The organism is Kingella sp. (in: b-proteobacteria) (assembly GCF_030527935.1).
Taxonomy (GTDB): domain Bacteria; phylum Pseudomonadota; class Gammaproteobacteria; order Burkholderiales; family Neisseriaceae; genus Kingella_B.
The window spans coordinates 1-45,600 of sequence record NZ_JAUMZV010000020.1; the positions used below are offsets into that span (position 1 = coordinate 1).

General features: G+C 53.6%; 52 protein-coding genes, 1 tRNA gene and 1 pseudogene. 36 read left to right on the forward strand and 18 right to left on the reverse strand.

The features are described from left to right. Positions 1–234 precede the first annotated feature (234 nt). Positions 235–1,830, reverse strand: a complete 1,596-nt coding sequence (locus Q4A85_RS07600) for an L-lactate permease (protein WP_303109117.1) — start codon at positions 1,828–1,830, stop codon at positions 235–237. A gap of 400 nt (positions 1,831–2,230) precedes the next feature. Between Q4A85_RS07600 and trmA the strand changes: the two genes are divergently transcribed. The 3 genes from trmA to gltX all read left to right on the forward strand — a co-directional run bounded on the left by trmA (position 2,231) and on the right by gltX (position 5,727). Continuing rightward, positions 2,231–3,316: a tRNA (uridine(54)-C5)-methyltransferase TrmA gene (gene trmA / locus Q4A85_RS07605; RefSeq protein ID WP_303109204.1), complete on the forward strand. Its 1,086-nt coding sequence runs from the start codon at positions 2,231–2,233 to the stop codon at positions 3,314–3,316. A 151-nt stretch (positions 3,317–3,467) separates the two neighbouring features. Next, positions 3,468–4,091, forward strand: coding sequence for a Smr/MutS family protein (locus tag Q4A85_RS07610; RefSeq protein WP_303109119.1), 624 nt, complete (start codon positions 3,468–3,470; stop codon positions 4,089–4,091). A gap of 229 nt (positions 4,092–4,320) precedes the next feature. Next, positions 4,321–5,727: a glutamate--tRNA ligase gene (gene gltX / locus Q4A85_RS07615; RefSeq protein WP_303109121.1), complete on the forward strand. Its 1,407-nt coding sequence runs from the start codon at positions 4,321–4,323 to the stop codon at positions 5,725–5,727. Between the two features lie 73 nt (positions 5,728–5,800). Here the strand turns inward: gltX and rsgA are convergent, their stop codons facing one another. The 4 genes from rsgA to Q4A85_RS07635 all read right to left on the reverse strand — a co-directional run bounded on the left by rsgA (position 5,801) and on the right by Q4A85_RS07635 (position 8,893). Continuing rightward, complete coding sequence (rsgA, locus tag Q4A85_RS07620) at positions 5,801–6,667, reverse strand: ribosome small subunit-dependent GTPase A (RefSeq protein ID WP_303109123.1); 867 nt, start codon at positions 6,665–6,667, stop codon at positions 5,801–5,803. 130 nt (positions 6,668–6,797) lie between these two features. Next, a complete protein-coding gene (locus Q4A85_RS07625) occupies positions 6,798–7,328 on the reverse strand; it encodes a DUF3465 domain-containing protein (protein WP_303109124.1) in 531 nt (176 codons plus the stop codon). Positions 7,329–7,407: 79 nt separating this feature from the next. Beyond that, on the reverse strand, positions 7,408–8,583 hold the full coding sequence (gene lapB, locus Q4A85_RS07630) for a lipopolysaccharide assembly protein LapB (protein ID WP_303109126.1): 1,176 nt from the start codon (positions 8,581–8,583) through the stop codon (positions 7,408–7,410). Beyond that, complete coding sequence (locus Q4A85_RS07635) at positions 8,570–8,893, reverse strand: lipopolysaccharide assembly LapA domain-containing protein (RefSeq protein WP_303109128.1); 324 nt, start codon at positions 8,891–8,893, stop codon at positions 8,570–8,572. The genes lapB and Q4A85_RS07635 overlap by 14 nt, the downstream gene beginning before the upstream one ends. A 291-nt stretch (positions 8,894–9,184) precedes the next feature. Here Q4A85_RS07635 and Q4A85_RS07640 point away from each other — a divergent pair, with 291 nt between their 5' ends. From Q4A85_RS07640 to Q4A85_RS07655, 4 genes are all read left to right on the forward strand, one after another. Next, positions 9,185–10,225, forward strand: a complete 1,041-nt coding sequence (locus Q4A85_RS07640; protein WP_303109206.1) for a type IV pilus twitching motility protein PilT — start codon at positions 9,185–9,187, stop codon at positions 10,223–10,225. 24 nt (positions 10,226–10,249) lie between these two features. Then, complete coding sequence (locus Q4A85_RS07645; protein ID WP_303109129.1) at positions 10,250–11,524, forward strand: PilT/PilU family type 4a pilus ATPase; 1,275 nt, start codon at positions 10,250–10,252, stop codon at positions 11,522–11,524. 187 nt (positions 11,525–11,711) lie between these two features. Then, positions 11,712–12,146, forward strand: a complete 435-nt coding sequence (locus Q4A85_RS07650) for a peroxiredoxin (protein ID WP_303109131.1) — start codon at positions 11,712–11,714, stop codon at positions 12,144–12,146. Between the two features lie 152 nt (positions 12,147–12,298). Beyond that, the gene (locus Q4A85_RS07655) at positions 12,299–13,519 is read left to right on the forward strand and encodes a multidrug effflux MFS transporter (protein ID WP_303109133.1); all 1,221 of its coding nucleotides are present in this window, start codon (positions 12,299–12,301) and stop codon (positions 13,517–13,519) included. Here Q4A85_RS07655 and Q4A85_RS07660 read toward each other — a convergent pair. Then, positions 13,478–13,615 (reverse strand): hypothetical protein, encoded by a 138-nt coding sequence (locus tag Q4A85_RS07660; protein ID WP_303109136.1) that lies wholly within the window; start codon positions 13,613–13,615, stop codon positions 13,478–13,480. The genes Q4A85_RS07655 and Q4A85_RS07660 overlap by 42 nt on opposite strands. A 44-nt stretch (positions 13,616–13,659) precedes the next feature. On the opposite strand from Q4A85_RS07660, the gene Q4A85_RS07665 reads away from it, so the two are divergent. The 3 genes from Q4A85_RS07665 to xth all read left to right on the forward strand — a co-directional run bounded on the left by Q4A85_RS07665 (position 13,660) and on the right by xth (position 15,539). Then, positions 13,660–13,842: a hypothetical protein gene (locus Q4A85_RS07665; protein WP_303109138.1), complete on the forward strand. Its 183-nt coding sequence runs from the start codon at positions 13,660–13,662 to the stop codon at positions 13,840–13,842. 171 nt (positions 13,843–14,013) lie between these two features. Further along, positions 14,014–14,688 carry an OmpA family protein gene (locus Q4A85_RS07670; RefSeq protein WP_303109140.1) on the forward strand — a complete coding sequence of 225 codons (675 nt, stop codon included), beginning with the start codon at positions 14,014–14,016 and terminating at the stop codon, positions 14,686–14,688. 83 nt (positions 14,689–14,771) lie between these two features. Further along, positions 14,772–15,539: an exodeoxyribonuclease III gene (xth, locus tag Q4A85_RS07675; protein ID WP_303109142.1), complete on the forward strand. Its 768-nt coding sequence runs from the start codon at positions 14,772–14,774 to the stop codon at positions 15,537–15,539. A 357-nt stretch (positions 15,540–15,896) separates the two neighbouring features. Here the strand turns inward: xth and Q4A85_RS07680 are convergent, their stop codons facing one another. Then, entirely contained in the window at positions 15,897–16,184 is a 288-nt protein-coding gene (locus tag Q4A85_RS07680) for an SPOR domain-containing protein (RefSeq protein ID WP_303109144.1), read from the reverse strand. A 387-nt stretch (positions 16,185–16,571) separates the two neighbouring features. Between Q4A85_RS07680 and dnaX the strand changes: the two genes are divergently transcribed. The 9 genes from dnaX to Q4A85_RS07725 all read left to right on the forward strand — a co-directional run bounded on the left by dnaX (position 16,572) and on the right by Q4A85_RS07725 (position 23,685). Next, positions 16,572–18,962, forward strand: coding sequence for a DNA polymerase III subunit gamma/tau (gene dnaX, locus Q4A85_RS07685; protein ID WP_303109146.1), 2,391 nt, complete (start codon positions 16,572–16,574; stop codon positions 18,960–18,962). Between the two features lie 144 nt (positions 18,963–19,106). Next, complete coding sequence (locus Q4A85_RS07690; RefSeq protein ID WP_303109147.1) at positions 19,107–20,573, forward strand: hypothetical protein; 1,467 nt, start codon at positions 19,107–19,109, stop codon at positions 20,571–20,573. A 2-nt stretch (positions 20,574–20,575) separates the two neighbouring features. Continuing rightward, positions 20,576–21,607 (forward strand): Holliday junction branch migration DNA helicase RuvB, encoded by a 1,032-nt coding sequence (ruvB, locus tag Q4A85_RS07695; RefSeq protein WP_303109149.1) that lies wholly within the window; start codon positions 20,576–20,578, stop codon positions 21,605–21,607. A 58-nt stretch (positions 21,608–21,665) separates the two neighbouring features. Beyond that, the gene (locus Q4A85_RS07700) at positions 21,666–21,869 is read left to right on the forward strand and encodes a hypothetical protein (RefSeq protein ID WP_303109151.1); all 204 of its coding nucleotides are present in this window, start codon (positions 21,666–21,668) and stop codon (positions 21,867–21,869) included. Continuing rightward, entirely contained in the window at positions 21,847–22,305 is a 459-nt protein-coding gene (locus Q4A85_RS07705; RefSeq protein ID WP_303109152.1) for an HAD domain-containing protein, read from the forward strand. The genes Q4A85_RS07700 and Q4A85_RS07705 overlap by 23 nt, the downstream gene beginning before the upstream one ends. Next, the gene (locus tag Q4A85_RS07710; RefSeq protein WP_303109153.1) at positions 22,271–22,396 is read left to right on the forward strand and encodes a hypothetical protein; all 126 of its coding nucleotides are present in this window, start codon (positions 22,271–22,273) and stop codon (positions 22,394–22,396) included. Before Q4A85_RS07705 ends, Q4A85_RS07710 begins: the two co-directional genes overlap by 35 nt. Positions 22,397–22,404: 8 nt before the next feature. Next, positions 22,405–22,830, forward strand: a complete 426-nt coding sequence (gene rimI, locus Q4A85_RS07715; protein ID WP_303109155.1) for a ribosomal protein S18-alanine N-acetyltransferase — start codon at positions 22,405–22,407, stop codon at positions 22,828–22,830. Then, positions 22,824–23,570: a uracil-DNA glycosylase family protein gene (locus Q4A85_RS07720; protein ID WP_303109156.1), complete on the forward strand. Its 747-nt coding sequence runs from the start codon at positions 22,824–22,826 to the stop codon at positions 23,568–23,570. The genes rimI and Q4A85_RS07720 overlap by 7 nt, the downstream gene beginning before the upstream one ends. 42 nt (positions 23,571–23,612) lie before the next feature. Then, positions 23,613–23,685 (forward strand) — tRNA-Asn (locus tag Q4A85_RS07725). A gap of 79 nt (positions 23,686–23,764) precedes the next feature. On the opposite strand, the gene Q4A85_RS07730 is transcribed toward Q4A85_RS07725, so the two are convergent. From Q4A85_RS07730 to rpsU, 3 genes are all read right to left on the reverse strand, one after another. Continuing rightward, on the reverse strand, positions 23,765–23,887 hold the full coding sequence (locus tag Q4A85_RS07730) for a hypothetical protein (protein ID WP_303109158.1): 123 nt from the start codon (positions 23,885–23,887) through the stop codon (positions 23,765–23,767). 107 nt (positions 23,888–23,994) lie between these two features. Beyond that, positions 23,995–24,438 carry a GatB/YqeY domain-containing protein gene (locus Q4A85_RS07735; RefSeq protein WP_303109160.1) on the reverse strand — a complete coding sequence of 148 codons (444 nt, stop codon included), beginning with the start codon at positions 24,436–24,438 and terminating at the stop codon, positions 23,995–23,997. A 119-nt stretch (positions 24,439–24,557) separates the two neighbouring features. Further along, positions 24,558–24,770, reverse strand: coding sequence for a 30S ribosomal protein S21 (gene rpsU / locus Q4A85_RS07740; RefSeq protein WP_303109161.1), 213 nt, complete (start codon positions 24,768–24,770; stop codon positions 24,558–24,560). A gap of 91 nt (positions 24,771–24,861) precedes the next feature. Here rpsU and Q4A85_RS07745 point away from each other — a divergent pair, with 91 nt between their 5' ends. Genes Q4A85_RS07745 through Q4A85_RS07760 form a run of 4 tightly spaced genes read left to right on the forward strand, consistent with a single transcriptional unit; the run spans position 24,862 to position 26,177 of the window. Then, positions 24,862–25,068: a hypothetical protein gene (locus Q4A85_RS07745; RefSeq protein WP_303109163.1), complete on the forward strand. Its 207-nt coding sequence runs from the start codon at positions 24,862–24,864 to the stop codon at positions 25,066–25,068. Beyond that, positions 25,065–25,286, forward strand: coding sequence for a zinc-finger domain-containing protein (locus Q4A85_RS07750; protein ID WP_303109165.1), 222 nt, complete (start codon positions 25,065–25,067; stop codon positions 25,284–25,286). Before Q4A85_RS07745 ends, Q4A85_RS07750 begins: the two co-directional genes overlap by 4 nt. Position 25,287: 1 nt before the next feature. Then, positions 25,288–25,980, forward strand: coding sequence for an epoxyqueuosine reductase QueH (locus Q4A85_RS07755; RefSeq protein WP_303109167.1), 693 nt, complete (start codon positions 25,288–25,290; stop codon positions 25,978–25,980). Then, complete coding sequence (locus Q4A85_RS07760) at positions 25,977–26,177, forward strand: hypothetical protein (RefSeq protein WP_303109169.1); 201 nt, start codon at positions 25,977–25,979, stop codon at positions 26,175–26,177. The genes Q4A85_RS07755 and Q4A85_RS07760 overlap by 4 nt, the downstream gene beginning before the upstream one ends. 28 nt (positions 26,178–26,205) lie before the next feature. Here Q4A85_RS07760 and Q4A85_RS07765 read toward each other — a convergent pair whose 3' ends face one another. Continuing rightward, on the reverse strand, positions 26,206–26,967 hold the full coding sequence (locus Q4A85_RS07765; protein WP_303109171.1) for a tRNA threonylcarbamoyladenosine dehydratase: 762 nt from the start codon (positions 26,965–26,967) through the stop codon (positions 26,206–26,208). A 94-nt stretch (positions 26,968–27,061) separates the two neighbouring features. On the opposite strand from Q4A85_RS07765, the gene Q4A85_RS07770 reads away from it, so the two are divergent. Continuing rightward, positions 27,062–27,568, forward strand: a complete 507-nt coding sequence (locus tag Q4A85_RS07770) for a universal stress protein (RefSeq protein ID WP_303109173.1) — start codon at positions 27,062–27,064, stop codon at positions 27,566–27,568. Between the two features lie 71 nt (positions 27,569–27,639). Next, positions 27,640–28,140: a membrane protein insertion efficiency factor YidD gene (gene yidD / locus Q4A85_RS07775; protein WP_303109175.1), complete on the forward strand. Its 501-nt coding sequence runs from the start codon at positions 27,640–27,642 to the stop codon at positions 28,138–28,140. Between the two features lie 146 nt (positions 28,141–28,286). Here yidD and guaA read toward each other — a convergent pair whose 3' ends face one another. Then, on the reverse strand, positions 28,287–29,849 hold the full coding sequence (guaA, locus tag Q4A85_RS07780) for a glutamine-hydrolyzing GMP synthase (protein WP_303109177.1): 1,563 nt from the start codon (positions 29,847–29,849) through the stop codon (positions 28,287–28,289). A 470-nt stretch (positions 29,850–30,319) separates the two neighbouring features. Between guaA and Q4A85_RS07785 the strand changes: the two genes are divergently transcribed. The 4 genes from Q4A85_RS07785 to murU all read left to right on the forward strand — a co-directional run bounded on the left by Q4A85_RS07785 (position 30,320) and on the right by murU (position 33,982). Then, a complete protein-coding gene (locus Q4A85_RS07785; protein ID WP_303109179.1) occupies positions 30,320–30,679 on the forward strand; it encodes a hypothetical protein in 360 nt (119 codons plus the stop codon). A gap of 290 nt (positions 30,680–30,969) precedes the next feature. Then, the gene (accB, locus tag Q4A85_RS07790; protein WP_303109181.1) at positions 30,970–31,434 is read left to right on the forward strand and encodes an acetyl-CoA carboxylase biotin carboxyl carrier protein; all 465 of its coding nucleotides are present in this window, start codon (positions 30,970–30,972) and stop codon (positions 31,432–31,434) included. A gap of 335 nt (positions 31,435–31,769) precedes the next feature. Then, a complete protein-coding gene (accC, locus tag Q4A85_RS07795; protein WP_303109183.1) occupies positions 31,770–33,137 on the forward strand; it encodes an acetyl-CoA carboxylase biotin carboxylase subunit in 1,368 nt (455 codons plus the stop codon). Between the two features lie 137 nt (positions 33,138–33,274). After that, positions 33,275–33,982, forward strand: coding sequence for an N-acetylmuramate alpha-1-phosphate uridylyltransferase MurU (gene murU, locus Q4A85_RS07800; RefSeq protein WP_303109185.1), 708 nt, complete (start codon positions 33,275–33,277; stop codon positions 33,980–33,982). A 27-nt stretch (positions 33,983–34,009) separates the two neighbouring features. On the opposite strand, the gene Q4A85_RS07805 is transcribed toward murU, so the two are convergent. From Q4A85_RS07805 to Q4A85_RS07830, 6 genes are all read right to left on the reverse strand, one after another. Continuing rightward, entirely contained in the window at positions 34,010–34,258 is a 249-nt protein-coding gene (locus Q4A85_RS07805) for a hypothetical protein (protein WP_303109187.1), read from the reverse strand. A gap of 295 nt (positions 34,259–34,553) precedes the next feature. Next, positions 34,554–35,969, reverse strand: a complete 1,416-nt coding sequence (locus tag Q4A85_RS07810) for a sodium:alanine symporter family protein (RefSeq protein ID WP_303109188.1) — start codon at positions 35,967–35,969, stop codon at positions 34,554–34,556. Positions 35,970–36,202: 233 nt separating this feature from the next. After that, entirely contained in the window at positions 36,203–36,418 is a 216-nt protein-coding gene (locus Q4A85_RS07815) for a hypothetical protein (RefSeq protein ID WP_303109189.1), read from the reverse strand. Between the two features lie 31 nt (positions 36,419–36,449). Further along, positions 36,450–37,058, reverse strand: a complete 609-nt coding sequence (locus Q4A85_RS07820; protein WP_303109190.1) for a TIGR00730 family Rossman fold protein — start codon at positions 37,056–37,058, stop codon at positions 36,450–36,452. Positions 37,059–37,147: 89 nt separating this feature from the next. After that, positions 37,148–37,348 carry a hypothetical protein gene (locus Q4A85_RS07825; protein WP_303109192.1) on the reverse strand — a complete coding sequence of 67 codons (201 nt, stop codon included), beginning with the start codon at positions 37,346–37,348 and terminating at the stop codon, positions 37,148–37,150. Positions 37,349–37,581: 233 nt separating this feature from the next. Further along, positions 37,582–38,229 carry a GNAT family N-acetyltransferase gene (locus Q4A85_RS07830; RefSeq protein ID WP_303109194.1) on the reverse strand — a complete coding sequence of 216 codons (648 nt, stop codon included), beginning with the start codon at positions 38,227–38,229 and terminating at the stop codon, positions 37,582–37,584. A gap of 255 nt (positions 38,230–38,484) precedes the next feature. Here Q4A85_RS07830 and Q4A85_RS07835 point away from each other — a divergent pair, with 255 nt between their 5' ends. From Q4A85_RS07835 to Q4A85_RS07865, 7 genes and pseudogenes are all read left to right on the forward strand, one after another. Next, entirely contained in the window at positions 38,485–38,622 is a 138-nt protein-coding gene (locus Q4A85_RS07835) for a hypothetical protein (protein WP_303109196.1), read from the forward strand. Positions 38,623–38,716: 94 nt separating this feature from the next. Then, positions 38,717–41,548, forward strand: coding sequence for a valine--tRNA ligase (locus Q4A85_RS07840; RefSeq protein WP_303109197.1), 2,832 nt, complete (start codon positions 38,717–38,719; stop codon positions 41,546–41,548). Positions 41,549–41,672: 124 nt separating this feature from the next. Next, entirely contained in the window at positions 41,673–42,326 is a 654-nt protein-coding gene (locus Q4A85_RS07845) for an IS1595 family transposase (protein ID WP_303109198.1), read from the forward strand. 117 nt (positions 42,327–42,443) lie between these two features. After that, a pseudogene (locus Q4A85_RS07850) lies at positions 42,444–43,676 on the forward strand (DUF711 family protein). A gap of 34 nt (positions 43,677–43,710) precedes the next feature. After that, the gene (locus Q4A85_RS07855) at positions 43,711–44,190 is read left to right on the forward strand and encodes a hypothetical protein (RefSeq protein ID WP_303109200.1); all 480 of its coding nucleotides are present in this window, start codon (positions 43,711–43,713) and stop codon (positions 44,188–44,190) included. After that, on the forward strand, positions 44,153–44,638 hold the full coding sequence (locus tag Q4A85_RS07860; RefSeq protein WP_303109201.1) for a hypothetical protein: 486 nt from the start codon (positions 44,153–44,155) through the stop codon (positions 44,636–44,638). Before Q4A85_RS07855 ends, Q4A85_RS07860 begins: the two co-directional genes overlap by 38 nt. 96 nt (positions 44,639–44,734) lie before the next feature. Then, on the forward strand, positions 44,735–45,340 hold the full coding sequence (locus tag Q4A85_RS07865) for a phosphatidylserine decarboxylase (RefSeq protein ID WP_303109202.1): 606 nt from the start codon (positions 44,735–44,737) through the stop codon (positions 45,338–45,340). The last annotated feature ends 260 nt before the right edge of the window (positions 45,341–45,600 follow it).

The window sequence follows — 45,600 nt, forward strand, 5'->3', positions numbered from 1 at the left end:
CTAAATGTCTTGGTGGGAATTTAGGGGATTTTGGGGAATTTTGCAAAGGTCTCTTCCTGAAAACGGGTTTCAGGCTGCCTTTGGGATGGATAACAGCGGTTAAGTTTCGCGGGCTGCTGCGCTTTATTGCTAACCTTTCAGGCAGCCTGAAAACCCTTTTCAGGCTGCCTTTCTCAATCCGCACCAACAAAAAAGCACTCTGCCCATCCAGAGTGCTTTTCCATTCGCAACGTCTTAATGCGCCGCTTCAAATACCAGCGAAATGATAAACGTCCACACGCACACAAACACCAGCAAAGCAAGGCTGTATCGCAGCACCAGTTTCAACACAGCAGACTCTTCGCCTGTTTTGCCCAATGCGCCTGTGGCGATGGTGATGGATTGGGGCGATACCAGTTTCGCCATCGTGCCGCCTGCGGTGTTGGCACTCACCAGCATATTGGGGTCAATGCCCAGCTTGCCTGCCACCGTGCTTTGCACGCCCGCAAACAAGGTGTTGTTGTTTACCACCGAGCCTGTCATAAACACGCCAATCCAGCCCAATATGGGGGACAGCAATGGGAACACTTTGCCTGTTTCGGCGATGGCTTCGCCCAACACTTTGGTCATGCCTGTAAACGTCATCAGCTTGGCAATCGCCAAGATGCAGGAAATGGTGATAATGGCGATTAAGAACGATTTAAACGTTTCTTTTAACACGCCAAACGCTTTGCCAAACGACAGCGTTTTGCTGCTCATGGCGATGCTAATCAGCGTTGCCACCAAAATCGCTGTGCCTGTGGCTTTGCCCAAATCCAGCGTAGCCATCACTTCGCCTTCGCCTGGTAGCACATCCAAAGTGATGGTGGTAAACGCCAACGCGCCTTCTTTAATAAACATTCCTTTAAAGAACGGCATACTCCACAAAATCACCGCGATGCTGAGCAGCACAAACGGCATCCACGCATCCACGATTTGCCCTGCGGAAAATTTCGCTTTGCTCGCTTCGTCTTCTGCCACCAAGCGGAAAATGTTTTTCGGTTTCCATTTGGTGCACAGCCCAGCCAAAGCCGCCAAAGACAGCAAAGGAGGAACAATGTCCACCAGCTCGGGACCCAAGAAATAGCTCACTACCACTTGCGATAAAGTGAACACCACAGAAGTTACCAGCAAAGCGGGCAAGGTCTCTTTGATGCCTTTGAAGCCATCCAAAATCCACACCAGCAAAAAGGGCACGCTGGCGGCAACGATGGGCAAAGTGGTGTTGGCGGCGCGTGATACGCCCAGCGCAGTTACGCCTTCCAATTTAAATGTATCCACAATCGCCACGGGAATACCAATCGCGCCCCACGCGCCTGCTGCCGCATTCGCCACCAAGCACAACATCGCCGCTTGCAAAGGGTTGAAGCCCAGCGCAGCCAGCATCACGCTACAAATGGCAATCGGCACGCCAAAGCCCGCCGCACCTTCCAAAAACGCGCCAAAGCAAAAGCCAATCAGCAATAATTGGATGCGTTGGTCGGCGGAAACCATGGTCAGCGAGCCTTTGATGACTTCAATTTTGCCTGTGGCAACGGTTAAGCGGTAAAGCCACATCGCCATGATGATGATGTAGCCAATGGGCCAAAAGCCTGCCCAAAAGCCCGATGCCACGGCGGCAAACGCTTTGGCAAAAGGCAGGTTAAACGGATAAAACGACAGCACCAGCGTTGCCACCAAGGTAAGCATGGCGGCGTGCAAGCCTTTGAGCTTCAACACGGTTAAGCCGAGCAAAAACAATACAATAGGAATCGCTGCCACCAATGCCGACAGCCAAATGCTGCCCAGTGGGTCGTGCGTAATGGGAGACATGGATAAATACTCCTAAAAAAATGCAGCTTTGTGGGCTGCGTGGTTAAACAAACTTTTTCCGATGGCGTGATGCTACGCCTGTTTGGCGTGAAAGAATATGTCGCGCATCAAGTTTTGTAAACTTAGAACCCGTATTCACTATTTCCATAGGCAGATTTTATGCCCTAAAAACGTGGCTACTGCGTTAAAAATGCTCGCAAGGTGTCCAACCTTGCTGCGCTTTTTGCCTTGTATCCGCGCTTTTATTTCATAAAATCTGCCTATGGAAATAGTGAATACAGGTTCTTAAATCGCCGTGTTGGTTTTGTTTACATGGCTTAACGCTTATAATTTAAGGCAGCCTGAAACGCCGTTTAAGCTATTTTCAGGCTGCCTTTTTTATTTACTCCACAGCACCATCATGCCCCACACCGCCCAACTTGCCGAAAAAACCCAACGCCTTGCCGCCCTACTCGCCCCCTTTGCCGCCCCCGCGCCGCAAGTGTTCCCATCGCCCGAACAAGGCTACCGTATGCGCGCCGAGTTCCGTATTTGGCACGAAAACGAACACATCAGCTACGCCATGTTTGCTCACGGACAAAAAGCATCCCGCGCATCGCTGATTAAGCTCACCCATTTTCAGGCTGCCCACAGCAGCATCAACGCCCTGATGCCGCGCCTGCTAGAACGCCTTTCAGGCTGCCCCACGCTGCAAACGCGGCTCTACCAATGCGAATTTCTTGCCACGCTCAGCGGCGAAATGCTGGTAACGCTGATTTACCACCGCAAGCTGGATGACGACTGGCAAACCGCCGCCCGCGCCTTGGAACACGAGTTCAACATCCACATCATCGGGCGCAGCAAAGGGCAAAAAATCGTGCTCAGCCAAGACTTTGTAACCGAGCGATTGGCGGTAAACGGGCAAACTCTTGCCTATCGCCAATACGAAGGCAGCTTCACCCAGCCCAACGCCACCGTGTGCCAAGCCATGCTGGCGTGGGCGTGCCAACAAGCGCAAGGCGCGGGCGGCGATTTGCTGGAACTGTATTGCGGCAACGGCAATTTCACGCTTCCCTTGTCGCGCCACTTTCGCCGCGTGCTGGCCACCGAAGTGTCCAAAACATCCGTTGCCGCCGCGCAATGGAATATCGCGCATAATCAATTGGATAATATTCAAATCGCCCGCCTATCCGCCGAAGAGTTTACCGCAGCGTTTTCAGGCTGCCGCACGTTTCGCCGTTTAGCCGAAGGCGGTATCGCGCTGGCGGATTACGATTTTTCCACCATTTTTATAGACCCGCCCCGCGCAGGCGTGGACAGCGCAACGCTGCAACTGGTTGCCCAGTTTGACCGCATTATTTATATGTCGTGCAACCCCGAAACGCTTGCCGCCAATTTGCACACGCTCACGCAAACCCACGCCATCCAAGCCACCGCGCTGTTTGACCAGTTTCCGTTTACCCCGCATATTGAAAGCGGCGTGATGCTGACCAAAAAGGCAGCCTGAAACCGCGTTACCCATTTTCAGGCCGCCTTGGCAAACGCATCCGATGGAACGTCGGCGGCTCGCCGACAACTCAAATGCTATTTGACAACAAGCCATCACCACGCCATTTGCGTTTTCAGGCTGCCCCAATCATCCCCCCGAAAGCCCCACCATGAACTACCAAGACCAACTCAAAGCCCTGCACAAACAAGCCCAGCAACAAACCGCCAACCGCCGCGCCGCCGAAGCGCAAGCCAAGCAGCAAGCCGCGCAAGAAGCGGAAGTCAATTTTAGCGAGCTGATGAAAGACGTAACCCCGATTAAAAACACCAATCAATACATCGCCCCCGCCAGCCGCAAAACCATCAAACCGCGCCAGCAGCCCGCCGATTTGGGCGAAGACAACTATTTTTATGTGGGCGAAGGCATCCACCTAGAAATCCCCGCCACATTCAGCAAAAACGGGCAAGGCGCAAACGATATCAAACGCCTGCAAAACGGGCATTACGAAGTGGTCGCCGATGTGGATTTGCACGGCTACACGCAAGAAGAAGCCCAGCAAGTGCTCAACGAATTTATAGAATTTGTGAAACGGCGCGGCGTGTGCGGCGAAATCATCCACGGCAGCGGTTTAGGCTCATCGGGCTACACCCCCGTGCTCAAAAATCTGGTGCGCCGCTGGCTGATGGCGCACCCCGATGTGCTCGCCTACTGCGAACCGCGCAAAGGCAACGACGGCGCAGTGCGCATCCTAGTCAAACGCCAACGCCGCGAAGACCCGTGGGCGGAAGATTAAGGCAGCCTGAAAAGCCCAACCACCGCGCCAACAATGGAGCATCAACAGCTTGCCGACATGACCACCAAAGCCACGTCCCCTTTTCCATATAACCATTTGGCGACGAGCCGTCACCACTCCACTTTCAGGCTGCCTTAACCGCCCATTCCTACGCCATCCCCCCCTTTTTCAGGCAGCCTGAAAACAGTAAAATCCCCACCCTTTCCCAATCACACAACGAAAGCCCACTATGACCATCAAAACCCGTTTCGCCCCCAGCCCCACAGGCTACCTGCACATCGGCGGCGTGCGCACCGCCCTGTATTCATGGGCGTTTGCCAAACACCACGGCGGCGAATTTCTGCTGCGCATTGAAGACACCGACCTAGAACGCTCCACCGCCGAAAGCGTGCAAATCATCCTACAAGGCATGGACTGGGTAGGCTTGCATGCCGACAACAGCGACCACATCGTTTACCAAACACAAAATTTCCCACGTTATAAAGAGCTTATCCAACAACTGCTCGCCAGCGGACACGCCTATTACTGCTATTGCAGCAAAGAAGAACTCGCCGCCATGCGCGAAAAAGCCGAGTGCGAAGGCACCGCCACCTACGACCGCCGCTGGCGACCCGAAGCAGGCAAAACCCTGCCGCCCATCCCCGCCGACATCCAACCCGTTGTCCGCTTCAAAAACCCGCTGGATGGCGCAACCCAATGGCACGACCTAGTTAAAGGCAACATCAGCATCCCCAACGCCGCGCTGGACGACCTAATCATCGCCCGCGCCGATGGCACGCCCACCTACAACTTCTGCGTGGTGGTGGACGATTTTGACATGGGCATCACCCATGTGATTCGCGGCGACGACCATGTAAACAACACGCCCAAACAAATCAACATCTTCAAAGCGTTAGGTGCAACGCCACCACAATACGCCCACCTGCCCATGATTTTGAACGAGCAAGGCAAAAAAATCTCCAAACGCAGCGGCGACACCGTTGCCATCACCGAATTTGCCGACATGGGCATCCTGCCCGAAGCCATGTTAAACTACCTTGCGCGGCTGGGCTGGGCGCACGGCGATGACGAATTTTTCAGCATGGAACAATTTGTGCAATGGTTTGATTTGGAACACGTTTCCGCATCCGCCAGCCGCATGGACGGCAAGAAACTGCTGTGGATTAACGGCGAACACATCAAAGCCGCCGACAACCAACGCCTAGCCGACTTGGTCTCCCCGCGCTTGGCACAACAAGGCATCCACGTTTCAGGCAGCCTGAAACTGGCAGACGTGATTGCCTTGGTGAAAGACCGCGCCCAAGATTTGAACGCACTCGCCAGCGAATGCGCCTATTTCTACGCCAAAGCCACGCCCGCCGCAGCCGATGTCGCCAAACATTGGGATGCCGACGCGCCCGCCCGTATGCAACGCTTCGCCGCTAGGCTCGCCGCCCTGCCCGCTGGCGACTGGACAGCCGAAAACATCCACGCCCTGTTTGCCCCGTTCTGCGAAGCCGAAGGCATCAAAATGGGCAAACTGGGCATGCCGCTGCGCCTTGCCGTGTGCGGCACCGCCAAAACCCCCAGCGTGGACGCGGTGTTAGCCTTGCTGGGGCGCGAAGAAGTGTTGAAACGGCTGGCGGAGATGGATTAAGCCGCCAACCATGCAAAGGTAGCCTGAAAACGAACGTAGCGCGTTTTCAGGCTGCCTTTTGTTGTCCGCGCAATCAGCGCAGCAATTCATCGGTAATCTTTTGCAACAACGCCACGCGCTCTGCCGACACTTCGCCGCGTTCCGCCGCCGCTTTTACCGCGCAATTTGGCTCGGCGCGGTGGGAGCAGTTGTGAAAACGGCATTGCCCAATCAAGTGCTTCAAGTCGGGGAAATACCGCAGCAAATCCGCCGCCGCCAAATGGTGCAAGCCAAATTCTTGCAACCCTGGGCTGTCAATCAGCTTGGTAGTGTCGTCCAAATCGTAAAGCTGCGCGTGGGTGGTGGTGTGTTTGCCCGAATCCAACGCGGTGGAAATGGTTTGCGTGCGGGCAAGAGTTGCACCGAGCAGCGCGTTGGTGAGCGTGGATTTGCCCATGCCGCTTTGCCCGAGCAGGATGTTGGTTTCGCCGTGTAGCTGGTCGCGCAGGCTGTCCACGTTGCCCAACGCGCTTAACATGATGATTTTGTAGCCTAATTGGGCGTAAAACGACAATTTTTCTTGCAGCGCGGCGGTGCTGGGCAAATCGGCTTTGTTGATGACAATCACGGCACGGATGTGCGCGGCTTCGGCGGCGATTAAGGCGCGTTGAAGCAGGGCTTCGCTGGGGCTGGGTTCGGCGGCAACCACAATCAAAAGCTGGGTTACGTTTGCCGCGATGAGCTTGGATTTCCACGCATCTTGGCGATAGAGCAGGCTTTGGCGTGGCTGCATGCTTTCTATCACGGCTTGCTCGCCGTTGATGATTTGGATGCTTACCCAATCGCCGCAAGCGTAGTCGGTGCGCTTTCTGCGGGTGCTGGCTTCGTAGGTGTGCTGGTCGGTCGTGCGGACGATGTAGCGTCTGCCGTAGCTGGTGATGATTTGGGCGGTTTGGGACATGGGGGTGGGCTTTCAGGCTGCCTTTGGGGGGTAAAATACGTTGTCAAGGCAGCCTGAAACGTATTTAGAACCTATATTCACTATTTTCAGGCTGCCTTGGGTTGATAGCCCACATAGGCAGCCTGAAAGTTTATTCATACCGCTGCCCATTGTGTTCCAGCCAGCCATCGGCGTGGCTGCGGTTGGGGTCTTTGTGCGTCCAATGAATCACGCCGCCTTGTTCGCTCCATTCGTATTCGCCGTTAAACGTGATGGTGTCGCCTTTTTTCAGCCCGCGAATCTTGGGCGCAAGGTCAATATTGTGGGCAAACAGCAGCGTTTGCCCGCTGGCGAGTTTGACGATAAAGCGTTGATGGCGCGAGCCTTGGTTATCATCGGGCAGGGTTTTGATGACGCGCCCGCTGCCTTGAATTTGCAGATTGCCTTGGTGGTTTTGATAGGCTTGTTGCAAGATGTGTTCAAAATCGGCAGTCGGCTGCGCGGCGGTTGTGCTGGGCGCGGGTTGGGCAATAGCAGGCTGGCGTGACTCGTGCGTTTGCGCCGTCGTGGGGCGGGCGGATGCGTTTGGCGTTTGATTTTGCCGTTGTGCGTAATGGGCAAACTGTTTGCCCGCCGCCAGCAACACAATCAACACCAGCACCCACCATTTATTTTTTAACATACTCGTTCCTAAACATACTTTTCAGGCTGCCTATTCACAACAACAAAGGCAGCCTGAAAATGTAATCAGTAAGCAAACATCACACTTCAATCTTATTCGGCGTAAACGTTTCCCATTTGTTGCACGCGGGGCAATGCCAGAAAAACACTTGCGATTTGAAATGGCAGTTGCGACAGCGATACATCCAACTGCGCTGCACCTGCCGCCCAATCACATTGCGCATCATGTCGGCATCGGCTTTCCATTGCGGGTTTAAATCGCTCATTTGCAAGCCCAGCAGGCGATACATCCCGTTTAAATCGGGCTTGGCACGCACCAATTCCACCATGGTTTGATTGGCTTTTTCTTCGCCCCACATCAGCAGCGATTTTTCGTAAATCACATTGTTCAAATCCAGCTGCGGGAAAGTTTTGGCGTAACCAATCAACACATCCAAGCCATCTTGCGCCTTGCCCAGCGCGTCATAAGCGTCATACAGCTTCTCGCCTATCATGCTCAAATAAGCATGGTTTTGCTTTTCAATCGCGGTGTAGGCATCAATGGCAGCCTGAAAGTTGCCCTGCTTTTGCTCAATATCGCCCAAAATCATGTTGGCGCGGCTGCATTTTTTGTTGGCAGACAAGGCAGCCTGAATATGCGCACGGGCAGGCTCAAACTGCGATTTAAACAATTCGCCCTGCGCGATTTCGCAATAAAACTGCGCCATTTCAAATTGATAAGTCTGCTCATCGTGCGCCAAAAGCTGCGCGGTGGCGATGGCTTGCTCCCAATCGCGGTCTTGCTGATAAATATTGAGCAGCACTTCATTGGCTTGCTTTGCCATATTGCCCTGCTGCAATTCCAAGAAAATTTGCTCGGCTCTGTCCACCAAGCCCGCGCTTTGATAGTTCAAACCCAGCTCGTATAACACGCGCGTGCGCTTGTCGCCCGCCGTGTCGGGAGAATCCAGCAAGGCTTTGTGCATGGCGATGGCTTTGTCGTTTTCGCCGCGCTGGCGATAAAGCTTGCCCAGCGTTAGGTTTAAATCATACGAATTTTGTTGCTGGTCAATCACTTCGGCAAGATTGTGCGCCGCCCGCCCCGTGTTTTTGTCCACCAGCGCATCCAAGCTGGCGTAAAAGCCTGCGGGCACGGTTTTTGCCTGTTTGAGCACGGTTTTCATGTCTATCCGCGCGGCAAACCAGCCCATCCCAAAAAACACGGGCAGCAAGATAATCGGAATCAGCATCCACCAAAGTAGGTCAGTGTTTTCCATGTTTTGCCTTATTTTTGGCTACGTTAATCGGCGCGGGCGCGGCAATATCTTGCGTTGCCAAGCGGGCATTTTTTTGCACTTCGGCACGCAACCGCGCATTTTCGTTGCGCAGATGAATCAAGCGACCAAACAGCGCAAACAAGCCAAACAATGCGCCCGCCACAAACGCGCCAAACAAAATTACAATCAACGGCAGCTCAACAAACTCGCTGGGCAGATAAAAAAATTGCACTTTGGCTGTGTTAATCAAAGCAAACACCAGCAAAATTGCCAAAATAACCAGTTTAATTATGGTGTAAAACAGTTTCATAATGGTTTCCCTGCTTATATTAAAAATTATCTGTGTTAAGACCGCCCAAAAATAAAAGGCTTGGGGCAGCCTGAAAACTAGGGCATAAGTGTAAACGATTTGGCAGCCTTGTGATACTGCCTTTCATTTTGAACAGTTTCTTACATCGCCCGCAAATCTTAACCATAGGCAGCCTGAAATACAACAAAATCCCAACCTTTCTTAACATTTGCTTTCAGACTGCCTAAAATTTCTTTAAAATACGCCATTTATTTAATCAACTTTTGCAAAGGCATCATTATGAGCACAGCTATGCAGATTACCGACCTTCTCGCCTTTGGCGTGAAAAACAAAGCATCAGACTTACACATCTCCTCAGGTCTGCCCCCCATGATTCGCGTAAACGGCGACATCCGCCGCATCAACTTGCCCGAAATGAATGCAGACGAAGTCGGCACAATGATTAGCTCCATCATGAACGACTTGCAACGCAAAAACTACCAACAAAACTTAGAAACCGACTTTTCGTTTGAGCTGCCCAACATCGCCCGCTTTCGTGTGAACGCCTTTAACACCAATCGCGGGCCTGCTGCCGTGTTGCGTACCATTCCCAGCAAAGTGCTAACGCTGGAAGAGCTCAAAGCCCCACGCATTTTCCAAAAAATCGCCGACAACCCACGCGGTTTGGTGCTGGTAACAGGGCCAACAGGCTCGGGCAAATCTACCACACTGGCCGCCATGATAGACTATGTAAATGACCACTATGCCGCCCACATTCTCACCATTGAAGACCCCATTGAGTTTGTGCATCAATCCAAAAAATGCCTTGTAAACCAACGCGAATTGGGCGAACACACCCTCAGTTTTGCCAACGCCCTGCGCTCTGCGCTGCGTGAAGACCCCGATATTATTCTGGTGGGCGAAATGCGCGACCCCGAAACCATTGGCTTGGCACTCACCGCCGCCGAAACGGGGCACTTGGTGTTTGGCACGCTGCACACCACTTCCGCCGCCAAAACCATTGACCGTATTATTGACGTATTCCCCGCTGCGGAAAAAGAAATGGTGCGTTCTATGTTGTCCGAATCGCTACGCGCCGTAATCGCGCAAACGCTGCTGAAAACCAAAGACGGCAAAGGGCGTGTTGCCGCGCATGAAATCATGATTTCCACCCCCGCGATTCGTAACTTGATTCGTGAAAACAAAATTGCCCAAATGCAATCTTCTATTCAAACGGGGCAAAACTTCGGTATGCAAACGCTGGACCAATGCTTGCAAGACTTGGTTCGCCGCAACATCGTATCGCTTGCCGATGCCCGCGCCAAAGCGCAAAACCCCGAGATGATTGTGTAAACCATTCAATAAAGAGAGAACATCATGTCAGAACAAAACAACCCCAACGCTGGCTTGGCCAACCTATTGGAAGACTTTGTGAACGATTACCAAGTTAAACCGCAAGCCCCAAAAGCCGCGCCCAAAGGGCAGCCTGAAAAAACCGTTGCCAGCGTGATGGCGCGTAAAGAAAAACCGGGGCTGCATCCCCTACTGGAAAAAATGTCTGCCGAATGCGAAAAACGCTTGGCTTCCGATATTTTCATCAGCGTGAACTTCCCACCATCATTCAAAATCAACGGCGAGCTGACCCCCGTTCCGCTTAAACCGCTCACCCCGCAAGACACCGAAGTGTTGGTGTATTCCACCATGAGCGATGAGCAACGCATCCGTTTTGAAGAAGAGCTGGAGTTGAACTATTCGGTTACTTCTGCCACAGGCGTGCGCTATCGGGTGAACGCTTACCACGAGCAAGGACACGTGGGCATGGTGTGGCGGCGCATTACCACCAAAATCTTAACTGTGGACGATTTGCAACTGCCGCAAGGCTTAAAAGAGCTTGCCATGCAGCCACGTGGCTTGATTATTCTGGCTGGGGCAACGGGTTCGGGTAAATCCACATCCATGGCGGCGATGCTAGACTGGCGCAACAAACACGCCGCTGGGCATATCGTAACCATTGAAGACCCTGTGGAATACATCCACACGCCGATTAAAAGCATTTTCACCCAACGCGAATTGGGCATTGACACCAACTCTTGGTCTATGGCGGTGCAATCGGCGATGCGTCAAGCCCCGGACGTAGTCTGCGTGGGCGAGGTGCGTAACGAACACACCATGGAATACGCCTTGCAACTGGCGCAAACGGGGCACTTGGTATTCTTTACCATCCACGCCAACAACGCCGTGCAAGCGGTGGAGCGGATTATGAACTTCTACCCCGAAGAGCAGCACAAACAAGTGTTGCTGGACTTGTCGCTCAACGTGGTGGGCATCATCGGGCAACGTTTGGCACGTTTGATTGAAGGCGGGCGTACCGCGATTGTGGACTTGCTGATTAACTCGCCCGCGATGGCGGACTATATGATGAAAGGCGAGCTGATTGAGATGCTGCGCTTGATTGAGCGTTCGCAATCCGAAGGCATGCAAACGTTTGACCAAGACTTGTTCAAACTCTACACCGCAGGGCGCATCACCCTAGACGAAGCCTTGCGCCAAGCCGAATCCGCCAGCGACTTGCGCCTGAAAATCACCCTGTGGGAAGAAGGCAAAGAACCGGGGCAAATGTATGACCGCGTTTCGGATTTGAATATTTTGTAAACGGTTTTAATTACGCAGAACTTGCATTTCAGGCTGCCTTTGTTTGATGGATTAAAGCAGCCTGAAAATTTGTTTATAAGTCCAACCATGCTGTTATCCGTTTTCAGGCTGACTTATCCATCACACACCAAGGCAGCCTGAAAACCAATTCAACCCAACCAACAAACCCACAAAAGCCCTTACCACCATGCCCCATTTTTCCCTACCATCATCCAACGGCGACACCTTCCACAGCCAAGACCATCTGCCGCTGATTGTCTATTTCTACCCCAAAGACCACAGCGCAGGCTGCACCACCGAAGGCTTGGATTTCAACCGCCTGCTGCCCGAATTTCAAGCCTTGGGCTACACCGTGGTCGGCATCTCGCGCGACAGCGTGAAAACGCATCAAAATTTCTGCGCCAAGCAAGGCTTCGCCTTTTTGCTGCTGAGCGATGCCGATGAAACCGTGTGCCAACAATTTGGCGTGTTGAAACTGAAAAAACTCTACGGCAAAGAACACATCGGCATTGAGCGCAGCACTTTTGTGTTAGACCGCGCAGGCAATATCGCGCACGAATGGCGCAAAGTGAAAGTGGCGGGGCACGCCGAAGCCGTGTTAGCCGCGCTGCAAAATGCGTAACCCGCTGGATTTTGCGCGTTCAATACACCGCCGCTAAACCATTCTCGCGTTTGAGCTTTCCTAGCCCCAAGCGTATAATCCGCCTCGTTTAACAACCCTATTAGGCAGCCTGAAAACCCGTTTTCCCGTTTTCAGGCTGCCTCATCTTAATCATGCAAAAAACCCATCCGCCCCTATCCACCAAACAAATGGCGGCTTTAATGGCGATGCTCATCGCCATCATGCCGCTGTCCATTGATGCCTATTTGCCTTCGCTGCCGCAAATCGCCACCGCGCTGCACGCCGACATCCACCAAATTGAAAAAAGCCTGAGCACATTTATGTTTGGCGTGGCGGCAGGGCAGTTGCTCGGCGGCTCGCTGTCCGACATCAAAGGGCGGCGCAACATCGCGCTGTTTGGCTTAACCATTTTTCTGATTGGCTGCGCGGGGCTGATTTTTGTGCAAACCGCCGAGCAGCTGATGGCGTTGCGCGTGGTGCAAGCCTTGGGCGGGGGGATGTCTGCCGTGGTGGTGGGCGCGTTGGTGCGCGACAATTATCAAGGCAAAGAAGCGGCGCAAATGTTCACGCTCATCGGCATCATTTTGATGATGGCACCGCTGGTTGCGCCCATGCTCGGCTCAGCGTTGCAATCGCTCACGGGCTGGCGCAGCATTTTCGCCTTTTTGTTTGTCTATGCCAGCATCGTGTTCGCGCTGCTGTTTCGCTTTTTGCCCAAACACAAATCCGCCGAGCCGCTGCGCCTGTCGCACGTTAAACAAATCGGCAGCCGCTATCGCCAAGTGTTCGCCACGCTGCCCGCGCTGGGTTTTTTGTTTTACCAAGCCGCTTCGTTTTCATCCATGATGGCGTTTTTAAGCGAATCGCCCTTTGTTTACATGAAGTTATACAACCTAAGCTCGCATCAATACGCTTGGGTGTTTGGCTGCAACATCGTAACCATGATGCTGTGCAATCGGCTGACCGCGTTTGGCTTGCACCGTGATTGGCACAGCCGCGATTTGCTGAAAGTCGGCATTGCGCTGCAAGGCTGCGCCAATATTGCCCTTGTTGCCAGCGTGTTGTGGTTCAAACAGCCGCCGCTGGTGTTGTTGATTCCGCTGGTGATGGTGTCGGTGGGCACGCAAGGCTTAATCGCCGCCAACACCCAAGCATTGTTTATGAGCAATTATCAGCCCGAAGTGGCAGGCAGTGCCAACGCCGCGCTATCGGCAACGCAATCGCTGATTGGCTCGCTAGCAAGCTTTTCGGTTGCCTTTTTGCACAACGGCACGGCGTTGGTGATGACAGGCACGATGCTCGCCGCCACCAGCATCGGCTTGGTGCTGCTGTTACTGTTTTCGCGTGAGCAGATGTGGGGTAAGGCAGCCTGAAAAGCCAAAATGGAGCGGCGACGGCTCGTCGCCAGATGGTGTGTCCAACCAGACGTTGCTGATTGCCAAAATGTCGGCGAGCCGCCGACGCTCCATCGGTTGCAGATTTTGCCAAGATTTCACAGCCTGAAACGAGAATTATGCCAACACGTTTTCAGGCTGCCTTAATCGCCCCAATTTCAAGTCCGCCAAACGGTAAAAACCGCACCGTTAAGCGTAATTTATCGTTAAGCCAACTGGTCTTTGCCAAAAAACATCGGTATATTGCGCGGTTTTCAGGCAGCCCAAGAACCTGTATTCACCATTTTCATAGGCAGATTTGATGACATAAAAGCGCGGATACAAGGCAAAAAGCACAGCAAGGTTTGTACACCTTGCGAGCATTTTTAACGTAGTAGCCGTGTTTTTAGGGCATGAAAGATGCCTATGAAAATGGTGAATACAGGTTCTAACACTGGTTCTCCGCCCATCAACCTTTTTACAAGGAAACTCACATGAAACTGATGAAAACCACCACACTCGTTACCCTAACCGCCGCGTTCGCATTGAGCGGCTGCGTAACCGATGCCACCACAGGGCAAAACAAAATCAGCAAAACCGCGCTTTACGGCTTGGGCGGCGCAGCCACCTGCGGCATCGTGGGCGCATTAACCCACGGCGGCAAAGGCGCGCGCAACTCTGCCTTGGCTTGCGGCGCAGTTGGCGCAGGCGTAGGCGGCTATATGGATTACCAAGAGAAAAAATTGCGCGAGCAACTGCAAGGCTCGGGCGTAGCCGTTGACCGCCAAGGCGACCAAATCAAATTGACCATGCCCGCCGCCGTTACCTTCGCCACCAACAGCGCAACCCTATCTGCCCAAGCGCAAAACTCGTTGAGCCAAGCCGCGCAAACGCTGGCGACCTACACCGACACCACCATCACCATCGTGGGACACACCGACAACACAGGCAACGATGCCATCAACAACCCCTTGTCATACAACCGCGCCCAATCCGTTGCCAACTACCTGAACCAACACGGCGTAGCCAGCAACCGCATGAGCGTGTCAGGACAAGGCTCGCGCCAACCCGTTGCCGATAACAGCAGCGAAGCAGGCCGCGCCCAAAACCGCCGCGTAGAAATCTTGATTAACCCCAACCCCGCCGCCGTTAAAGCCGCAGGCGCATAATCATCCACAGTAAACAACATAGGCAGCCTGAAATCCCTTTTCAGGCTGCCTAGCTGTTATCCAAATCGTACACGGAACATCGCATGAAAATCGCCACATGGAACGTCAATTCGCTCAACGTGCGCCTGCCGCAAGTAAGCGACTGGCTCGCCGCCCACCAGCCCGATATATTGGTGCTGCAAGAGCTGAAACTGGAACAAGACAAATACCCCGCCGCCGCCTTTCGCATGATGGGCTGGCACACCGCATGGGCAGGGCAAAAAACCTACAACGGCGTTGCCATCATCAGCCGCCACGAACTGCACGATGTGCAAACAGGCTTGCCCACGCTGCCCGACGACCCGCAACAGCGCGTGATTGCCGCCACCATCAACGGTATCCGCGTCATCAATGTTTACTGCGTGAACGGCGAAGCACTGGATAGCCCTAAATTCGCCTACAAACGCCAATGGTTTGCCGCGCTTGCCGACTATGTGCGCGACCAACTCGCCCAATACCCCAAGCTCGTGCTGCTGGGCGACTTCAACATCGCCCCCCGCGATGATGATGTGTACGATGCCAAACGTTGGCACGAGAAAATTCTCTGTTCCAGCGAAGAACGCCAATGGTTCGCCAATCTGCTCCACCTTGGGCTGCATGACGCATTACGGCACATTCACCCCACAGGCGCGCACTACACATGGTGGGACTATCGCGGTGCCATGTTCGCCAAAGGCTTGGGGATGCGCATTGACCACTTGCTGATTAGCTCCGCCCTGCGCGATACGCTGCGTAGCGTAACCATAGACCGCGAAGCCCGCGCCGAAGAACGCCCCAGCGACCATGCGCCTGTGATAGCGGAGTGGGGCTGAGTGGCTTGGTGTAATTAGGCAGCCTAAAATCTAAAATGGAACGGCGGCAGCTCGCTGCCAACGCTGCTTAAACATAGCATGACTGGTTTGCCAAGATGTCGGCGAGCCGCCGACGCTCCACGGCGCATCGCGTTTCAGGCTGCCTCAAATCATCCAAGGCAGCCTGAAAAGCAAAACCGCTTGGTATATCAAGCCAAACGGTTTTTTTTACTGGATAAATTGGGTTTCAGGCTGCCTATTACCCCGCTCCAAATCCACCCCACAAAAAAAGGACAGGCATCACCCTGTCCTTGTAAAAATTTCAGACCGCTCGAACTCTCACAAACAAGCAGCCTGAAACCCCATCAAAAGTTAATCTCAATTATCCAAAATCAAGCAATCATCAATCTGATTTTTGCGCAAACGCTCCACCGTTTGCTCCGCTTGCTGCCGCTCCATGCGCGGCATGCGCACATGATACATCGGCGTGCCATCCGCAGATTTAGTCTCTTTCACCGAAGCAGGCACGCCCGCCAAAGCCGCGTTCGCCACCATCCTTTGCGCGTAATCCGACTCTCTAAACGTGCCCAATTGCACCGCAGAACCTGCTGCCCATGCGCCGTTGACGGCTGTCATCAAAACCAAAGCCAAGCATAATTTTTTCATCACAGCCTCCTTGTGCCACAGGGCAAGAAATCAGTTAGGATAAAAAATCTAGTTGCAAGAGTGTTAGCATTTGCCGTGCCAGCTCGTGTAAAAACTAACGTATATTTACATTAAACCACGAAACCATGCCCCTTTGCCAAGGCAGCCTGAAACGTAAATCTGCGCAACCAGAAACAGCATTACACCATAACATCACCACTGCAATCATCATAACCATTTGAAAAACAATATATTTAACACAACACCCAAGGCAGCCTGAAAATCCCCACCGCATCCACGCCGTGCCACAAACTGCCCTTTTTTGTAACTAACCCACCAACTACGCCAAATTTTCAGGCTTCCAAATATGCTAAAATTCGCCCCATTTTCTTAACAAATATTCCCGTCATGACCTACCAAGTTCTCGCCCGCAAATGGCGACCCAAAACCTTCGCCGACCTTGTGGGGCAACAACACGTTGTCAAAGCCCTGCAAAACGCCCTTGCCAACGGGCGTTTGCACCACGCCTATTTGCTCACTGGCACGCGCGGCGTGGGCAAAACCACCATCGCCCGCATTCTTGCCAAAAGTTTGAACTGCGAAAACGCTCAACACGGCGACCCCTGCGGGCAATGCGACACCTGCCAAGCCATTGATGCGGGGCGATTTGTGGACTTGCTGGAAATTGATGCCGCCAGCAACACGGGCATAGACAATATCCGCGAAGTGCTGGAAAACGCGCAATACGCGCCCACAGCGGGCAAATACAAGGTTTACATCATTGACGAAGTGCACATGCTGTCTAAATCCGCGTTCAACGCCATGCTCAAAACGCTGGAAGAACCGCCCGAGCACGTCAAATTTATCCTTGCCACCACCGACCCGCACAAAGTGCCGATTACGGTGTTAAGCCGTTGTTTACAATTTGTTTTACGCAATATGACCGCGCAACAGGTGTCCGACCATTTGGCGCACGTTTTAAACGCGGAACACATCGCCTACGACCCCGCCGCGCTCACGCTGCTCGGACGCGCCGCGCAAGGCTCTATGCGCGATGCGCTCAGCCTGCTAGACCAAGCCATTGCGATGGGTTCGGGCAGCGTTACCCAAGCCGATGTGCGCCAGATGATAGGCGCGGTAGACAATCGCTATCTGTTTGAATTGATGGAAATTTTGTCGCAAAAAAACGGCGCGGCACTCATCGCCAAAGCCAGCGAAATGCACAGCCAATCGCTTGGGTTTGACAGCGTGCTGGGCGAGCTTGCCCTGCTGTTGCAACGCATCGCCCTGCTGCAAACCGTGCCCACCGCCATCCCCGCCGATGACCCCGAATACGACCGTTTGCACGCCCTTGCCCGCGCGTTTAACGGCGAACAAATCCAGCTTTATTACCAATGCGCGCTGCACGGCAAACAAGATTTGCCGCTTGCTCCCGATGAATACGCGGGCTTTGTGATGACGCTGCTGCGTATGCTTGCCTTTGCGCCGTTTACCGCCGAAAACGTGCCGACCAACGCGGCAATTGAAAACACGCAAATGCACGAGCCTGCCGCGCACAATGTAGGCAGCCTGAAAACGCCAGCGGTTGCTGCGCCGCAAAACATTGCGCAGCCCAGCCAGCCCGCAAACAATCCTGCGCCAACCGAACCACAGCCACTTTCAGGCAGCCTGAAAACCGAGAATGCCAACGAAGTTACAACCAATACAATCCCTGCACCAACAGCGACGACCGCAGCGCAAGCAGAAACGCCTGAGCCGCCGCCTGCTATCAGCGAAAAGCCAGCAGCAAAAACAGTCGCGCCTGAGTCTCCCAATCCATCCGAAGAACCATCAGGCAGCCTGAAAACGGGTAACACCGATTTTGGTGATGCAGATAATTTTGGCGATGCTAAAACCAGTGCAAGCCGTTCCACCCAAACGCCAGCCGTTGAAGCGCAGCCATCGCCTGTTATCGCAGCCGAGCATAACGTTGAGAACAACAAATCTCTGGCAAACGAAGCCGCGCCTGAAACACCAGTAGTCGCGCCTGAACAAATAGGCAGCCTGCAAGCTGGGAACGCCAATAAAGTGGAAACACCAGCCGCGCAATCTAGTGAAACAAAAGACAGCGAAACACCAGCCGCCGAAGCCAAACCACTTTCAGGCAGCCTGAAAACCGAAAGCGCCAACAAAGCCGAAACAGGTGCAACAAATTCTGCTGAAACCGAAACCCAATCCCCACAAAACATTGAACCAGCGCCCCCCCCCGCACCCAAAAAATCCCCCCGCAAAAAAAGCAGCACCACAACAAGCGATGCTGATTCAGGCAGCCTGAAACCAAACGAAGTGAGCTTCGGCGAATCCCAAAGCGAACACATCAGCGAAGCCCAAACCGATGCCACCCCCTTCCCCGCATTCGCCGCCGAAAACTGGACAGCCATCGCCGAACGCATCAGCAAGCAAATCTCCGCCGCGCGTATGCTGTTAGACCACACCGCATGGGTGGCTTACCAAGACGGTGAGTTGCGCCTAGCCATCGTCTCCGAAAAAACCAAAAACACAACCAAAAAAGAATATTTTGACCGCATCGCCAACGCATTAAGCGAAGCCTACCAAATCCCCGTGCGCATCCAAACCCAACCCTTTGCCGATGGCAACGGCTGGGAAACGCCCGCCATGCACCGCAGCCGCCTCGCCGCTGAAAACCGTGCCCACGCCCAAGCCCTGATGGAGCAAGACCCCGCCCTGCAAGCCATCCAACAACACTTCGGCGCAACATGGGATAGCGACAGCATCGCGCTAAACGCCGAAGTAGCCTGAAAAACGAATTCATACGTCGTTTTGACTTTGTTGAAACGCTCATTGTTTTCAGGCTGCCTACTGAACTACACCCGCAAAAGGCAGCCTGAAAATGGAATACTATTTGCTTCAAACTTACCGTTTATCTAATCCGAAAGAACCATCATGTCCTCCGTACTCAACAACCAAATTCTAGATATAAAAAAACCCTCTGCCCGCGAATGGCTTTACTTTCTTCTGATTATCCTTATCCCCAACCTCATTTTACTGGGTATCTGTTACACCTATAATTTCGCCCGTCCTCTTGTTAACACGGATTATCTTGTCTGCCTATGTTTGTTACTTATCCCTAACCGCTGGGTGCGCGCCGTAGGCTTACTCGGTTTTGCCATTGCTATCTTGCTAGACATTACCATGCTCATAATGCAAGTTGTGCCTATGGTAGATTTAGGCGCACTCGTTTCTTTGGCAGCTTTTTTAGGTGATGCTCCCACTGAATACATTGCGCTCACTGCCTTTTTGGTGGTTTACATCATTGCAATGAGTGGCTTTGTACTCTTTCTCAGTAAACGCAAACATTTCACCCGCGAACTTTACATCATCCCCATTATTTTAATCATTTCCTTTTTTATCAAAGACATCAAATACTCTGGCAGCCCAAACTACGAAGGAGTTATGGGACGTAGCAACCATTTTGTAATCAATAGCCAATTTTCGCTTATGGATCAAATGCTGACCACAGGCTGGTTCAAAGCCATGAATACCACACCAACACTTATCCCCTACCCCACAGTCAGCCCCAACGATAGCAACATCAAACTTGACCGTGCCATCACCCATTTTACCCAACCTACATCCAATAAAATCCTATTCGTTATTGTTGAATCGCTGGCAGGCTATCGCAACCCACAAATAATTACCGACCTTACTTCGCCCATCGCCGCACATAGCGACAAACTTGAATACCTTGAAACTGGCGATTTTGCCACCGTAAACTCCAATACCATTGGTGGCGAAATGCGCGAACTTTGCAACAAAGCCATCAAAGGCGGTTACGCTTTCCGTCGTCTCGATGCCCAAGAATTTGCCGACTGCATCCCCAATCAAATGCTCAAACAAGGCTATCAAACCACCAGCCTAGTCGGCGTTAATGGACGCTTTGTGGACTATATCTACTGGTATCCCAAAGCAGGATTCCAAAAATCATGGTTTCTCGACAGCTTCGCCAATAATCTAAGACACTGTCAAGTATTTCACGGTGTATGCGACACCGAAATCCCAAAAATTATTGCCCAAGAAGTCTTTCAACCCAACCAGCCTAAACAATTTGTTTACTGGCTCACGCTAACCGCCCACGCCCCTTATCACCTTGAAGACCTTACCCAACCTAACCCCAACGTAAGCTGCGAAAAATACAAAATCAATGAAAATACCGAAACATGTCGCAACATTAAACTTAATGGGCAGTTATTCCGTGCCATAAGCACCATTATTGACCAACCCAATATGAAAGGTGTTGAAGTTGTCATGGTGGGCGACTACAAAGCCCCTATTTATGACTACAATGAAGAAGACTACCTTATCTACAAACCTGAGCTAGCCGTAAGCTGGGTACACTTCAAAATCAAATAACCATGCTCCAAACCGACAACCTCACCACCCAAGCCCAACCCCGCCTGATTGCCGCGCAAAATCTCTCCGCCCAAGAAGAACAACTAGAACGCGCCCTGCGCCCCAAAACCCTCGCCGACTATATCGGGCAACACAAAGCCAAAGAACAGCTTGCCATCTTTATCGCCGCCGCCAAAAAGCGCAGCGAAGCCCTAGACCACAGCCTGTTGTTTGGCCCCCCAGGTTTGGGCAAAACCACGCTTGCCAACATCATCGCGCGCGAGCTGGGCGTAAATCTGCGGCAAACATCAGGCCCCGTGCTGGAACGCGCAGGCGACCTTGCCGCCCTGCTCACCAACCTAGAACCGCATGACGTGCTGTTTATTGACGAAATCCACCGCCTAAGCCCCGTGGTAGAAGAAATTTTGTATCCCGCGATGGAAGACTATCAGCTAGACATCATGATAGGCGAAGGCCCCGCCGCCCGTTCCGTCAAAATAGACCTGCCGCCGTTCACACTCATCGGCGCCACCACCCGCGCGGGCATGCTCACCAACCCGCTGCGCGACCGCTTCGGCATCGTTGCCCGACTAGAATTCTACGAAATCAACGATTTATCTACCATTGTCGCCCGCTCCGCCCAGCTGCTCAACATGGATTTAGACCAACAAGGCGCGTTGGAAATCGCCCGTCGCAGCCGTGGCACGCCGCGCATTGCCAACCGCCTGCTGCGCCGTGTGCGCGATTATGCCGAAGTCAAACATTCAGGCAGCATCAACGCCCGCATCGCCGATGCTGCCCTATCCATGCTGGATGTGGACAAAATCGGGCTAGACATGATGGACAGAAAATTCCTAGAAGCCGTGTTGCACAAATTCAGCGGCGGACCCGTTGGGCTAGACAACATCGCCGCCGCCATCGGCGAATCCACCGACACCATCGAAGACGTAATAGAACCCTACCTTATCCAACAAGGCTTCCTGCAACGCACTCCACGCGGGCGCATGGCAACCACCAGCGCGTTTGCCCACTTCGGCTTAACCCCGCCCGAGTAGCCCCATCCGTTTTCAGGCTGCCTTATCAAACAGAAACCTTTGCAACACCCGCAACCCAATGGAGCGTCGGCGGCTCGCCGACATTGTTCCAAACAACAAAGTCCTATTATTCAGCACCATTTTAGATTTCAGGCTGCTTCATAGCTTTCGCCCAAGCTCCAAACAGCCCATGCCAACAACCATTAGGCAGCCTGAAAACATCATCCCCCATTTTTCAGGCTGCCCCATCATCCAAAACCATGCTCCTATTCCTAGACTTTGACGGCGTACTCCATTCCGCCTACGCCTTTCGCCAAGAACAAATGTTCAGCCAACTCCCCATTTTTGAACGCTTTTTTAGGCAGCCTGAAAACGCCGCCATCCAATTCGTCATCTCATCCACATGGCGACACGGGCGCGACCTTGCCGCCTTACGCCGCCCCTTCTCCCCCGACATCGCCCAGCGTATCATCGGCAAAACCCCCGAACACGTCGCCACCAGCCCCATCGCCCCGCGCGAACAAGAAATCCTGTGCTATCTGGAAGACAACCTAATCCCCAACGAACCATGGCTCGCCCTAGACGATGCCCGCAGCTACTTCCACCACCACAGCCAGCGCGTCCACTTCTGCACCGCAGGCACAGGGCTAACCGAACGCGACCTGCCCGAGCTCGCCCAACTGATTGACCGCGTTAAACACCGCTTTCAGGCAGCCTGAAAACACCACCCCGCGCAATCCACCCCAATCAAACAACCCACCCCTTTTCAGGCTGCCCCATCCCCCAAGGCAGCCTGAAAAACCAAATTAAAACCACCCATGCACATCCGCCCCGCCACCCCCGCCGACATCCCCGCCTTAGTCGCCCTAGATGCCCAAACCAACCCCCATCCGTGGACAGCCAACCAATTTCAGGCTGCCCACCGCCCCCCCATCCACACCCTGCTCATCGCCGAACAACACCAACACATCATCGGCTACATCGCATGGCAACACATCCCAAACGAAATAGAACTCCACCTTATCGCCACCGCCCCCAGCCACCGCCAACAAGGCATCGCCAGCCAGCTCATGCAAGCACTCATCGCCACCGCCCAGCAACACCACGCCCGCATCATCCTAGAAGTTCGCGCCAGCAACCACATCGCCCAAGCCCTTTACCGCAAACACCAATTCGCCCCTATCGCCACCCGCAAAAACTACTACGGCAACGAAGATGCCATCATCATGGAGAAATCATGCTAAACAGCCGCTATATCCACCTACACCAAGCCCTAGGACTGGGCGCAATGTGGCTCAACCAACACGCCCAAATCCGCCCCACCCAAGGCAGCCTGAAAGCCGAAGGCTTCAACGGAGTTAAAACAACCCCCGCCCACCCCAGCGCAACCCCATCCCACAACACACCCCAGCCAACCCAACCCCGCCACACCAGCCCCGCCACCCAAGGCAACGCCCTAGCCAAAATCCGCCAACGCGCCCCCAGCCATCCCCCTGCCACCCCAACACCCCAACCCATTCCCACCCCACAAACCACCCCGCTGCACAGTCCCACCATCCGCCCCGCCAAACTCCTGATATTAAGCGTCTGCCCATCCGTGGACGACATCGCCGCAGGCAAACTATTCAGCGGCGCAGACGGCGAAATGCTGCACAAAATGCTCCAGGCCATCGCACTCCCACCCGAGCAAGCCCATTTCAGCACATGGCTCAAAAACAGCCCCGACTTCAACCCACGCCCCGACGCGCAAACCATCACCGCCGCCGCCCCCAGCATCGCCCAAGAATGGCAGCAAACCCAAGCCCAAGCCATGCTCCTGCTCGGCGACTTCTTCCACCGCCCCGAAGTCCAAACCGCACTCAACGCCATCGCCCCCGCCGCCGCGCGTTACCACATCCCCCACCCCATGCGCCTTGCCAGCAATCCCCAGCTCAAACGCAGCGCATGGGAAACCCTGCAAAAACTCCAAGCCGCGCTAAAATGATTTGACAAGGCAGCCAAACATCCGCATAATGCGCCACTTCATTCCCCGATAGCTCAGTCGGTAGAGCGACGGACTGTTAATCCGCAGGTCGCTGGTTCGAGCCCAGCTCGGGGAGCTAAAAAAGCCAAGTTTTTCGGAACTTGGCTTTTTGCTGTTTGGATGATTGGGCTAACGGTTTAGGCAGCCTGAAACGCCTATTTCACCGTTTCCACGCCGCCTTTAATCTCGCCATAGGCTTGCGTATTGCCTGCACCGTCCGTGCCCGCACAAGCCGCCAGCATCAAAGTTGCCAAAGTCAAAACCAAAAGTTTCTTCATCATCATTCCTTCCATATTTAAAAACACATTTTCAGGCTGCCTTTTAGTAAACCATATAGGCAGCCTGAAAACGAGCAAAGCGAGTTTCAACGAAGTTAAAACCCCGCTTACGACAACGCCGCTTTCAACGCCTTGTTCACTTCGCCCATATCCGCCTTGCCCGTCAAGCGCGTTTTCAGCAGCCCCATCGCCTTGCCCATATCCGCCATGCTGCTTGCGCCTGTTTCAGCAACTGCTTTTGCCACTTCCGCCGCAATCGCTTCTGCCGACAGCATCTCGGGCAAATAGCCTTGCAGCACCACGATTTCTGTGTTTTCCTTGTCCACCAAATCGGCGCGACCCGCATCAGCGTAGATTTTCGCGCTGTCTTTGCGCTGCTTAATCATTTTGCCGATGATGGCTTGCACTTTGGCATCGTCTGCTTCGGCGCGCTCGTCCACTTCAAACTGCTTAATCGCCGCGTTCACCAAGCGGATGGTGGACAACGTTGCGCTGTCTTTGGCTTTCATGGCGGCTTTCATGTCTTCAGTTAATTTTGCTTTTAAAGTCATTGTGTTGCTCCTTGTAAACAAAAACACCGCAAACTCAAACGCTTGCGGTGTTGATTAAATGGATGGCGCATAGCAACCCTGTTTTATGTTTTCAGGATGCCTAATGCGCTTGGCGCAAATCAGTACAATTTAGGTGGCAATTGTTGGCTGCGCAGGCGTTTTTGCAAGCGTTTAGCGGCTGCGGCTTTTTTACGTTTGCGCTCGGTAGTCGGTTTTTCGTAGGCTTCGCGCGCGCGCAATTCGGTCAAAAGACCTGTTTTTTCAATCGCGCGTTTAAAGCGACGCATCGCAACTTCAAAGGGTTCGTTTTCTTTTACTTTAATAGAAGTCATTGTTTTTCATCCTTAAAAATGGGTTTAAATCAAAATATCGTATCCAAGGTTTTTCAGACTGCCTGAAAGGGCGAGATACTGCGCCCTGATGATGCAAACATCACCTCCAAACTCAATCGGCAGCGCGTTGGGCGCATACCGCAAAAAATTAAGCCGTTTAAACAACGGCGTATCAAATCAAAACTGGGCGCGATTATCGCAGCGCGGCGGCTTTTTGTCAATGTTTCGGCAGCCTGAAAACGGGTTTTGCGCTACAATGCGCGTCTTTCAAAAACCCACACAAGGCACACAAAAATGACCCACGCCACCACGCCAACCATTCACATCACCCCGCAAGATTTGCCGCTGCATTGCGATGGTTCAGCCACCACGCAACACGCATGGAACGGGCATCCGCGCGTTTTCCTGCCCATCCAAGCCAACAGCAGCATAGAATGCCCCTACTGTGGCACGGTGTATCAACTTGATGGCGAGTTGCCCTACCACCACGCCCCTGTTCTGGCAGGCGGGCATTAACATGAACAGCCCCCGCGTAACCGCCATAGACCGCCCCAAGCTCGTGCTGCCCAATGGCGCAGACAAGCTGTTGCTGCATTCGTGCTGCGCCCCTTGCTCGGGCGAAGTGATGGAAGCCCTGCTCGCCAGTGGCATTGACTACACCATTTATTTCTACAACCCCAACATCCATCCGCTCAAAGAATACGAAATCCGCAAAAACGAAAACATCCGCTTTGCCGAGCAACACGGCGTGCCGTTTATTGATGCGGATTACGACATGGACAACTGGTTTGAACGCGCCAAAGGCATGGAATACGAGCCCGAACGCGGCATCCGCTGCACCATGTGTTTTGATATGCGATTTGAACGCACCGCGCTGTATGCGCATGAACACGGCTTCAAAGTGATTAGCAGCAGCTTGGGCATCTCGCGCTGGAAAAACATGGCGCAAATCAACGATTGCGGACACCGCGCCGCCGCGCATTATCCCGATATGGTTTACTGGGATTACAACTGGCGCAAAGGCGGCGGCTCATCGCGCATGATAGAAATCAGCAAGCGCGAGCATTTTTATCAACAGGAATACTGCGGCTGCGTTTATTCGCTGCGCGACACCAACGCTTGGCGGCGCGAAAAAGGGCGCGAGCCGATTAAGATTGGCGTAAAGTATTACGGCGATGATGATGCCAACGATGCCAATGAAGGGCGTTGAACGTTGGTTGTGTTGAGATGGTTTTAACTTCGTTGAAACTCTCTTTGCTCGTTTTCAGGCTGCCTATGGGTAACATGGGCAGCCTGAAATTTTTGCATCGCGCCCAATCCATATCATGTTCTTGTAAACAAGAATACGCGCGTGGATTGTTTTTCAGGCTGCCTGTGTTTACAACCGTAAGCATTAAGGCAGCCTGAAAACGCGTAATGCGAATTTCTGCGCAGCCTAAAACCTACTCCCGCGCCGCACAATATGCCCAATCGCCACGGTGGCGCAATGCAAGCCAAAGCTCGCGGTTACCAGCATACTCGCGCCGTAGCCCGCGCAGGATAAGCCTTGCGGCGCATCGCAGGCTTGGGCGATTTGCGGCGGCGTGATTTGTTCGCGCGAATACACGCAGGGCACGCGCATTTTGCCTTGGCGCGGGAAACCGTATTTTTTGCGCAGCGTGTAGCGCAGGTTGGAGAGCAAGGGGTCGTGCGTGGTTTGGCTTAAATCGGCGGTGGCAATCAGCGCGGGGTTGCGTTGCCCGCCTGCGCCGCCGCTGATGATAAACGGCTGTTTGTGGCGCACAAAATGCGCTGCCATCGCGGTTTTGATGCGCACTTGGTCAATCGCGTCTATCACAAAATCAAACGGCAGCCTGAAAAGCTCGGCAAGGTTGCTCTCGTCCACAAAATCTTCAATTTCAACTACTTGGCAATCGGGGTTAATCTGGACGATGCGTTCGCGCAGGGCGGTTACTTTGGCTTTGCCAAAATCGGGCGTGAGCGCGTGGATTTGGCGGTTTACGTTGGATTCGGCGATGTTGTCCAAATCAATCAGCGTGAGCTTGCCGATGCCGCTGCGGGCAAGGGCTTCCACCGCCCAAGAGCCTACGCCGCCCACGCCCACCACGCAAACGTGCGCTTGTTGCAGGGCGCGCAATCCGTGTTCGCCGTAAAGCCGTGCGATGCCGCCAAAACGGCGGTTAATGTGTGTTTCCATGTTGCGTTTCCAAGAAAATTTTGCTGATTTAGATTATACTGTATGCGTAGTGTGCAGTACCTTTCTCGTAAACCCATTTTATAAGGAGTGTGTTATGTACAAACATATCGTGGTGGCTGTTGATGGCAGTAGAACTTCTTTGAATGCGTTGCAACACGCATCTAGCCTTGCGGTGGCGGGCGATGCGCGTTTAACGCTGGTTACGGTGGCGAATCCGAGCGAATACATGACGCTTGCGCCTGAATTTTTGCAACACGATAGCTATGAAGCGGCGGCGGTTGCGGGCGGCAATGAAGTGTTAGCCGAAGCGCAAGACGCGGCAAAAACAGCGGGCGTGGCGGATGTGCAAGCGCATTTGTTGGTGTCGTCCAAAGGCGCGAAGGAAATGGCGCAAGGCTTGGTGGATTATGCCGACAGCCACGGCGCGGATTTGATTGTGATTGGCACACACGGCCGCACAGGTTTGATGCATTTGCTGATGGGCAGCTTTGCGGAAACGGTGATGCGCCAAAGCCATTTGCCTTTGCTGGTGATTCGCAGCACGCACAGCGAAGATGAGACCACAGACGAGCGCGAAGAGTTTTCGTCTTCGGCGATGTAAAATGGTATCAATAGGCAGCCTGAAAACGGATAAAGCACGTTTCAGGCTGCCTTTGTATAAGGGGGTTTATTATGCTGCGCTATCTGGCTTTATTCGCCATTCGTTTGTATCAACGCTATGTGTCGCCGCGAAAAGGGTTTAGCTGCGCCTATCGCTTGGTGTATGGCGGTTGCGGCTGCTCGGGCGTGGGCTATCGCTTGATTCGGCGGTATGGCGTTTTTTCAGGCTGCCGCTTGCTGCGCTTGCGTTTGGCGCATTGCCGCTATGCCTACACGCATTACTGCGCCCCAGCCCAGCCGCCCGCCCCGCCTGTTAATCGCGTAAACGGCATGGCGTATTACCAGCGCGGCGATTGCGTGCCATGCGATGCGGGCTGCTTGGATGTGGGCGGCTGCGATTCGTGCGACTTGGGCGCGCCCGATGCCTGCGATTTGAATCTGCCCGATGGGTGCGATTGCGCCGATGCTTGCCCCTGCGATGCGTGCGATGTTTGCGATGTGGCAGATTGCGGACGCAAGGATGAAGAGCGCGAGCCGAAACGAAGACCGATGCAGATGCCGAATTTGCGGTAGCGATGTTGTTGGACGGCATTTTTTATTTTTCAGGCTGCCTATTGCACACACCAAAGGCAGCCTGAAAACGAGTTCACACGCATCGGCAAAGCAAAAACGCCCATTCCATTTTCAGACTGCCGATTGATGCACACAACAACAGCCGCTCACTCCCACTCAATCGTAGCAGGCGGCTTGCCGCTCACGTCATACACCACGCGGTTAATCCCACGCACTTCGTTGATAATCCGATTAGACACGCGCCCCAGCAGCGCATACGGCAGCTCCGCCCAATGCGCCGTCATAAAATCGCTGGTTATCACCGCGCGCAACGCCACCACATAATCATAAGTGCGCCCATCGCCCATCACGCCCACCGACTTCACAGGCAAAAACACCGCAAACGCTTGGCTGGTCAAGTCATACCACGACTTGCCGCTCTCATCGGTCGTATTGCGCAATTCTTCAATAAAAATCGCGTCCGCTTGGCGCAGCAAATCCGCATATTCGCGCTTCACTTCGCCCAAAATCCGCACGCCCAAGCCCGGGCCGGGGAACGGGTGGCGATACACCATTTCGCGCGGCAAGCCCAACGCCACGCCCAACTCGCGCACTTCGTCTTTAAACAAATCGCGCAACGGTTCAAGCAGCTTCAATTTCATGTTTTCAGGCAGCCCGCCCACATTGTGATGCGACTTAATCGCATGAGCCTTTTTCGTTTTCGCCCCCGCGCTTTCAATTACATCAGGGTAAATCGTCCCCTGCGCCAGCCATTTCGCCTGCGTGAGCTTTTTCTCTTCCGCATCAAACACTTCAACAAATTCCGCGCCGATGATTTTGCGTTTTTGCTCGGGGTCGGTAACGCCCGCCAGCTTCGCCATAAACTGCTCACTCGCGTCCACGTGCACCACCTTCACGCCCAAATTTTGCGCGAACATCTGCATCACATTCTTACCCTCGTCCAAGCGCAGCAAGCCGTGGTCAACAAACACGCAGGTTAATTGGTCGCCAATCGCCCGATGAATCAACGCCGCCGCCACCGAGCTATCCACCCCGCCCGACAAGCCCAAAATCACTTCATCGCTGCCCACTTGCGCGCGGATTTTCGCCACTGCTTCGTCAATATAATTCGGCATCGTCCAGCTTGGCTGCGCCGCGCAAATATCCAACACAAAACGGCGGATTAACGCGCTGCCCTGCTTGGTGTGGGTAACTTCGGGGTGAAATTGAATGCCGTAAAAACGTTTCGCGCTGTTTTCCATCATCGCAATCGGGCAAGACGGCGTATGCCCCGTGATGCGGAAGTTTTCAGGCAGCCTGAAAACCTTATCGCCGTGGCTCATCCACACATCAAGCGTATGGGGCGCGTCTTCAATGCCGCGCGTTAAATCGCCGTCTTCCGTGCGCACCTGCGCGTAGCCAAACTCGCGCCGATTGCCCGCCTGCACCTCGCCGCCCAAATGATGCGCCATAAACTGCATACCATAGCAAATCCCCAGCACAGGCACGCCCAAATCAAACAGCATCGTGTCCGCCTGATAATCCGAGTCGTACACCGAATTGGGCCCGCCCGATAAAATAATCCCCTTTGGATTGAACGCTTTAATATCAGCAAGTGGCATATCATAAGGGTGCAATTCGCAGTAAACATGCGCCTCGCGCACGCGGCGAGCGATAAGCTGGGTTACTTGCGAGCCGAAATCTAAAATCAGAATTTTGTCTTGGGTCATAATGTTTAATCTTGTAAAGAAAAAAAGAAATGTGGCGCGATTGGCAACACAATAAAGGCTAAAAACAAAACATATTTTAACATAGCCGATTAAAATTCAGGGCTTATCTATCACAACACCCCTCAAAATCCATCCACCATGCAAATCATAACCAATTATTTTTTAACAAAAATTAAAAATAACATCCACCGCACCCCGCTTATCCCGCCACAAAATGCCAAAATATCTCATTATTTAAATTGAAATAATCCCCAAACCGCGCCCTATTTTACCTTTACTAAATAAAACACTGGTTTTATAATTCCACCCGAGTTTCTAGGCAGCAAAACAAACCAGCAAATCAAATTTGTACTGGCTAGTGGGAACCTGGTAACGAATAGGTAGTATATAAAGTATGCCTTTGTTTATTTTGGTTAAACCGCTATTTCATGTGCGGTATAAATTTTATTTAAATTTCACGGAGTTTTATTATGAACTATGAAGGTGCAGTATCAGAATTGTTGAATGTTGATGGCGCGTTGGCTGCTGCCGTTGTGGATTTTGCCAGCGGTATGCTGTTGGCTGGTAACGGCACTTCTGGCATTGACTTGGAAATCGCTGCTGCGGGTAACACCGAAGTGATGCGTGCCAAAATGAAAACCATGCAAATGCTTGGCTTGAAAGACAGCATTGAAGACATCTTGATTACTTTGGGCAAACAATACCACCTGTTGCGCCCATTGGCTAAACACGAAGGCTTGTTCCTTTACACCGTGTTGGATCGTTCTAAATCTAACTTGGCTTTGGCTCGCCGCGCTTTAATTGACACAGAACACCACTTGGACGCTTAATTTAGCCGTTCCATCCATTTAAAAACCGAGTGATTTTCGCTCGGTTTTTTTGCGACCCGCCAAGGCATAGAATAAAAAATCTAGCAAATCAATCATCAGCGTTTTGCCCATCAAACAAAAAGCGCATTTTGCTGCATTTTGCCGATATTTCGCTAGACTTTTGCGCCTAATTTCGCCAAAATTACTCTTTTTGCGTTGCGCCCAATGGCGTGTTAATCGCACCAAATTTTATTGAAAACCGCGTTTCAGGCTGCCTGAAACCACTTTTTTATTGGATAGGAATTGCCAAAATGGATTTACGCAAACTTAAAAAACTGATTGATTTGGTTGAAGAATCAGGTATTGCCGAAATTGAAGTAACCGAAGGCGAAGAGAAAGTTCGCATCACCCGCAGCGTGGCTGCGCCTGCGGTGCAAACGGTTTACGCGCCCGCTGCGCCTGTTCAGGCTGCCCCAGCCGCGCCTGCCCCATCGGCTGCGCCCGCCGCACCTGCTGCCCCTGCTCCTGCCGTGCGCGATTTATCCAACGCGCAAAAATCGCCGATGGTGGGCACGTTCTACCGCGCCGCCAGCCCTTCTACGCCTGCGTTTGTGGAAGTGGGGCAAACGGTGAAAGCGGGCGACACGCTGTGCATCATTGAAGCGATGAAGCTGATGAACGAAATTGAAGCGGAAAAATCGGGCGTGGTAAAAGAGATTTTGGTGGAAAATGGGCAGCCTGTGGAATTTGGCGAGCCTTTGTTTATTATTGAATAATACGTTTCAGGCTGCCTGAAACCCAGTTTGACCAATCCAATTCTTGCGATAACCATCCCTTTTCCTATCTTTCCGCACAGCCGCACGATATGCGCATCTTGGTTGAACAAGATTGCAACGACACCCGAAGACGATGGCAACCCGAAAAGCCGTTAATTTTGGAAACGCGAATTGGGAACAACGCGGCGATTTCAAATATTACTGTTAATGGCGGAATTTAAACGGTTTGCCGAATGAAACACCCCAACAGATTGAACACAATGGAAAGATGTTATCGCCAAATGGATGGATTAGCTTTTCAGGCTGCCTGAAACTTAAAATTGCTGGGAAAAATTATGCTAAAAAAAGTTCTCATCGCCAACCGTGGCGAAATTGCTTTGCGTGTGTTACGCGCCTGCCGCGAAATGGGCATCGCCACCGTTGCCGTGCATTCGGAAGCCGATAAAGACAGCTTGCACGTTAAGCTGGCAGACGAAAGCGTGTGCATTGGGCCTGCGCCCAGCCCGCAAAGCTATTTGCACATTCCATCCATCATCGCTGCGGCGGAAGTTACGGGCGCGGATGCGGTTCACCCCGGCTATGGTTTTTTGGCGGAAAACGCCAATTTTGCCGAGCAAGTGGAAAATTCGGGCTTTGTGTTTATTGGCCCGCGCGCCGACACAATTCGCCTGATGGGCGACAAAGTTTCCGCCAAAAAGGCGATGATTGAAGCGGGCGTGCCTTGCGTACCAGGGTCGGATGGGGCGTTGTCGGGCGTGCCCAGCGAGATTTTGAACACGGCGGATAAGGTGGGCTTCCCTGTGATTATCAAGGCATCGGGCGGCGGCGGCGGGCGCGGTATGCGCGTGGTGGAAAAGAAAGAAGATTTGCTCAAAGCGGTAGAAATGACCCGCGCCGAAGCGGAAGCGGCGTTTGGCAACCCGATGGTGTATATGGAACGCTTTTTGCAGCGTCCGCGCCATGTGGAAGTGCAAGTGTTGGCGGATGAACACGGCAATGCGATTTATTTGGGCGAGCGCGATTGCTCCATGCAGCGTCGTCATCAAAAGATTATTGAAGAAGCCCCTGCGCCGTTTATCACGCCTGCGGAGCGCAAGAAAATTGGCGAAGCGTGTGTGGCAGCGTGTAAACGCATTGGCTATCGCGGCGCGGGCACGTTTGAGTTTTTGTATGAAGACGGCGAGTTTTTCTTTATTGAGATGAACACGCGCGTGCAAGTGGAGCATCCTGTAACCGAGCTGATTACGGGCGTGGACATTGTGCAGGAACAACTGCGCGTGGCGGCGGGCTTGCCCTTGCAATACAAACAAAAAGACATTGCGATTGAAGGCCATGCGTTTGAATGCCGCATCAACGCGGAAGACCCGTACACCTTTATCCCCAGCCCTGGGGTGATTGAAAGCTGCCATTTACCCGGTGGCTTTGGCATCCGCGTGGACAGCCATATTTATCAGGGCTACCGCATTCCGCCGAACTACGACAGCCTGATTGGCAAAATTTGCGTGCATGGCAAAGACCGCGCGCAAGCGATGGCAAAAATGCGCGTGGCGATGGCGGAGCTGGCGGTGGATGGCATCAAAACCAACGCGCCTTTACACCGCGAGCTGTTTAACGACAAGGGCTTTGCGCAAGGCGGCGTGAGCATTCATTATTTGGAGCATTGGTTGGAAGAGCGCAAAGCGGGTATGCGCAGCGAGAAGTAAGTTTGAGATAAATAGGCAGCCTGAAAATGGAAAATGGTTTGAGCTTGGCTAAACCTGTTTATCCGTTTTCGGGCTGCCTTTGTGTTGGGCTGCGTGATAATAGGCAGCCTGAAACCCTCTAACCCATTGGAAACACTATGAAAGCCATGATACTTGCCGCAGGGCGCGGCGAACGAATGCGCCCGCTCACCGACCACACCCCCAAGCCGTTGTTGCTCGCAGGTGGCGAGCCGCTGATTGGTTGGCACTTGCGCCGTCTGCGCGCCGCAGGCATCCGCCAAATCGTCATCAACCACGCATGGCTGGGTGCGCAAATTGAAGCCACGCTGGGCGATGGCGCAGCATACGGCGTGCACATCGCCTATTCGCCCGAAGGCGGCAAAGGCTTGGAAACCGCAGGCGGCATCGCCACCGCCCTGCCCTTGCTGGGCGATGCGCCGTTTCTGGTGATTAACGGCGATGTGCTCACCGATATTGATTTTCAGGCTGCCATCCGCATCGCCGATGCGCTGCCGCAAAGTGGCAAACTTGCCCATTTGTGGCTTGTGCCCAACCCGTCGCATCATCCCAACGGCGATTTTGGGCTGGACGAGCATGGCGCAGTCCACGCCAGCGCAGCCATCGGCACAGCCACCACATTCAGCGGCGCGGGCGTGTATCTGCCTGAGCTGTTTCGCCACACGCCGCCGCGCCAGTCCGCCAAACTCGCCCCGCTGCTGCGCCAAGCCATGCAGCGCAACCAAGTTTCAGGCTGCCTGCACACAGGCTTGTGGCTGGATGTGGGCACACCCGAGCGTTTAGCCGAAGCGGATAATATTGTGCGCCAACAGTTTGAGATAAATTAAGGCAGCCTGAAACGAAGTTCAGCGTAGCTAAAACGCCAAACTGTTTTTCAGGCTGCCTGAGCCATCCCTATAATCAGGCAGCCTGAAACGCCATCCCGCCCCATATCGCCCCCAAACAAAAAACCGTGCCATCCAACCCGCACGGTTTTTCTTGCGCCCGCCCTTTTCAGGCTGAAACCTTTGCAAAACACTAACAGCAGCCTGAAAGTAAGAAATGCCGTCATTCCCGCGTAGGTGGGAATCTTGTTTGATATTAAGGAACTCATGTAAAAACAAACCATTGCAAAAATTTCACCAAGATTCCCGCCTACGCGGGAATGACGGAGAATTGACCATTTCTTGTTTCGTTTTAGAACCTGTATTCACTATTTCCATAGGCAGATTTTATGAAATAAAAGCGCGGATACAAGGCAAAAAGCGCAGTAAGGTTGGACACCTTGCGAGCATTTTTAACGCGGCAGCCACGTTTTTAGGGCATAAAAGATGGCTATGGAAATAGTGAATACAGGTTCTTAGGTTTTGCAAAGATTTCAGGCTGCCTATGCTTTTGCTTTTTCAGGCTGCCGCTGCGCTACTTATCATGGTACTCATGCACTTCATAATCATAAGCCACCGCCTTGCCCGCGCGGATTTTCGCCAAATAATCATCGTACACCGCCTTAATCTCGCCGCGCAGCAAAAACAGCGCAATCAAGTTAGGAATCACCATAAAGCCGTTAAACATATCCGACAGAGCCCACACCAAATCCACCTTGCCCAGCGTGCCCAGCACAATCGCCAGCAGCACCAGCGCGCGATAGCCGTTTAAAAACTTGCCCTTAAACAAAAATCGCACATTGGATTCACCAAAATAATACCAGCCGATAATCGTGGTAAAGGCAAAAAAGGTCAGGCACACCGCCAGCAGCCCCGCGCCCCAGCCGCCAAATGCCATGCTAAACGCCTGTTGCGTAACCGCCGCGCCGTTTAAGCCTAGCGTGTTGGCTTCGGTGAGCAAGATGATTAACGCCGTTGCCGTGCACACCAAAATGGTGTCAATAAACACGCCCACAAACGCCGCCATACCTTGCAGCGCGGGATGCGCCACATCTGCCGTGGCGTGCGCGTGTGGCGTTGAGCCCATGCCCGCTTCGTTGGAAAACAAGCCCCGCGCCACGCCATAGCGCACCGCTTCTTTCATGCCGATGCCTGCCGCGCCGCCCAGCACCGCTTGCGGGTTAAAAGCAGCCTGAAAAATATGGCTCATCATGGCGATGGCGTGGTCGGCATATTGGAATAGGATAAAAATCGCGCACAGGATGTAAATCACCGCCATAAACGGCACAACAATCTGGGCAAAATTGGCGATGCGGTTGATGCCGCCGATAAAAATCGCCCCCGCTGCCGCCGCCAGCACCAAGCCTACGGCGATTTCAGGCAGCCCAAACGCCAGATGGATTGCGCCCGCAATGGAGTTCGCCTGCGTGGCGTTGCCGATAAAACCCAGCGCGATAATCAGCGCGATGGAAAAAAAGCCCGACAAAAACCGCGCCTTGCCGCGCCCGATTTTTTTGGTCAAACCGTGCGTGATGTAAAACGCGGGGCCGCCAATGTATTTGCCGTGGCTGATGACGCGGTATTTTTGCGCCAAAACGGCTTCGGCAAAAATTGTGCCCATGCCCAAAAAGGCGGACACCCACATCCAAAAAATCGCGCCCGGCCCGCCCGACACAATCGCCGTTGCCACGCCCGCCACGTTGCCTGTGCCGATTTGCGCCGAAATCGCCACCGCCAAGGCTTGAAATTGCGACAGCGATTGCGCGTTTTTTTCCTTTTTGGCAAACAAGCCGCCGAACACCGATTTAAACGCCGCGCCAAACTTGGTAATTTGCGGCGCACCCAAGTAAACGGTGAAAAACAGCCCAATGCCGATGAGCGCGTAAATCAGCAAATAGCTCCACAGCGCGGTGTTGATTGCGCCGATGATGTTTGATAATGATGCTTCCATGTTAAGAATTGTTTGTTTGGTAAAAAAGGGGCGGATGATACCCGAAACGGCGGGGGATTTGAAATTGAGTTACAGGGGGATGGGGGTGGGGTGTGTAGGATGGGGGAAGGCAGCCTGAAAAAGTAAAGACGTTTGGTGTTCTGTCAAACATTTTTTTGTTGAACAGATTAGTTTTCAGGCTGCCTTGGATGTGGGTGGTAGGGTGGGCAACAAGTTGCCCACCCTACGATGTGCTATTTGGCGGCGAGCCGCCGCGCCATTTGTGGCAGCCTGAAAAACTGTTTGTGCTTTTCAGGCTGCCTTTGCAATGCCCAAAGACAGCCTGAAATGCTTGCGCCACAGCAACGTAAAGAGTGGGTATGGCGGCGATACGCCATGTTCTGTTTCAGGCTGCGCACATGATTGAAGCAGCCTGAAACCCCATCCACCCAACAAAAACCGTTTGGCATCACCACCAAACGGTTTTGTTTTCAGGCTGCATCACCCCACCCGCGCCAACACCATTGCCACAATCTCATCTTCATCATCCAGCAGCGTCAGCAAATCCAAATCTTCCGCGCGGATTAAGCCACGCGCAGCCAACTGCGCGTTCAGCCAATCCAGCAAGCCCTGCCAAAAAGCGCGTCCCACCAAAATAATCGGCTTCGCCGCCACCTTGCGCGTTTGCATTTGCGCCAGCGTGTCAAACAGCTCGTCCAGCGTGCCCAAGCCGCCTGCAAACACGATAAACGCTTGCGAATAGCGCACAAACGCTGATTTGCGCGAAGCAAAATATTGAAATTGCAGCGATAAATCTTGATACGGATTGGCGCGCTGCTCGTGTGGCAGTGCGATATTCAGCCCCACCGCCGCGCTTTTGCCTGCGTGCGCGCCCTTGTTTGCCGCTTCCATAATGCTCGGACCGCCGCCCGACAGCACCGCAAACCCCGCATCCGACAGCCGCCGCGCCACGCGCTCCGCCAGCGCGTATTCGGGCGCAGTCGTGGGCAGGCGCGCGCTGCCAAAAATGCTGATGGCGGGGCAAACATCGGGCAAACGCGCATCGGCGATTTGCCATTCTTGGGCGATTGGGGGCAAAGGGCTGGTCATAATCTTGTGCATAAAAAAAGGGCGCATTGTAGCGCGTTTTGCGGTTTCAGGCTGCCTAACTGCTGCGGATTAGGCAGCCTGAAAACGCCCTACCGCCCATACATATCCGCAATCCATTTTACCTGCTCATCGGTAACCGCCTGCTCGCCCAGCTTGGCAGACACGGCAAATTCGCCGCTCAACCCCTGCTGCGCCCGCGCCTGCTGCCAGCCTTGCACGCGCTGCTCGGCGGTTAAATCGTGCTTCACTTGGTGGATGGTTTGCGCGGCTTTTTGGCTTTGGGATGACATTTTTTACTCCGTTTATAGTGGAACAAATCAAGAAATATCTAATTCAATCAGTATGTAGGGTGTGTGAGCTTGCTCACGCACCGTTTAACGATGCTTAACGGTGCGTGGCAAAGCCATACACCCTACCTGTGCCATTTTTATTTTGGATTACTATTATTTGAGTTGTACGACATAGGCAGCCTGAAATGGGGCAAAGTGCGTTTTCAGGCTGCCTTTCCATTTTCAGGCTGCCCCTACTCTATTGCCAACTTCTCCGCCAACGCCTGTTTCGCCGCCGCCCATTCTTCGCGCAGCATACTGTATGCCACCGTATCGCGCAGCGTGCCGTCTTTGCGGACTTTATCGCAGCGCAGCACGCCGTCTTTTTTCGCGCCCAAGCGTTCAATCGCCGCCTGCGAGCGCGTGTTCAGCATATCCGTTTGCCAGCACACCACGCGGCAATCCAGCGTTTCAAAGGCGTGCGCGAGCAGCAAATATTTGCAAGTGCTGTTGATGCGCGTGCGCCATGCTGATTGGCGATACCAAGTGTAGCCAATATACACGCGGCGGATGTCGGCATCGGGCTGGTAAAACGCGGTTGTGCCCACGATTTCGCCCGTGGTTTCATCCACCACCGCAAACGCCATGCGCGTGTTTAAGGCAGCCTGAATATACTGCGCCACTTGGTCGGGCGCGGGCGCGCTGGCAAACAGCAGCTTCCACAGCTCGCCATCCTGCACCGCTTGGCGCAGCCCCGCTTCGTGTTGCAAGGCAAGCGGGTCTAGGCGCACTTGGTTGGCAGCTAGGGTAACGGGTGCAAGAAATTGGCGCAGAAACGCGAGTGATTCAAACGGCGCGGGGTTATCGGAAATGGTATCGGCTTGTTTAAAATAATTTTGCATCATCGCTCCTTATGGTTTTCAGGCTGCCTATTGTTAAATCATGTTGCCCGCCGCGCAACCCAATTTAACCTTTTCAGGCTGCCCAATCCTGCTAACCATACCACTTTCCCTTTGATTTCACATCAAAATTTTTGCCCATTTTGCCCGTAAAAAAACGTAAAACCGCGCCACGAAATTAAATTACTCCGTCATAATGCCCCGCAGCGCAACTTCGGTTGTGCTGTTTTTTTTTCAATACATACAGGAGTTTATATTATGAAAAAATCTGCATTGCTCGCCGTTTTCGCCGCCATTGCGTTGTCTGCTTGCTCTTCTTTTGGTTCAAAAGACCAAGCCGCTGAAAGCACCCCCGTGGTAAACGCGCCCGCAGCCGAAACTCCTGCGGCGCAATAATCCCACCGCCGTACGCAGCCTGAAAACCAATCCACGGTTTTCAGGCTGCTTTTGTTATAATCTCACCCTTTTCATCACAGCCATTCAAAACATCATGCTCAACAAATACTCCCCCGCCGAAATCGAATCCAAACACTATCAAAACTGGGAAAACCAAGGCTACTTCGCCGCCGATTTTGCCCGCGCCGAAGCCTTTTCTATCCAGCTTCCGCCGCCCAATGTAACTGGCACGCTGCACATGGGCCATGCCTTCAACCAAACCATTATGGACGGCCTGGCGCGCTATTACCGCATGAAAGGGCGCAACACCTGCTGGATTCCCGGCACCGACCACGCCGGCATCGCCACGCAGATTGTGGTGGAACGCCAGCTCGCCGCACAGGGCTTATCCCGTCATGACTTGGGGCGCGAGAAGTTTTTGGAAAAAGTGTGGGAATGGAAAGAAGTCTCCGGCGGCACGATTACGCAGCAGATGCGCCGCGTGGGCTGTTCCGCCGACTGGTCGCGCGAATATTTCACCATGGACGACACGCGCGCCGAAGCCGTTACCGCCGTGTTTGTGAAGCTCTATCACCAAGACTTGATTTACCGCGGCAAACGGCTGGTGAACTGGGACCCCGTTTTGGGCACGGCCGTTTCCGATTTGGAAGTGGAAAACGTGGAAACGGAAGGCTCGATGTGGCACATCCGCTATCCGCTGGCGGACAATCCCGCCGAAGCGGTCGTGGTGGCGACCACACGCCCCGAAACATTGTTGGGCGACGTGGCCGTGGCCGTCCATCCCGAAGACGAACGCTACACGCATTTAATCGGCAAGCAATTAACCCTGCCGCTCACAGGCCGCACCATTCCCGTGATTGCGGACGAATATGTGGAAAAAGACTTCGGTTCAGGCTGCGTGAAAATCACGCCCGCGCACGATTTTAACGACTACGAAGTCGGCAAACGCCACAACACCGAACTCATCAGCGTATTGGGTTTGGATGCGAAAATCCTTGCCGAAGCGCAGGCCTGCGATTATCGCGGCACGCCCACGCAGGTGTGCAGGCTGCCTGAAAAATACGCGGGGCTGGACCGCTTTGAAGCGCGCAAACAAATCGTGGCTGATTTGGACGCGGCCGGCCTGCTGGTGAAAACCGAGCCGCACAAACTGATGACGCCGAAAGGCGACCGCACCGGTTCCGTGATTGAGCCGATGCTGACCAACCAATGGTTTGTCGCCATGAACGCCGCGCCCCAAGGTGGCGAACCCGAATCCGAATTCAAAGGCATGAGCCTGGCGCAGAAAGCCAAACACGCCGTGGACAGCGGCGCGGTGCGCTTCATCCCCGAAAACTGGGTCAATACGTATAACCAATGGATGAACAACATCCAAGACTGGTGCATCTCGCGCCAACTATGGTGGGGGCACCAAATCCCCGCGTGGTACGACGAAAACGGCAAAATCTACGTCGCCCGCAGCGAAGCCGAAGCGCAGAAACTTGCAGGCAGCCTGCACTTAACGCGCGACGAAGACGTGTTGGACACCTGGTTCTCCTCCGCGCTCGTACCGTTCTCCACATTGGGCTGGAAAGACGGCGAACCCGACACCAAAGCCATGAAAGCGTTTATCCCGTCCAGCGTGCTGGTTACCGGCTACGAAATCATCTTCTTCTGGGTCGCCCGCATGATTATGATGACCACCCACTTCACCGGCAAAGTACCGTTTAAAGACGTGTATATCCACGGCATCGTGCGCGACCACGAAGGCAAAAAAATGTCCAAATCCGAAGGCAACGTCATCGACCCCGTCGATTTGATTGACGGCATCGGCCTGGACAAACTGCTGGTAAAACGCACCACCGGCCTGCGCAAACCCGAAACCGCGCCGAAAGTGGAAGAAGCCACACGCAAACTCTTCCCCGAAGGCATCCCCGGCATGGGCACGGACGCCTTGCGCTTCACCATGGCGAGCTACGCCAGCCTCGGCCGCAGCGTGAACTTCGACTTCAAACGCGCCGAAGGCTACCGCAACTTCTGCAACAAAATCTGGAACGCCACCAATTTTGTGCTGATGAACACCGAAAACCAAGACTGCGGCCAAGACGAAACCCAGCCGCTGGCCTACACCTTCGCCGACCAATGGATTATCGGCCGCCTGCAACAAACCGAAGCCGCCGCCGCCGAAGCATTTGAAACCTACCGCTTCGACCTGGCCGCACAAACGCTGTACGAATTCGTGTGGAACGACTATTGCGACTGGTATATCGAATTGGCCAAAGTGCAAATCCAAACCGGCTGCCCCACCACCCAGCGCACCACGCGCCGCACCCTGGTCCGCGTGCTGGAAGCCGCCCTGCGCCTGCTGCACCCGATTATCCCGTTCATCACCGAAGAGTTGTGGCAGGCCGTCGCCCCGCTGGCCAACGCCAAAACCGCCGACAGCATCATGTTGGCCGCCTATCCCGAAGCCGACCCGGAAAAAATCGTGCAGGCTGCTTTTGACCAAATGGCGCAACTGCAAGACCTGGTGGGCGCCGTGCGCAACCTGCGCGGCGAAATGGGCATCGCCCCCAACGTGAAAGCGCCGCTGTTTGTGGAAGGCAGCGTGCCCGAAGCACTGCTGAAATACCTGCCCGCCCTCACGCGCCTGACCGAAGCCAAAACGGTGGACAGGCTACCTGAAAATGAAGACGCGCCCGTCGCCGTTTGCAACGGCGCGCGCCTGATGCTGAAAGTGGAAATCGACAAAGCCGCCGAAACCGCCCGTTTGAGCAAAGAAGCCGAGAAACTGCAAAAAGCCTTGGACAAACTTAACGCCAAATTGGGCAAACCCGGCTATGTGGGCAAAGCCCCCGCGCATCTGGTGGAAAAAGACAAGGCTGAACTGGCGGAGTTGGAAGAGAAGATGGCGAAAGTGCAAAGCGCATTGGCGAAGCTGCAATAAAGCCGGTTGAGCGCTGAAAAAAGCAGCCTGCACCCTGAAAACGGAAGTGCAGGCTGCTTTTTGCCTATTTGCCTATTTATCTATGGGGCTGACGTAGATTAGCAGTTATGCTAGGCATACGAAAATGCAGATAACCAATTGTAAATTAAGCAATAGAGTTCAAAAGAAACTGCTTGAATTTTTTGTACTCCAAGTTACCGCCCGTTCTGCTGCCGATATTTTGGGCATTCAGCCCAACTCCGCTATTCTGTTCTACCGCAAAATCCGTATGGTCATCAGCCATTATCTGGCCTTTGCTGCCGATGAGGTTTTCGAGGGCTCTGTCGAGTTGGACGAAAGCTATTTCGGCGGACACCGCAAGGGCAGACTCGGTCGCGGTGCGGCAGGAAAAGTGGTTGTCTTCGGCATTCTGAAACGCAACGGACGGGTCTATACCGTTGTCGTAGATAATGCCAAGTCCGATACTCTAATGCCTGTTATCAAACAGAAAATCATGCCGGACAGTATTGTTTATACTGATAGTCTGAGCAGCTATGACAAGCTGGACGTAAGCGGTTTTATCCATCACCGCATCAACCATTCCAAGGAATTTGCCGACCGCCAGAACCACATCAACGGCATTGAGAATTTTTGGAATCAGGCAAAACGCGTCTTGCGCAAATACAACGGAATCGATCGCAAATCTTTCCCACTGTTCTTGAAAGAATGTGAATTTCGGTTTAACTTCGGCACACCGTCCCAGCAGCTAAAAATCTTGCGGGTTTGGTGTGGAATTTAGGGCTAATCTAGTACAGCCCCAAAAAGAATACAATTGATGCTTGCAGGCTGCCTGGAAATGCCAAAGGCCGTCCGCGCCCGCCACCCCTGTTTCATCACACACCACAAGGAGACACTTATGACACCGAACCTGCAATCCACCGAACTCTGCCGCGTCCGCGCCATCACCGTCTTCACTGTCCTGCCGCGCGACACGGCGCAATGGCACGGCATTCTTGCCGAAGCCAAAGCCCAATGCGACACGCTTGCCGCCGCCTGCCAGGCACAGGGCTACACAGTGCAGTCCGTCCGCATCGTCAGCAATCCTTTCGGCGAATATTTGGACACGGGCAGCCTGCACGCCGCCGCGCAGGGATTGGTCGAAATCCGCCGCATTTTGAACTAGCTGAACCAAAACGGCCTGCGGATACGCTTTGCCGTGGGCGAAGCACGCACCGATGCCGAAATCGCCCTGCTGCCCGGGCTGATTGCCGAATACGGCGATTTGTGCAATGCCTGCGTGAATGTTCCCATAGACGAAAATGGGTTTCTGGACAACGATTTAATCCGAAAGTCCGTTGCCGTGGTGCAGGAAATCGCCCGCATCACCCCGCGCGGCGAAGGCAATTTCAATTTCACCGTGAATTTCAACTGCGCCTCTTATATCCCTTATGTCCCTGCCGGTTATCACCGCGGCGAACGCGGCAACGCCATTGTGTTCGGCTTGGAAACGCCCGATTTACTCGCCGCCGCCCTGCGCGGGTTGGAAAAGCAGCCTGCACCCCATGCCGCGCAGATGCAGGCTGCTTTCACGGCCATGAAAAACGCGCTGCAATACCATATCGACCGCGTGCAAGGCATCATCACCGCCACGCCGCTGGCAGAAGGCTGGACATACATCGGCATGGACACGTCCGCCGCGCCGTCGAAAAACTGCACCTCCATAGCGGAACTTTACCGACTGCTCGGCGTGCCGTATTTCGGCGCAAGCGGCACGGTGGAAGCGTCCGCCCTGCTCACGCGCGTGTTTAAAGCGCAGGAAAACGTACAGTTGCAAGGCTTCTCCGGCCTGATGCTGGCGGTGACCGAAGACGAAGGGTTGGCCGCCGCCACCCGCGCCGCGCAATTCGACATCCGCGCCCTGCTGACGTACAGCAGCGTGTGCGGCATCGGGCTGGACACCGTGCCCATTCCGGGCGATACCGATGCGGAAAAAATCGCCGCCATCATACGCGACACCAGCACGATGGCCTTCCGCCTGAACAAACCGCTCACCGTACGGCTCTTCCCCGTGCCCGGCTTGGGTGCAGGCGATATCACGCCGTTTGAAAGCGACGATTTGTGCAACTGCGCCGTGCTGGCTGTGCCTTAAACCATGCAGGCAGCAAGCGTAGGGTGGGCACTTGTTGCCCACGCACTTCCTTTCAGGCTGCCTGAAAAACCGCGTGGGCATAAATGCCTACCCTACGTTTATTCCCTTTGCCACAATATCGGTACAGCCAATCATCATGTTCCGCCGTCTTATCGTTATCCTGTCCGCCCATTTTCTAGCCGCCTGCGCCATATCTCATCAAGGAAACACTGTGAACATTGCCGATTTACCCGTTGCCGTTGTATCCCACGATATTCTTTTGGACGGCAGCAGCGTAGAACTGACCGTAAGCGATGCGGCAGGCAGGGAACACCGCTATCTCCGCCGCCGCAGCCTTGATATACAGGGAACGCCGCGTTACAACAGCATTACCGCCGAAAACGAGCGCACGCTGACCGCAGGAGAGCAAACCGCCCTTTTAACGCAACTGGCCAAACTGCGTCCGCAATGCAATCCAATCTGCCAAGCGGCGTTGGATGACTTTATCGGCAACACGACAAAACAGCAGCCGTAGGTATCGGATTCTCAAATCCAACACCCGTCTTACCCAAAGGCAGCCTGAAACCGCCGCCCGCGCATCCACTCCTCCGCAATCACAAACAAAAGGACGTACCATACCCGCTTCTCCCAACTGGCAGGCAATAGAAGACCTCATCTGCCAAGACCTCGCCCGCTGCATCCGCATCACACAAGAATACCGGCCAGACGAAAGCATCCGCGCCGCCATATACTGCAATTTCTACGCAGACGAGCAATACGTCTGCTCCACCGACCTGTTTGTGGCAACCGCACCCGTACCCAGTGAAACAGGGTTTTACCCGACTGAAAACTGCATCGGTCAAATATTTGAAGGCGATGGATCAGTGATTTGCAGCGGGAAGGAACGGTTTCCCCCGATTTCAGGACAGGTTGTCACCTTCTTTGAAAACTGCGCTGGCACGGGTAATAAAAAACACCCTTAATACACAAAACATTTCAGGCAGCCTGAAACCATTTACACCGCCCCGCAAGCCACCTAAAATCCCCTTTCCCATCAAACAAATAAAGGCAGCCTGAAAATGAATCGCTTCTATCCCCATCCCATCGTTGCCCGCGAGGGCTGGCGCATCATCGCCACACTTGCCGCGCTCACGCTGATTGCCTTTTCCTGCGCCAGCAACAGCCCCAAACTCGCGCTGTGGCTGCTGCTTGCCACGCTGGCGAGTGCGCATCTGTTTCGCGACCGTGTGCGCAATATCCCGATGGATGCCAACGCGCTGCTTTCGCCCGCCGATGGACGCGTGATTTTGGTGGAAAACGCACACAATCCGCACACCGAGCAAAATGCGCTCAAAATCAGCATCCGCACCCGTTTTTTCCGCGCCTACGCCATCCGTAGCCCGATACGCGGCAGCGTGGTGGTACAAAAAAACGGCAAACGCCACATCTTTCAGCTGCTCACCAGCGCGGGGCAAACCGTTACCATGGTGCAAAATTATGGCGATTGCTACGCGCAAACGGGCAGCCTTGTGCGCGGCGAACGCATTGGCTTTGCGCGTTTTGGCGGGCGCATTGATGTGTATTTGCCGCTGGGCAGCGTGCCCGCCGTGGCGATTGGCGACAGCATCAAAGCCAGCAGCACGATTTTGGCGCAACTGCCCGATGGCACGGTAAAGGCAGCCTGAAATCTAAAATGGAACGGCGACGGCTCGCCGCCAAATGGTTGCATGATTAAACAGCCTGAAATCTTTGCAAACCTAAGTAGGTCGGGCATTGATGCCCGACGTTTTTATTTGTGGCGCATAAGGCAAAGAGTTCGGCATTTGTCGGGCATCAATGCCCGACCTACAAACTACGCGGGAATAACGACATTTCTTAGAACCTGTATTCACTATTTGCATAGGTAGATTTTATGGCATAAAAGCGTGGATACAAGGCAAAAAGC

Coding starts and splice junctions, on each gene's coding strand:
- Q4A85_RS07600 (WP_303109117.1), bottom strand. CDS start 1,830: ATGTCTCCCATTACGCACGACCCACTGGGCAGCATTTGGCTGTCGGCA.
- trmA (WP_303109204.1), top strand. CDS start 2,231: ATGCCCCACACCGCCCAACTTGCCGAAAAAACCCAACGCCTTGCCGCC.
- Q4A85_RS07610 (WP_303109119.1), top strand. CDS start 3,468: ATGAACTACCAAGACCAACTCAAAGCCCTGCACAAACAAGCCCAGCAA.
- gltX (WP_303109121.1), top strand. CDS start 4,321: ATGACCATCAAAACCCGTTTCGCCCCCAGCCCCACAGGCTACCTGCAC.
- rsgA (WP_303109123.1), bottom strand. CDS start 6,667: ATGTCCCAAACCGCCCAAATCATCACCAGCTACGGCAGACGCTACATC.
- Q4A85_RS07625 (WP_303109124.1), bottom strand. CDS start 7,328: ATGTTAAAAAATAAATGGTGGGTGCTGGTGTTGATTGTGTTGCTGGCG.
- lapB (WP_303109126.1), bottom strand. CDS start 8,583: ATGGAAAACACTGACCTACTTTGGTGGATGCTGATTCCGATTATCTTG.
- Q4A85_RS07635 (WP_303109128.1), bottom strand. CDS start 8,893: ATGAAACTGTTTTACACCATAATTAAACTGGTTATTTTGGCAATTTTG.
- Q4A85_RS07640 (WP_303109206.1), top strand. CDS start 9,185: ATGCAGATTACCGACCTTCTCGCCTTTGGCGTGAAAAACAAAGCATCA.
- Q4A85_RS07645 (WP_303109129.1), top strand. CDS start 10,250: ATGTCAGAACAAAACAACCCCAACGCTGGCTTGGCCAACCTATTGGAA.
- Q4A85_RS07650 (WP_303109131.1), top strand. CDS start 11,712: ATGCCCCATTTTTCCCTACCATCATCCAACGGCGACACCTTCCACAGC.
- Q4A85_RS07655 (WP_303109133.1), top strand. CDS start 12,299: ATGCAAAAAACCCATCCGCCCCTATCCACCAAACAAATGGCGGCTTTA.
- Q4A85_RS07660 (WP_303109136.1), bottom strand. CDS start 13,615: ATGGAGCGTCGGCGGCTCGCCGACATTTTGGCAATCAGCAACGTCTGG.
- Q4A85_RS07665 (WP_303109138.1), top strand. CDS start 13,660: ATGCCAACACGTTTTCAGGCTGCCTTAATCGCCCCAATTTCAAGTCCG.
- Q4A85_RS07670 (WP_303109140.1), top strand. CDS start 14,014: ATGAAACTGATGAAAACCACCACACTCGTTACCCTAACCGCCGCGTTC.
- xth (WP_303109142.1), top strand. CDS start 14,772: ATGAAAATCGCCACATGGAACGTCAATTCGCTCAACGTGCGCCTGCCG.
- Q4A85_RS07680 (WP_303109144.1), bottom strand. CDS start 16,184: ATGAAAAAATTATGCTTGGCTTTGGTTTTGATGACAGCCGTCAACGGC.
- dnaX (WP_303109146.1), top strand. CDS start 16,572: ATGACCTACCAAGTTCTCGCCCGCAAATGGCGACCCAAAACCTTCGCC.
- Q4A85_RS07690 (WP_303109147.1), top strand. CDS start 19,107: ATGTCCTCCGTACTCAACAACCAAATTCTAGATATAAAAAAACCCTCT.
- ruvB (WP_303109149.1), top strand. CDS start 20,576: ATGCTCCAAACCGACAACCTCACCACCCAAGCCCAACCCCGCCTGATT.
- Q4A85_RS07700 (WP_303109151.1), top strand. CDS start 21,666: ATGGAGCGTCGGCGGCTCGCCGACATTGTTCCAAACAACAAAGTCCTA.
- Q4A85_RS07705 (WP_303109152.1), top strand. CDS start 21,847: ATGCTCCTATTCCTAGACTTTGACGGCGTACTCCATTCCGCCTACGCC.
- rimI (WP_303109155.1), top strand. CDS start 22,405: ATGCACATCCGCCCCGCCACCCCCGCCGACATCCCCGCCTTAGTCGCC.
- Q4A85_RS07720 (WP_303109156.1), top strand. CDS start 22,824: ATGCTAAACAGCCGCTATATCCACCTACACCAAGCCCTAGGACTGGGC.
- Q4A85_RS07730 (WP_303109158.1), bottom strand. CDS start 23,887: ATGAAGAAACTTTTGGTTTTGACTTTGGCAACTTTGATGCTGGCGGCT.
- Q4A85_RS07735 (WP_303109160.1), bottom strand. CDS start 24,438: ATGACTTTAAAAGCAAAATTAACTGAAGACATGAAAGCCGCCATGAAA.
- rpsU (WP_303109161.1), bottom strand. CDS start 24,770: ATGACTTCTATTAAAGTAAAAGAAAACGAACCCTTTGAAGTTGCGATG.
- Q4A85_RS07745 (WP_303109163.1), top strand. CDS start 24,862: ATGCAAACATCACCTCCAAACTCAATCGGCAGCGCGTTGGGCGCATAC.
- Q4A85_RS07750 (WP_303109165.1), top strand. CDS start 25,065: ATGACCCACGCCACCACGCCAACCATTCACATCACCCCGCAAGATTTG.
- Q4A85_RS07755 (WP_303109167.1), top strand. CDS start 25,288: ATGAACAGCCCCCGCGTAACCGCCATAGACCGCCCCAAGCTCGTGCTG.
- Q4A85_RS07765 (WP_303109171.1), bottom strand. CDS start 26,967: ATGGAAACACACATTAACCGCCGTTTTGGCGGCATCGCACGGCTTTAC.
- Q4A85_RS07770 (WP_303109173.1), top strand. CDS start 27,062: ATGTACAAACATATCGTGGTGGCTGTTGATGGCAGTAGAACTTCTTTG.
- yidD (WP_303109175.1), top strand. CDS start 27,640: ATGCTGCGCTATCTGGCTTTATTCGCCATTCGTTTGTATCAACGCTAT.
- guaA (WP_303109177.1), bottom strand. CDS start 29,849: ATGACCCAAGACAAAATTCTGATTTTAGATTTCGGCTCGCAAGTAACC.
- Q4A85_RS07785 (WP_303109179.1), top strand. CDS start 30,320: ATGAACTATGAAGGTGCAGTATCAGAATTGTTGAATGTTGATGGCGCG.
- accB (WP_303109181.1), top strand. CDS start 30,970: ATGGATTTACGCAAACTTAAAAAACTGATTGATTTGGTTGAAGAATCA.
- accC (WP_303109183.1), top strand. CDS start 31,770: ATGCTAAAAAAAGTTCTCATCGCCAACCGTGGCGAAATTGCTTTGCGT.
- murU (WP_303109185.1), top strand. CDS start 33,275: ATGAAAGCCATGATACTTGCCGCAGGGCGCGGCGAACGAATGCGCCCG.
- Q4A85_RS07810 (WP_303109188.1), bottom strand. CDS start 35,969: ATGGAAGCATCATTATCAAACATCATCGGCGCAATCAACACCGCGCTG.
- Q4A85_RS07815 (WP_303109189.1), bottom strand. CDS start 36,418: ATGCCAAACGGTTTTTGTTGGGTGGATGGGGTTTCAGGCTGCTTCAAT.
- Q4A85_RS07820 (WP_303109190.1), bottom strand. CDS start 37,058: ATGACCAGCCCTTTGCCCCCAATCGCCCAAGAATGGCAAATCGCCGAT.
- Q4A85_RS07825 (WP_303109192.1), bottom strand. CDS start 37,348: ATGTCATCCCAAAGCCAAAAAGCCGCGCAAACCATCCACCAAGTGAAG.
- Q4A85_RS07830 (WP_303109194.1), bottom strand. CDS start 38,229: ATGCAAAATTATTTTAAACAAGCCGATACCATTTCCGATAACCCCGCG.
- Q4A85_RS07835 (WP_303109196.1), top strand. CDS start 38,485: ATGAAAAAATCTGCATTGCTCGCCGTTTTCGCCGCCATTGCGTTGTCT.
- Q4A85_RS07840 (WP_303109197.1), top strand. CDS start 38,717: ATGCTCAACAAATACTCCCCCGCCGAAATCGAATCCAAACACTATCAA.
- Q4A85_RS07845 (WP_303109198.1), top strand. CDS start 41,673: ATGCAGATAACCAATTGTAAATTAAGCAATAGAGTTCAAAAGAAACTG.
- Q4A85_RS07860 (WP_303109201.1), top strand. CDS start 44,153: ATGACTTTATCGGCAACACGACAAAACAGCAGCCGTAGGTATCGGATT.
- Q4A85_RS07865 (WP_303109202.1), top strand. CDS start 44,735: ATGAATCGCTTCTATCCCCATCCCATCGTTGCCCGCGAGGGCTGGCGC.